Origin of the sequence: Nitrincola lacisaponensis (assembly GCF_000691225.1) — a bacterium.
GTDB classification, from domain to species: Bacteria; Pseudomonadota; Gammaproteobacteria; order Pseudomonadales; family Balneatricaceae; genus Nitrincola; species Nitrincola lacisaponensis.
Genome location: NZ_JMSZ01000036.1, coordinates 1 through 57,671, shown reverse-complemented (window position 1 = coordinate 57,671; position 57,671 = coordinate 1). Strand labels below are relative to the sequence as shown.

The following is a 57,671-nucleotide window of genomic DNA, read 5'->3' as shown; positions in this document are numbered from 1 at the left end:
CAGGCAGTTGGTGGTACAGGAAGCGGCGGTCACGATCGGATGCTGTGCCGGATCATACAAGTGATCATTAACCCCCATCACCACATTGAGCACACCCGGCTCTTTGATCGGTGCAGACACCACAACGCGTTTAACGCCTTGATCAAGATAGGCCTGCAGCAACGCGGTGGTTTTCATCTTGCCGGAGCATTCAAATACCAGATCACAACCCGACCAATCGGTTTCATCAATGCTTTTATTCTGACTGACAGCAATGCGCTTGCCTTCGATCAGCATAGCACCCTGTTCTGCCATCGCCTCATGCGCCCAACGGCCATGTACCGAGTCAAAATTCAACAAATGTGCCAGACTGACAGCATCAGCGGCCGGATCATTAATCTGCACAAACTCAAATTCAGGCCAGTTCCAGGCGGCACGCAGTGCCAAACGTCCCATGCGACCAAAACCATTGATACCGACTTTAATGGTCATTACTTCACCTTATTTTATTAACTAAATATACGAATGGCGGCATAGCGTAAACCACCCAGATGACAATTGTGCGACCAAGAGTCTCACCAAACGAGCTACACTCGGAAGAAACCCTAGTCTAAAATTCACGAATATATGGCTTTTCATATATTGGAGCAACCATGAATATACTTTTTCTGTGCACCGGCAATAGCTGCCGCTCCATCATGGCAGAAGCGATACTGAATGAGCGTACTAACGTTCATCAAGCATTCAGTGCCGGTAGCCATCCTGCACAAAACGTTCACCCTATGGCTTTAAAAACCCTTGAATCTCATCACATTGCCACCGAGGGCCTGTTCAGTAAAGACTGGGACAGCCTCCCAGTCGTGCCCGACCTGGTGATCACGCTCTGTTCAGATGCCGCCAGCACCCCCTGCCCGGTCTATCTGGGCAACGTCATGCGAAGCCATTGGAGCATGACAGATCCGTCCAAGATAAATGCCAGTGCAGAGGGTCAGCAAGCCGCCTTCGAGCAGGCATTCACACTGTTGCAGCGACGTATCGATTATTTTTTGCAACATCACCCTGAACATCTTTCTCCGCCCGAATTGGACACCCTGTTGGACCAATGCTCAAGCCTGAACTGAACCGATCAGCGCACGCAATCTGTCAGCACCGACAGGATCATCGGCCAACATGGGTACCACGGCATAACGAGCACTGAGCTCTGTTTGCACGCGCATTATTTCAGGGACCTCTGTCGCAGCTCGTGCAGCCAGTAAAGGATGCTGGGTAGCGGTAGCGACAAGACTTGAGTTCACCACCCAGGCATAAGGCTGGATCTCTGCGCGCTGCAGGTCTTCCTGCAAACGAGCAGCCTCTAATACTGGTATTGTTTCCGGTAACGTTACAATGAGTACCCGAGTTTGCGCCGGGTCCTGTAAACGCATCATTGGTGTCACCATCCGCGCACGGGTTTCACCAGCATGGCGCATAATATCGCGATGATAAGCGCCCGTAGCATCCAGTAGTAACAGGGTATGTCCTGTGGGTGCGGTATCCATCACCACAAATTTGCGACTAGCCTCACGTATGGTTCTGGAAAATGCCTGAAATACTGCAATTTCTTCCGTACAGGGTGAGCGCAGATCCTCTTCCAGCAGGGCTCGGCCCTGAGCATCGAGACTGGCCCCGCGTGACGCCATAATCTGATCACGGTAGCGTTGAGTTTCTACAGCCGGATCAATGCGACTAACGCTGAGATTAGCCACGTCACCCGCCAGTGTTTCGTGCAGATGGGCTGCGGGGTCAGTGGTGGTGAGTAAAACCTCATGACCACGCGCAGCCAGCTCTACCGCAACAGCTGCAGCGATAGTGGTTTTGCCAACACCGCCCTTGCCCATGGTCATGATCAGCCCCTTACCGGCCTCTTCGAGGCCATCGATCAGCCGGGACAAGAAGGGTAAATCCGCCATCGCCTGATGCTTAGCACCAGCCTGTAAGCCGTTGATGGGCTGACTCATTCGGCGTAATGCATCGATACCGACCAGATTCTCCGGGCGCAGGTAGAAATCATGTCTGACCAGGCTGGCAAGATCAGCATCCATGGCGTCCATCGCGCCACGCTCCCGATGGATCATACTGACTGCCAGTGCATCATCTAGGGCTTCATCGGGCATTAAGCCATTGATCGCCAACTGCTGATTGCGAATACCGATATCAGCTAACTCTCTATGTGTCCTGGCGGCTTCCGCCAGCGAGCTGCTACGCGGTCTGGCCACCAGTATCATTCGGGTCATGTCCGCATTCGACAGGCTGTTTACCGCCGCCGCATAACGTTCACGCTGCTTTTCCAACCCCGCCAAAGGCCCCAGGCAGGATGCATCACCGCCGGTTTCCAGAAAGCCGCTCCAGGCACCCGGCAGCTTAAGTAAACGGATAGTATGGCCGGTCGGGGCGGTATCAAAAACAATATGGTCATAACACTCGATCAATTCTGGATCGGTCAGCAGTGCCGTGAACTCATCAAACGCGGCAATCTCGGTTGTACAAGCACCCGATAATTGCTCTTTGATGCTATTCAGGGCTTTTTCAGACAGCGTGCCGCGGATGGGGCCGATAATACGCTCGCGATAGTCTTCTGCTGCGGCTTCTGGATCAATTTCCAGCGCTTCCAACCCGGACACCTGGCCAATTGGCGTGATGTGATTGCCTATGTCCGTAGCAAACACCTGACCCACATTGGAAGCCGGGTCGGTACTGACCAACAACACCCGCAGGCCAGCATCTGCCAGATCAACAGCCGTCGCACAGGCTAAGGAGGTTTTACCGACCCCTCCCTTGCCTGTAAAAAAGACAAATTTTGGCAACTGATCAAACATTCTGATGACTCGTTGCGGGTGGAAAGTGATGGCGTGTCTTGTTGGCGATACGTACCAGAGCCAACATCAGTGGCACTTCAACCAATACACCGACAACGGTTGCTAAAGCGGCACCGGATTGCAGGCCGAACAGCGCTATAGCGACGGCAACTGCCAGCTCGAAGAAATTACTGGCGCCGATCATGCCTGCGGGTGCCGCCACGTTGTGTGGCACTCGCCAGGCCTTACACCAGCCATAGGCGATAAAGAAAATCAGAAATGTCTGAATAATCAGAGGGATCGCAATCAACAAAATATGCAATGGGTTGGCAATAATCACATCACCCTGAAACGCGAATAACAGCACCAGGGTTATAATTAAACCTATCGGGGTGACAGGTGCCAGGCGTTTCATAAATACGCCGGTAAACCATTCAAGACCATAGTGCTGAATCACCCATCGGCGCGTCAGATAACCCGCGCCTAACGGAATCACGATATACAGCACCACAGACAGGATCACCGTATCCCAGGGCACCTGAATATTGGAGATGCCCAGCAAAAACACCACAATCGGTGCGAAGGCAAACAGCATAATCAGATCATTGATGGCCACCTGCACCAGTGTATAGGCGGCATCACCACGGGTCAGATAACTCCAGACAAACACCATCGCGGTACAAGGGGCTGCACCCAAGAGAATAGCGCCAGCCAGATATTGACGCGCCATGTCTTCCGGAATCAGTGGCTTAAATACCACCATCAGAAAAAACCAGGATATCGCAAACATGGTGAAGGGTTTGATCAGCCAGTTGACTGATGTAGTAATGATTAGCCCTTTAGGTTGGCGGCCCACACCGACGATGGAACTGAAATCTATCTGCAGCATCATCGGGAAGATCATCGCCCAGATAAGTATCGCTACCGGAATGGAGACCTGCGCATACTCAAAGCGCGACAGGGTTTCGGGAATAGCTGGCGCAAACTGGCCCAATAAGATACCCGCCACTATCGCTAATGCCACCCAAAGTGTCAAAAAACGCTCGAACAGCCCCATTCCCTCGGCCGTACTTGGCGCTTCTGCCTTATCCTGAGCCTTCATGCTCTCACTCCTATCCTAATCAAATTGTCATGAATCATGGTGTATAGCCACCTTACTGGTTGCTGGGTAAGGGGTTGCTGTCTTCTAAAGCCGGTAGCAATGATTCGCATACATCCGGGTGCCCACCACAGCAGTCACGTGCCAAAAACTCGATTGTCTCGCGCATATGACTTAAATTTACCCGGTAAATAATCGAGCGACTCTGACGCTGGGAAATCACCAGCCCCGCTTGTGAAAGCACCGACAAATGTGCCGATAAGGTATTGTGTGGCACGTTCAGCTGCCTGGCGATCTCACCCGCAGGCAATCCGTCCGGTTCATGTTGAACCAGCAAGCGAAATGCCTTCAGGCGTGTTTCTTGGGAGAGCGCCGCAAAACGCTCAATTGCATTATTCATATCCATACTTCCAAGAATATGGACATATTATTCCAGAGTCAAGTTTCTGTTATATACTTACATAACTTATGCTTTATGGATTACACTCAATTTATGAAATATATCACTGCTATTTTCACTGCGTTTTCGATCAGCCTACTGGCGCTGCCAGTAGGGGCATATGAGTCTATTGCACCCTCTGCTGATGAACTCAAAGCGATGGATGTGCTGCTTATTGACATACGGGAGCCGCATGAATGGCAAGAAACCGGGATTGTTGAAGGCGCCATTCCCATTACCGCATCACGCCTCTTTTTGCAGGAGCTGGCCCCTCTTCTTGATGATCGTCCTGTCGCCTTGATCTGTCGAACCGGTAACCGTACCGAGCAGTTATCGGGTTTGCTGGAACCCCATTTACAACAAGAAGTGATCAATATAGAGGGCGGCATCTTCAGACTGATGGCTGAAGGGTATCAACCGGTTCCTGTATCAAAACACATGCAATGAGTGCGCTTTCAGACTGAGGGTGACAGGCATACCTTCATGCAACTGCTGTCGCTCGACGTAATGCAGTGGAATAAAAAAGCTCAAGGGTAGTTCAGGTGCATGATTGGGCAGAACGCGGACACTGGCATGCGGTCCCATCAACACCAACTCGGTAATAGATCCAGCAATCGGGTTTTCGCTGTCACCCGGAACCGGGCGATCCGGACGCTGCAGCAGAATACTCTGCGGTGGCGCAATCCAGGTCACCTGATCACCGATGGCATACTCAGACGGCTGGGAAACCTTGATGGGACATCCCGCCCAATCCAGGCTAAGCCCCTCCCGCCCGACAGCGACAACACTCGCCGAAAAGATATTCTGTAAACCCAACAACCGCGCCACATCCGGGCTGGCCGGATGCTGCATCAGGCTAATAGGATCGGCACACTGCAGTTGCTGCCCGTGATGCAGCACGCAGATACGATCCGCCAGTTGCAGTGCCTCATCCAGGTCATGGGTGACCAGCAACATGGGAATATCGATCTGCTTACGCAGCAGTGCCAGTTCGCGGCGTAAACGAAAACGGGTCACCTGATCCACGGCCGAAAAAGGCTCGTCCAGCAGCAGCAGATCGGGCTTTGACGCCAGCGCACGTGCCAGCGCTACCCGCTGGCGCTGGCCACCGGATAACTGCGATGACAGTCGATTATGCAACCCCGCCAGATTGACGCGCTCCAGCCAGGCAAGTGCAGCGGGTTCACGCGCTTGTCGCGGCAGGTGTGACATGGCCAGAGTCAGATTTTGCAGTGCGGTCAGATGCGGAAACAGGGCATACTGCTGAAACACCATACCCACCCACCGCTGTTCCGGCTTCAGACAGAGACCTTGTTGGCTATCCAGCCAGGTACGTCCCTGGCAGCGAATCTGTCCCGATACCTGGGTATAAAGCCCGGCCAATGCGCGCAGCAAGGTGGTTTTACCACTGCCAGAGGGTCCGATCAGCGCAAGGATTTCACCCGGCGCACAGCGCAGATCCATCTCCAGCGGAATCTGTCCTTGTGCACGCAGGCTCACTTCCAGACCCGGACTCATAAATGCCCCTTGTCTGAATAGCGCTGTGTTTTCCACTGCACCAGCAACAAGCTGACAAACGCCAGTGTGAGCAGGAGCAGAGACATCTGACCGGCAGCGGTCATATTCAGCGCCTGCACCTCATCATAAATAGCAATCGACAGGGTGCGGGTCTCCCCTTCCAGATTACCGCCCACCATCAGCACCACACCAAACTCACCCAGGGTATGGGTAAAGGTCAGTAAAAACGCACTCAGCAGACCTGGCCAGGCCAGGGGAAGCTCAACCCGCCATAATGCCTGCCAAAAATTCAAGCCACACACCCGTGCCGCATCCCGCACATCAGGGTCGATAGCCGCAAAGCTGTTCTGCACCGGTTGAATGGCGAAGGGTAAATTGGCCACCAAAGATACCAGCAACAGGCCTTCAAAGGTAAAGGCCAACTGGCGTCCTGTCAGCCATTGCCAACCGGCACCCAACGCGGCATCTGGTGCAATGGCGACCAAAAAATAGTAGCCCAGCACGGTGGGCGGTAATACCAGAGGTAGAAAAATCAGACTTTGAATCAAGGGGCGAAAGGGTAGCTGACGCACCGCCAGCGCACGGCCAACAAAAATACCGAGCGGGAATAACAGTACACTGGTCCAAAAGGCCAGTTTTAGTGAGATCTGTAATGCCTGCCAATCCATTAATCAGGGAGTCCAAAACCGTAACGAACCAGGATCTGTTTTGCTTCTGGCTGCTGAATATAATCAAACAAGGCCTCAGCGGCCTTACTGGCATTATTCATCAACGCGACCCGTTGCTTCAACGGTGGATGATCTGACTCGGGAATCAACCAGGCCTGCCCTGGCAGGTCTTCGCGGTCCTTGAGCAACGGCCAGGCCACGATGCCCGCTTCGGCCGCACCTGAGAGCACAAATTGTACCGCTTGTGCGGCATTTTCACCCAGCACACGATAGCGGCTAACCTGCTCGGCTTTACCCAGCCCGGACAACCAGCCCATCGCGGCCACGCCATAAGGGGCATGTCGAGGGTTCGCAATCGACAGCCTGGACGCATCCGAACGTATATCTAACCAGTGTAGAAAGGCCACATCCGCCGTATCAGCTTCAAGTGTCTGACGGCTATAGAAGGCTATACGGCCCAGTGCGTAATCATAGGACTGCCCCTGAACCAGGCCCTCTGATTCAAGCCGGTCGATATAGACGGCATCGGCAGAAAAAAACAGCTCAAAAGGCGCACCCTGCAACAACTGGCTGGTAAAAACACCGGAAGAACCGAAGGTTAAACTGATTGAGTGCTGCGGATAAGCCTGTTGAAACTGCACTGCAATCTCCCGAAGCGCCAGCTGCAGATCAGCCGCCGCCGCTACACGTGCTGAAGCCAACGCCTGGGCACTGGTGAGCAGACACAGCAGCAACCCGGCTAAACCCAGCCAAAATCTAAGCTTAATCATTCATATCAACCCACTTGATGGGCGTATGATCAATGCCGGCATCAACAGGAGGCTTGCGGTCTTCAAGATGGGTAATCTCCAGTTGCCAGGTCAGCGTTTTACCCGCATAGGGGTGATTACCATCCAGCATCGCACCTTTTTCTGTCAGTGACACCACTCTTAAAGAGAACCGCCCCTGTTGCCCGCCCGGCGTTAAAGTCATACCCGGCACTAATTCAACTCCTTGAGGCAGATTATCACGTACAGCCTCAAAAACCAGCTCGGGTCGATGTTCGCCAAAGGCCTGCTCCGGTGTCAAGGTGACTGTCACCCGGTCACTGATCTGACAGCCTTCCATGGCCGCTTCGAGTCCCGGCAACAACTGGCCAGTGCCATGCAGATAGCTCAAGGGCTCACTGTCAGGTGACTGATCCAACAGGCTACCTTGCTCATCCATCAAACGATATTCTGCGGTCACTTGCATATAGGGTCTGACACGTAACATCATGTTATTTCCTGTTCAATCTTCTGACATGAGTATTACCCGCCATCGCAGGCTGGGCCATAAAAAGCATCCACACCAGCATGAAACGCCTGACGCTCATGCCCGCTGCTTAAATCGTTTAGCACCGGGTGGCGTCATCCGGGAGTGTTCGGTGGCTCCATCCTTGCACACGGAGCATACTTTAATGTGATTCGCATCCACTCCGGCTTCCTCTAGCCTTGACACCATACCCCCTAGCACTTCATCAGCGATAAACTCACGTTGACAAAGACTGCACGTGAGCTGCATTGTCGGTACCAATTGATCTGACAGACATTCAGACGCATGGTTGTGTGTTCTATCGAAGGATGCGGTTTGCGCTGGAAGATAATCCGCTAACTGCCGAAGATCATCCTGTAATTGTTGTTTGACAAGATGTAACAGCAGTAACCAGGTCGCATGGACCGGGTGCCCCTGCGCAAACGCATCTGCTTTATCACTGAGCTGCTGTACAGCAGGCAACGCAAAATTGGAAATTACTTCTGCGGCATCTTTTAAGACCACTCGACTGTTATCTGGTGTTTCAAGTAATCCTGCAAATATCCAGGCAAACCACTGCAGAGTGAGTGATAGATGATCAGGCAAATCATGAAACTCGGGACTTTTTTCCAGGGCATACTGATGATAGTAGGACTCCAGAGCTTCGCAGCAACGCCCCATGACACCGGCATCCAGATAAAAGCCCAGATTTAAAGGAGCCGGGGCAGGCGGCATCAAAAACAAACGGCCATAGTCAGCCATCAGCAACTCACTCTGATCAACCGCACTTAAGGCCTGTTCAAACTGCTTCAACCAATCCGCAGAAAGCGCGGGTAATTCGGTGGCAAGTGACTGCAAATCCGGTAATAGATCGCTTTTCAGTGAGACCGTGGTCTGAGGGAGATCGGTGACGCTGAACACCTTCGCCAAGCACAGGTACAGCTCTGCACGAGCTAACAGATTGACACAAAAATGTTGGGGCTGATTGGCCATAAATTCGAACCTTGTCGAGACACAAAGACAGATACAACGAGTGTTGTACCTGTCTTAATGACGGGGTTTACGCAATAGCGGGATGCACTTTGCCCTGCTTGGCAATCGCATCCGGCATTGCAGATAGATTTAAGAATTTTTCCCCCAGTACACACAGCAGGAAGGCCAGTGACCACCCCATAATGGTTAATGCCCACTCAGTGACAGAAGGCGTGTAAGCGATCAGGTCCGGATACCAGGTGCCTTTGAACAGCGGTACCACTTGCCCACCCACTACAAAGTAGAAGCGCTCTGCAAACAGACCGAGAAACACCAGCACTGAAACCAGCAGTTGCACGTTAACCTGATTACGCAGCTTGCCATTGAGCATCAGCACAAAGGGCAACAACAAGCCTACCCAGAGTGACAGATGATAGAGGCCCGATGCAAACAGGTAGTCGGTCCAGACGATATTGATCTCCGGATTATTGCTGTAAAGACCGGTAATCGCACGTGCAGCGATAAACAGTAAAGTACCGCCGATCAACGCAGCAAACATCTTCGGTAAAGCACCGGTCATCAGCGACTGCATGGCAGGATGCATCTTGTCACGGTTGAAACCATGTGCCAGATAGACGAAGAAGACCAAAGCGGCCATACCACTGGTCACCCCGGTGAAGTAGAAATAGATAGGCAGCAATCCATCAAACCAGAAGGGGCGCATACTCATCATGCCGAAGATCAGCGCCAAGTTACCACTGGCCAGCAACACGCCAATAAAGGACGCAATGCCCACCTGCTTGCTGGTTTTACTATCCCATTCACCGGCATCCAGCTTGCCGAACTTCCACAGCAGGAACAGCAAGTCCAGAGCATAGAATACGCCCATCCAGAACATCGCCGACTGTATCTGCAGATTGAGCGGGATCGCCCAAAGCATACGGAATACATTGCCCAGCTCCAAAGCCAGCACAGTCATACCCGAAATCAGGATAATGAAGGCCAGGAAGACACAGCGCTTGGCAACCGGATAGTACTGCTTAAAGCCAAATACCAGCGGCAAAGAGGCCAACAGCCCAAGCCCGGAGGATGCCAAAGCAAAATACAGATAGGTTGCAATGGGTTGTCCCCAGGGCAGGGCCGAACTGGTATTGAACGAAGCATGCCCCTGAGAACCCAGATTACCCAGTGCGACGACCAGGCTGCCGAGGAAAATCAGTGCTGACAGAATCAGCAGTGCGGTACCTGCACCGCCTTTTAGGATATTATTGTCATTCATGATTTATCCCCCTTGTCTGCTGGCGTAAAGGCTGGCACAGCCGCACCTGCACCCAGATAGTAGACTTGCGGCTTATTGCCCGTATGGTCTTTAAGCCGTACACCGTGTTTGTCACCGATCAACTGATTGACCTGACTCTCAGGTACATCCAGATCGCCAAAGTAACGTGCTTTGGGCGCACAGGTGCGTACGCAGGCGGGTACATATTCCTTAACCGCCGGATTATCCTCATCAAAATCCACTGTGCCTTCAGGTGCCTGACTCACTTTGTGATAACAGAAAGTGCACTTGGACACCACGCCCGGTGGCTGAATACCGATACCGCGACTCCAGTCTTCTTTTGGATTCTGGTATGGAGGACTCCATAACTGTTTGTTTTGCCCCGGATAAATATCACGCATATCCGGTTCAATTAAAGGCTTTTCATCTGAATAGAAACGCACGCCATAAGGACAGGCAATCATGCAGTATTTGCAACCGATACACTTGTTCCAGTCTACAAAGACGATACCACCGGCACTTTCATCTTTATAGGTTGCACGTGTTGGACATACATACACACAAGATGGTTTTTCGCACTGCATACATGGACGCGGTAACCATTTCATCTGCCCTGAGGGGTACTCCCCTTCGTGATAGAACAATACATCCTGCCAGCTCTCACCGGGCAGCGTATTGTTCTCCATCGCACAGGCTGTGGTACAGGCTTGGCAGCCAGTACACTTGTCCAGGTCTATGACCATTCCCCATTTTGCCATGATATAACTCCTCGATACGCTGCGTGATTAGGCTTTTTCTAAGGTCACTTTGCCGGTGTAATAACTGGCAAGACCGGAAACAGGATCAGATACATTCGCTGTAATTTCACCCGAATGACCAGGACCTCGATCCTTAGCCCAACGACCCTGAGCCCAATGCCCAAACTCAAACGGAAGAACAATGGTGTCAGGACGGTGTGATGCCACAAAGCGGCATTCCGCTTCAATACTTCCTAAATCAGAAGTTACACGAACGCGGTCACCATTGCGGATACCACGCTGCCTAGCAGTATTAGGGTTAACTTCGAGATACACCGTACCTCGACCACCCGCTACTGGCTGATGTATCGCTGCTGCATGTGGAATATTCGCACCACGACCCTCTGCATGCATCGGTGTTTTCGGTGTTACGAAATAAAGATCACGATTTCCGCCTGAGTGCTTAGGCTCGACCCACTGAACAAGACCTACCCGCTCTGTCGGAATACCTAACTCCTTGTTAATATATTCAGCGTACTGTTCTAGATAACCTGATTTGAATTCAAACTTCCCAGAAGGTGTTTTCAGTAACTTAGCTTTGACATCATCTTCGGTCATCAGGATTCCGTAGCGCTGACCATCCCATTCGTAAAAATCTCCACGAATAAAGCGCCAGTGATAAGGCTTGCGATACCAAACCCCTTTTTCCTTCCAGCTTTCAAAATCGGTAACACCGTTATCACCAGGGTTTGCTGCAAAGCCAGAAGCCCTATGACGAAGTACATTTTCGACATTATCGATGATGCGATAGTAATCCCCTGTCGGCCCATTAATTCGTTTACCTATCTCAATTAACATGTCACCAAAGTGTTTGGTGTCATAGATCGGATCAACGGCAGGCACACGAAGTGCAGACATTGGCCAACCTTCAAAGGGATAGGTAGGCGAATCCTGCAGACGTTCCAGATAAGTCGATTCCGGCAACACAAGATCTGCATACATAGCGGTTTCGCCTGGGAAAGGTGATGTATCTATGACAAACACATCTTTTAATGCCTCTTCCCATACCTTGGGATCGGGTGCCGTCCACAGAGGGTTGGTGTAAAAGAACATTGCTGTGTCCATCTTGTAGGGATCACCTTTAAGATGGTTAGGTCCAGCCTCTTGCATCATATGAGCAGTCATTGGCCACAATTCTGTTCTGGCCATATCTATACGAGGTTGTGACTTCCATGCGCCATTTTTCGCATAGTCATCCATGAAGTCATCGGCGTTGGCAGGCAGCGCTCCATAGGGAGTGCCCATTTGATAAAAAAGACCTCCTTCTGTGAACATAGAACCCACCAAGGCGTTTAACGCATGGATCGCCATACCGTTATAGGTACCGTTGGTATGCCCTGTCGGTCCGCGTTCAAAAATAGCTATAGCTGGACGTGTAGAACCAAACTCAATCGCTGTTTGACGAATATGTCTGGCTGGAATACCCGTAATCGTCTCAGCCCACTCGGGAGTGCGATCTTTTACCTCTTCATTCCACCATTCAGTCAGTCCATGTACCCACTTCTCATTGAAGCTACCGGGACGTATGCGTTGACCCGCTTGGAAACGCTGGTTCAAATTGAAAAAGTCACCAACAAAATCTCTATCCCACAGACCTTCAGTTAAAATGACATGGGCTAAAGCTAAAGCAAATGCGCCGTCAGTAGCGGGTTTAATATACAGCGCTCGATCGGCAGCGGCCATGGTAGGGTTCATGCGTACATCAACACAGGTGACCTGTGTTCTTGGGCTTTTACTACGCATTTCGCCCCACATCTGCATCATATTATTATAGGGACGGAAAGCCTCTAAAAAGCTGGCACCCATAATCAGCATGTAATTGGTTTTTCGAAGATCATGAGCGTTATAGGAGTTATTGCCATCCGTTGCATGCTTGGCCTTTTTCGAACCTTCGGCACACATCGAGGCATGACCTATGGCTGAGTTTGGTGTTCCGTACAGCTTACCAAAATCACCATAGAGACCAGCATCCGAAGCGCCCCAGCCACGCCCATAGAAATGCGCAAAGCGGTGAGACTCACCCTTGGCACGAAGATCATTTAAACGCGCCGCAATAGTGTCAAACGCTTCATCCCATGAAATAGGCACAAAACCCGGATCTTCATGACGCCCTTTATTGGGGTTGGTGCGGCGCATAGGTCCTTTAAAGCGATCAGGATCATAGAGAAAATAGGAACCCAAATGCCCTTTAGGGCAGAGTTTGCCATTCGCAATCGGATTGCCTGTATCACCATAAATGCCATGTACCTTGCCATCGGTGGTGTATACATCGATACCACAGCGAGCCGGACATTGTGCACAGATATTTTTGGTAACTTTGGTTTCTCCACGAACCGTTTGCGCTCGCGCTTCGCTGACGGGTGCCAAACCGGTAAGACCGGTCGCAGCGGCGCCCGCCGCACCGGCCGCAGCACTTGCTTGCAGAAAGCGGCGCCGATTCAGTAACGTCTGAAACAGATTCATTGACATAATGTGTCTCCACTTAGGGCTGTTATTATTGTGCGTTATCCATAACGGTCATCCATGAAGCCTTTCCGTGGACCGACAAGATGTCGGACAGATACGACGTTCCGTTCATCGTTTAACCGAATTTTTATATCAACCAAATAGCTGGCTGAAGCTTCCCTTGAATAAGCCTTTGTCACGCTGGCAAGCCGGACATACGGCTGGTTCACCTGTGTTCACCTGCGAAGTCCTAAATTGCCGACTGCACTCAAAGCAGGTCACCTCTGCTGTTTTTCTCAAGACTCTTGTTTCAGAAGACTCGTCTTGACCCAGAGACAACGCCTGCTCCGGGCAGTAGCTGATGCAAAAACCACAACCGATACACTCCAGCGGGCTGAAATTGAGTACCCCCTCATCGGTTAAAGCCAGCGCATCTGTCGGACAAATTTTGCTGCACACGCCACTCGTATCACAGCACGATTGATCCAGTTGAATGCTTGGGAATGGCATCCCGCCCGCTGCCAGGGGAGTCGCAGGCAATGCAGCGGTATATCTTTGCAAGCGCCGCGCACGCACACCCGTATCATCTCCGGCATAAACAGGTGATTGTGGGCCTCTGACACCCATAAACCGACGACGGCTCATGATGGCACCCTCGGCAGCCTGATAAGCACGGCAGGGGGTTACCTCTTGCAAAACACCCAGAGCCTGCATCTGCTCCCACCACACATCAGGTTTGGATGGTTGTGCAGGTGCCGCCTGGCAATCTGTACAATCTTGCGCGACACACAACGTGATTGACACGTCAGGCGTCTGTGCCATCCAGCTCAGCAGCTGATCCACTCCGATGGCCCGCAAACAGTGTAGTGACTCGGTAGTCAAACGCCCCGTCTCCACCCGATGACACGCCACGGCTAGCGGCTTATCCTCAAGCCGTTGCAATTCAAGACTCAGCAAGGCTTCTGTCGGACAACTCGGCAAGCAGGCCCCACAACCATGGCAAGCATCACTCACAACGAGCCGTTGGCCTTTTGCAGAGTGCTGATTTTCTTCAACAAAAAACAACGCCTGTGCCGGACAACTGTCTACACAACGTTCACACTGCAGGTGATTGGGAGCCGAACTAATACAACGCTCAGCCGCCCACCCCAGAGAGGCTGCCGCTGATGCCGAAGAAAATGCCAAAGGCAAAGTCTGATGAAGATGTTGATCAGGCATGGTTTTTATAATTATTAATTCCGACTGTTTTACTCAGATATATACGGAAATCCATATATATAAATTTAGTATTACAGTAGAACGAATAATCATCAAGCTGATCAGAAATAAAACAGGCGAAGCTAGACTAATGTCTAGTGAGACGGGTTGGCCTCAGCACCAAAGGCCTCGGTTAAAGAACCCGAATACTGCCAGCCCTCGGGTAAGCGCAACTCATGTGACTGACTGCCGACCATACGACAGATGGCTACGCTGGGACCGGTTCCGGCTATGCCAATATTTACATTAGTGAACTCAACCCAGTTGCAGGGCGTAATCAAACCGCGCTTTTGATCCGCAAAAGCCACATCCACTGGCTCCCCCTGCCAGTCGAAATCCAGTCCCAGGGGTTTCAATGAATTCGCAAACGCCGTGACTTCCGGCGGATCAATCAGAATCACGCTGATTAGTTCATCATCTGAGCAAAACCGCTCGGTTGGCAGATGTTTAATAAACGCATTCCAGCCGCCAGCGATTTTTTCATTCACTGCCGCCACACGAATCAGAACGGAGGTTGCTTCTACCAATACAGCCATAAATTTTTCTCTTTTATTGTGTGACAGATAACCCTACCGGGGAACATAACAACAGACCCGTCCTGATTCGTCAAAGCCAATTTGACAATGACTCACCAGAGCTGAGCGCAAACGCTGGCGTGCTCTACGCAAGCGAGCCTTGGTTGCGGTGAGCGTCAGTCCCTTGTGTTGTGCATAGGCCAGTTGTGTCATACCCTGCAGGTCACAGGCCTCAAGTATCTCTCGATCAGCGGTCGCCAGCTCACGGATATTGCGCCGTAAGCAGCTATCCAATTCATCAATGGCGGCCCGCTCAACTTCAGGCTGTGGATGTTCGGGACTTAGTTCGGTCCAGGGTTTTAACCGACGATAGCGATCAATCAGGGTATTTTTTGCCACTCGAAACAGCCAGGCTTTAGGATTATCCAGTCCACAAAACGCCTTCCCCTGCTGCAGAGATTTGACAAACACATCCTGAAGGCAGTCATCTGTTTCATCCACATGTTGCATATGATGATACAAAAATACCCTCAGTTCTTGTTCATGAAGCTGCCATGCACGTAAAACACATTCAAAGCCTGGGGTGCTCATATCGAGTCAATCCAGCAGACTGGCAACCTCATCGGCACTGGCAACCTTACCCTCAATGACGATCTCATCATCAATAGCCAAAGCCGGTGTGCGCATAATGCCAGCGTCAATAATAGCATTCGTATCGGTCACTTTAACCAGTTCATAGGCCAGTCCTTTTTGCTGTGCCGCCTGCTCTGCATTTGCAGTCAATTGCTTGCATTTTGCACAACCGCTACCGTAGATTGTAAATTTCATGATTCAAGTTTCCTGATTCAATTTAGGTTAAACACTACCACCCGTTACCGTAGACAAACCCGGTAATGGTCGCCATCACCACCACCAGCGCACAGTACACCAGGGTTTTTTCTGTCCCCAATATCGTTCTGATAACAAGCATATTGGGTAAGGATAATGCAGGCCCCGCTAACAGCAAGGCCAATGCAGGTCCCTTGCCCATTCCCGCTCCCAACAGTGCTTCGACAATGGGCACTTCGGTGAGCGTAGAAAAGTACATGAGCGCGCCCAGTACTGAGGCAAGCATCGTTGAAGTCAGTGAGTTATCTCCCACCGCAGCAGCCACCCACGCTGAGGGAATGATGCCTTCATGCCCGGGGCGACCCAGCGCAAACCCTGCCACAAACACACCTGCCAGCAATAAAGGTAGAATCTGCTTGGCAAAATCCCAGCTTTGCACCGCCCACTCTCGGTCCTCGGTACGCAGTGATGAGATCAACATTAACCCACCCATACCCATCACAAAGGGTAACTCAGGAACAGCTGGCAGCAGCAATGCAAAGGCGGCAACAATGCCAGCCAGGAGAAGCACCGGCAATACCGGCCACTGCCAGCGCAAAACCAGCAGCACACCTAACGCCACCGATAGCAGCGCGGTGATGGGCCATTTCCAGGCATGGATCTGCATCCAGACCGGGCTGTCAGCCGCCGCCCAGTTGGCAAACACCAGAATACCCACCATGAGTGCAAAGAACAGAGCTACAACACCCATGGACTGGTCGCTGCTGCCACCGGTAAAACCACGCTTACTGGTGACGGAGCGTTGAGCTTCTTCCTTGCGATATATCAGATGCATGATAGTACCGATGACCAGTGCAAACACGATCGCCCCCACTGCACGGGCAATGCCTATTTCGGCACCCAATACTTTAGCGGTCACAACCACCGCCATGACATTAATCGCCGGACCTGAATACAAAAACGCAATGGCGGCACCCAAACCGGCACCACGCTTGTAAATACCGCCGAATAACGGCAAGACGGTGCAGGAGCAGACTGCCAGCAGTGTTCCCGATACGGAGGCGACACTGAAGGCAACCGGTTTGGATGCATCCGGCCCCAGATAGCGCATCACGGCATCCTGGCTTAGATAGGTAGCCATGGCACCTGCAATCAAAAAAGCAGGTAGTAAACATAAAATAACATGTTCACGCGCATACCAATTGGTCAGGCGAATGGCTTCCAATACTGCGTTGTCAAATCGCTCTGTACCCGCAGGCAAGAAATAGATCACCGCAAAAGCCACCAGCATGATGCTTAACACATGACCTTCGCGAGGATTATTGCGATAGATTTCAATCAGTCGGGAATACATGGCTGCGTACCTGTGCCTGAAACACTCTTCGGGTATATTTCCTTCTTTCAGTATAGAAGACGCCGAAGCAGGCCAAAGGATGCTGAAAAAATCAAACAATTTTAATCTGTCACACTTTCGTCACATTGCCGCCTTATAGTGAGCAGCGTGAATTAAAACACCTGAGTCCATGATTGACGGAGAGTGACACCATGAAGATGAAGCACGCGTTTCAGGCAGCAGCCCTGGCCAGCGCTATCGCCATCAGCAGCTTTGCTGCCGCTGATGTAGACCCGAACCTGCCTGAGTACAGCGCTGTGTCCGGCGTATCCGGCAACCTGTCCAGTATCGGTTCTGATACTCTGAACAACCTGATGGCTCTGTGGGCCGAAGAGTTCAACCGTTTCTACCCGAACGTCAACATTCAGGTTCAGGGTGCCGGTTCTTCTACTGCGCCACCAGCCCTGACTGAAGGTACTGCAACCCTGGCTCCAATGAGCCGTGGCATGCGTCAGTCTGAGATCCAGGCATTTGAAGAGCGCTACGGTTATGCACCGACTGAGCTGCCAGTTGCGATCGACATGCTGGCTGTATACGTCAACAAAGACAACCCAATTGAAGGCCTGAGCATTCCTCAGGTTGATGCGATCTTCTCGGCTACTCGTCGTTGCGGTAATGACAGCGACATCACCCGTTGGGGCCAGGTAGGCCTGAGCGGCGCATGGGAAAACCGCGACTTCGCGCTGTACAGCCGTAACGCTGTATCAGGTACTTACGGTTACTTCAAAGACAACGCACTGTGTGGCGGTGACTTCAAGTCCAGCATCAACGAACAGCCAGGCTCTTCCTCTGTTGTTCAGGGTGTCAGTGAGTCTATCAACGGTATCGGTTATTCTGGTATCGGTTACCGTACTTCTGGTGTTCGCGTTGTACCTCTGGCAGCGGAAGAAGGCGGTGCATTTGTTGATGCAACTGCTGAGAATGCCGCTTCTGGCGAATACCCGCTGGCTCGTTACCTGTACATCTATATCAACAAAAACCCGAACCAGGATCTGGACCCGCAGACACGTGAATTCGTGAAAATGCTGTACTCCAAGCAGGGTCAGGAAGTGGTTCACCGCGATGGTTACGTGCCTCTGCCTGAGTCACTGGCTGCCCGTATCCGCGCCGATCTGGGTATTGAGTGATCTAGATTTCGCTTAGTAGAAAAAGAGGCCCCTGTGGCCTCTTTTTTTATGATGGCCCATCTCTTCGTGCGGCTTGTATGGGTACTTTGTCCTGCAACCGGCCCGCTCGTAACATTAATGTCATATATCTGCATTATTCTGGCCAGCATCATTAAATTCGATTCGAAAAGAGCGATTTCTCATGAATGATACGGTAACCCCGGCGGTTCCGCCTTCCATCCGCAGTCGGTCATTACTGCCCGATACTGAAGCGCGCCAAAAACTGCGCCGTAAACGTGCCCGCCGTGACAGCACCTCCCGTTGGGGCATCACCCTGGCAGGCTATGGTGTGGTCTTTGCCTTGGCGATGATCTTTATCTACCTGTTCTACGAGGTCATGCCGATTCTGAGAGGGGCGACTGTCACGCCTGAGGCCAGCTATGCCCTGCCGGTTCAGGACGCAGGCCTGCAGCATCTGATACTGGAGCGCTATCAGGAGCTGGGGATACAATACACCGATGATGGACGTGTCACGTTTTTCAGCGCTGATGACGGCAGCATTCGTCATGAGTTTGAGCTGCCGATACCCGAAGATACCCAGATCACCAGCTTCGCACATACCGAAGTGATTGGTGCCGTTTCTGCACAGGGACTGAGTAACGGGCAGGCAATTATCTCACGTCATGCTTTCGACCTGAGTTTCCCTAACGATCAGCGCGTCATCACGCCAAAAATTGAACATCCTTTTGGTGCAGACCCGATTACAGTAGATCCTGAAGGCATGCCTCTGGAGTTCCTGGCACTGGAAACCGTAACCCGGGGATCGGGTGGTTCACTGATGGCGGCAATCACCGCCGATCGTCGTCTGGTACTGACACATTTAACCACCCGCTCCAACATGATGACCGGTGAAACCACGGTCACTACCCGACATGCCGAGATTAGCACTGTCCCGGAGCAACCGGTTAAAATGCTGCTGGATAAAGCACTTCGCAGCCTCTTTATTGCCGATCAGTCCGGTTTTATCTACTACTACGATATATCCGATCTGAATAGCCCCCGTCTGGTAGATCGCTACGATGCCGGTCAGGGTAGTGCAATTACGGCCATCGATTTTCTGGTCGGTACAGTATCGCTGATTATTGGTACCGAATCCGGCGAATTGAGCCAGTGGTTCCTGGTGCGTGATGAGCAAAACCGTAACTCGCTTGAGCGCATTCGTGACTTCAAACCACACGGTGCTGCCATTACCAAAATCACACCCGAATACACACGTAAGGGATTTCTGGCGGTGGATGCAGCAGGTCAGTTGGGTATCCACTACGGTACCTCGGCTCGCACCCTGTTTCTGGAGCAAAAAGCCAGTTCAGCACTGATTAATGCTGCGATTTCTCAGGTGAACGGCCGCTTGTTACTACTGGATAGCCAAAATCAGGTACAGGTGGCCGGGTTGTGGAACCGCCATCCGCAGCTGTCTTTCTCTGCCATGTGGAATAAAGTCTGGTATGAAGGACGTGCTAACCCCGATTACATCTGGCAGTCATCATCTGCATCCGATGAGTTTGAGTCCAAATTCAGTCTGATACCGCTGTCGGTCGGTACACTGAAAGCTGCCTTCTATGCCATGCTGTTTGCCATGCCTCTGGCCATTGCTGGTGCCATTTATACCGCCTATTTCATGACACCCAAGCTGCGCGGTATCGTTAAGCCCAGCATTGAGATCATGGAGGCTCTGCCAACCGTTATTCTAGGCTTCCTCGCGGGTCTGTGGCTGGCACCCTTTGCTGAGGACAACCTGCCGGCAATCTTCAGCTTCTTTATTCTGATGCCGGTGATGATGCTGCTATTTGCATTTATCTGGAGCAAGCTGCCGATTCGCAAGTTGATTCCGGATGGCTGGGAAGCTGCGTTGCTGGCACCGGTTATTCTGCTGTTTGGCTATCTGTGTGTGGTGGCCAGCCCCTGGATTGAAGTCTGGTTCTTTAATGGCAGCATGCGTCAGTGGTTCACTGACATCGGCATCACCTATGATCAGCGTAACGCGTTGATTGTCGGTATTGCGATGGGCTTCGCAGTCATTCCAACCATTTTCTCGATCGCCGAAGACGCCGTCTTTACCGTACCCAAACATCTGACTCAAGGTTCATTGGCGCTGGGTGCAACACGCTGGCAAACCGTGATGGGTGTGGTATTGCCCACAGCCAGTCCCGGTATTTTTTCGGCCGTCATGATGGGCTTTGGTCGTGCGGTCGGTGAAACCATGATCGTACTCATGGCAACCGGTAACAGCCCGGTTGTGAACTTCAACATCTTTGAAGGGATGCGTACGCTGTCTGCCAACATTGCGGTGGAACTGCCTGAAACCGCCGTGGGCTCATCGCACTTCAGGGTATTGTTCCTGGCTGCACTGGTGCTCTTGGCATTGACCTTCGTGGTCAACACCATTGCCGAAATTATTCGCCAGCGCTTGCGTACTCGCTACAGCAACCTGTGATGATGGGATTGAGGATTTAAAATGAAAGCATGGTTTAAAAGTGGCTCACCCTGGATCTGGTTGAACGGCGGTGCCGTGGCCTTCTGTATGATCATGGTGGTCGGTCTGATCGGTCTGATCGCGGTACGTGGCTTTGGTCACTTCTGGCCCGCCAATATCGCACAGGTGGAGATTATTGACCCTGAAGGTAACCGTCAGGTTGTCATGGGTGAAATTGTCCGTTCACAGACAATTACGGCAGCAGTTGCTCGCGACGGCGGACGTCATGTACCTGAAGGTATCGATATGCTGACGCGTTATCTGGTCAAGCAGGGTAACCGCGACCAGACAGGTAATGATTTTGCCTGGTACTTTGAAACCGGTATGGGTGAATTTCAGTATCCCGAAGATGCTCTGCAAATCGAGCGTCGTGAGTGGGGTAACTTTTATGGTCAACCTGTATCCCTGTCGCGTGAAGGAGAGGTGATTGCCACACCGGCAGACGCAAATTTCTGGCCACTGTTACAAGAAGCCGTTCAGCGCAGCTTGCAGTTATACCGCGACATTCATAGCATCGAGCGCGGTGCCATCGGACGGATGAATACAGAAATTGAGCGTCTGCGTCTGGATGGACGCCGCCTGGAGCTGTCAGATCCGACACCAGAGCAGCGCGCGGCTGAAGAAGCACGCATTGCGACCGAACGTGCACGTCTGGATGAAGAATACGCGATACTGCGTGTTGAGCTGGATGCGCTGTATCAGAGTACACGTCGCGATACGCTGCGGATGCGCATGAGTGATGATCGTGAAGTTGATCTGAGCCTGGCTGCCATTGTCCGTATCACCGCACCCAATGCCATGTCTGTGCCCCAGAAAATGGCCCAGTACGTCGAGCGTTTGTGGGAGTTTTTAAGCACACCGCCACGTGAAGCCAATACCGAGGGTGGTATCTTCCCGGCGATTTTCGGTACCGTCACCATGGTGTTTGTGATGTCGATCATCGTGACGCCTTTCGGTATTCTGGCAGCCATCTATCTGCGCGAGTACGCACGGCAAAACCTGATGACACGGATCATCCGTATTTCGGTATACAACCTGGCCGGGGTTCCCTCGATCGTCTATGGTGTATTCGGCTTGGGATTCTTTGTCTACTTCCTCGGCGGCAACATTGACCGGCTGTTTTATGAGGCCGCACTGCCGACACCGACATTTGGTACACCGGGCTTGTTCTGGGCTTCCCTGACCCTGGCGCTACTGACACTGCCAATCGTGATTGTCTCCACCGAAGAAGGTTTGGCACGTATCCCGTCAACAATCCGTCAGGGCAGTCTGGCATTGGGTGCCACCAAGTCTGAAACCCTGTGGAAGGTGATTGTGCCACTGGCAACGCCTGCCATGATGACCGGGTTAATCCTGGCCATTGCCCGTGCTGCGGGTGAGGTCGCACCGCTGATGCTGGTGGGGGTCGTAAAACTGGCTCCTACCCTGCCGATCGACGGTGTATTCCCGTTCATTCACCTGGATCGTAAGATCATGCATTTGGGCTTTCATATTTATGATGTGGGTTTCCAGAGTCCGAGTGCTGAAGCGGCGCGTCCGCTGGTGTATGCCACTGCGCTGGTGCTGGTGATGCTGATCGTCATCCTCAACCTGACTGCAATCAGCATTCGTAACCGTTTGCGTGAACGCTACCGCAGTGCATCCGATTAATCCGAGCCTGACTTTGACGAATTATTGAGAGTGAGTAAAACGATGAATTCACAGACACATGAAACCGCCGGTATTGCCATTTCAGCCAGTCAGGCGCGTGATAACAGCAATCGTGCTCCCATGCGGATGCAGGATGAAAAAATCAAGCTGTCGGTCAATAACCTGAATCTTTACTATGGTCAGGACCAGGCGCTGAACAATATCAACCTGCAGATTCCGGAAAAGCGCGTTACTGCCTTTATCGGTCCTTCAGGATGCGGTAAATCTACCTTGTTGCGCTGTTTCAACAGGATGAATGACCTGGTCGACATCTGCCGTATTGAAGGCGAAATCCTCATGGATGGCCAGAATATCTATGATCGCAATATCGACGTTGCTGAGCTGCGCCGGAATGTGGGCATGGTATTCCAGAAACCTAACCCTTTCCCTAAATCAATTTACGAGAATGTGGCCTACGGTCTGCGCCTGCAGGGTGTCAATTCCAAGCGCGTACTGGATGAAGTGGTTGAACGCTCACTGCGCGCAGCGGCGCTCTGGGACGAAGTTAAGGACCGTCTGGATGACAATGCTTTCGGCATGTCTGGTGGTCAGCAGCAGCGTCTGGTGATTGCCCGCGCCGTGGCAATTGAGCCGGAAGTCATTCTGCTGGATGAGCCCGCATCGGCACTCGATCCCATCTCAACCCTGAAAGTGGAAGAGCTGATCAACGAGCTGAAGAATGACTACACCATCGTGATCGTAACTCATAACATGCAACAGGCTGCACGTGTGTCCGACTATACCGCCTTTATGTACATGGGTGACCTGATCGAGTTTGGTGATACAGACACCCTGTTCACCAAGCCTGCAAAACAACAGACTGAAGACTACATCACAGGCCGTTACGGCTGATGCCAGTCATTACAGGCTAAACAGAACCGCATACACAGATCAGGGGAATACAGGTTATGGAACCCGGAAAAGACAGTTTTTCAAAGCACATCTCCAATCAGTTTAATATTGAACTGGAGCAGATCCGTACGCAGATGCTGAGCATGGGCGGCATAGTTGAACGCCAGGTCAGCGACTCCATCGAAGCGCTGATGAATGGTGATATCGAGCTGGCTGAACAGGCACGTCAAAGCGATAAAACAGCCAACCAGATGGAAATCGATATTGATCAGCAGTGCACCAAAATCATTGCCCTGCGCCAGCCAGCCGCCAGCGACTTGCGACTGATCATTTCCATCAGCCGTGCTGCGTCTGATCTGGAGCGTATTGGTGATGAGTCGGGCCGTATTTCAAAACATGCCATTGAAATCGCCAACTCAGGGATTAATGCACGATTCGGCTATCAGGAAGTACGCCACATCGGCATGATCGTAACCGAAATGGTACGCGATGTTTTGAATGCCTTCTCACGTGGCGATCTGGAAATGGCCTATAAAGTCGCCAAGCGTGACCGTGAAGTAGATCAGGAGTATCGCTCAGCAACCCGCTCACTGGTCACCTACATGATGGAAGACCCACGTTCCATTTCAGTCATTCTGAATGTCATGTGGATTCTTCGTAGCCTGGAGCGTATTGGTGATCATGCCCGCAGTATTGCCATACACCTGATTTATCAGGTCAGTGGTGAAGATGTACGCCACAAGAGCTTGCGCGAGATCAAGGAAGCCGTTCACGACGCCTCACCTGAGGATGACCTGGACAACTACCAAAGTGAGTGATCGCTGATCCTTCATAGTGTTACACTGCGCCAGACTTTTTTGCCTGGTAAGGTTCTGTGAAGATTCGGACACTCTATTTACGCTCACAACGCAGACGGCACTGGCTTGCAGCCAGCCGCCGTCCACCTCTGTCTGCGCATTGGCGAGACTGGCTGTGTCAGCGGGAATCCCTCACCCAATCATTGATTCTGGCCAGCCAAGGCCAGTTCCAGGTCAGACTGCTACGCCTGTCCAGAGATTTCCCCAGCCGGGATGAAGCCTGTGTACTGGGAATTCCTCCACACCGTCGTGTGTTAATACGGGAGGTGGAACTGATGGGAAAAAATCAGGTATGGGTGTATGCACGCTCCGTGGTTCCTGATGCCACCCTCTCTCATTGCCATCAGGCCCTGCATCAGTTGGGCAACCGCTCGCTGGGGTCACTGCTGTTCAGTGATCCACGTATTCGCCGGGGCGCTATTCAGGTGACGCACTTGAGGGACGGAAAAGAGGTGTATCCGGCACGCCGCTCGGTATTTTATCTCGATACACATCCGCTACTGGTGACAGAAGTGTTTCTGCCCGTGATGGCCTCTGTTCCACGACGCTGACAGTCAGCCGTTCAAGCGCGTACAATAGCGCCTGAATTCTGCGATTTTCAGTTACAAGGAACCTTCATGTCCGGCCTGATTTCCGTTATGCGCCAGAAGCTGCCACTTTACATCCGCCTGATGCGTGCCGATAAACCTATCGGCACCTGGTTACTGCTCTGGCCGACACTCTGGGCGCTCTGGATTGCCTCGGAAGGCGTGCCGACGCCACAACTGCTATTGATTTTCACCCTGGGTGTCTTTCTCACTCGCTCGGCTGGCTGCGTCATCAACGATTATGCTGATCGCCACATCGATGGCCATGTCAAACGCACTGCAGACCGGCCCCTGGCAACCGGGCAAGTCAGTGAACGGGAAGCCCTGGCATTATTTGTCGGCTTGATGCTCAGCGCATTCGTGCTGGTACTGTTTACCAATCGACTCACCATTCAGTTATCGGTGATCGGCGTTGCTCTGGCCTTCTGTTACCCGTTCATGAAGCGCTATACCCACTACCCGCAAGTGGTATTGGGTGCCGCCTTTGGCTGGGCCATTCCCATGGCGTTTACCGCCGTTACCGGAACCTTGCCACTGATTGCCTGGCTGCTGTATCTCGCCAAGCTGTTATGGACGGTGGCCTATGACACGCAATATGCCATGGTTGACCGGGATGACGACCTGAAAATTGGTGTTAAATCCACCGCGATACGCTTCGGACAGGCTGACAAGCTGATAATCGGACTCCTTCAGGGACTGGCCATGCTACTGCTGCTGATCATCGGCCTCTACCTGGATATGAGTTTCTGGTACTACAGTGGACTCATCGCTGCCATCGGCTTTTTCGGCTGGCAGCAGTACCTGATTCGTCAACGCGAACGCGCGCCCTGCTTCCAGGCCTTTCTCAATAACCATTTAGCTGAGCTGGCCGTACTGATCGGAATCGTTTTGCATTATGCCGCCTGATTTTGCAGGTTTTTTACCAAACTGAGCCATACTGTCATATTAATGTAACCAAAACGTCTTGTAATAGTCGGGTTGATAATCACAGTCGAGGTTCATCCATGTCGGTTGCAAAACGTGTACTCATTGTTGACGATGAAGCACCTATCCGGGAAATGATTGCCGTAGCGCTGGAGATGGCAGGCTATGACTGCCTTGAAGCCCAGAACGCACAACAGGCACATGCGGCCATTCTGGATCAGAAGCCGGATATGGTGTTGCTTGACTGGATGATGCCCGGTGTCAGTGGCATCGACTTCGCCCGCAGACTGCGTAAAGATGAAGTCACCGCCGATATTCCCATTATCATGCTCACTGCAAAAGCTGAAGAAGATAATAAAATTCAGGGGCTGGAAGTGGGTGTTGATGATTACATCACCAAACCATTTTCACCACGTGAACTGGTGGCTCGACTGAAAACCGTGTTGCGACGCACAACACCCAAAGGTATTGAAGAACCGGTCACCGTTGATGATCTGACACTGGACCCTGTTTCTCACCGGGTGCTGTCCGAGGAAACACCGGTAGATCTTGGTCCCACCGAGTTCAGACTGTTACAGTTTTTCATGACTCATCAAGACCGAGCCTACTCCAGAAGCCAGTTGCTAGATATGGTGTGGGGCGGTAATGTGTATGTCGAAGAACGTACCGTTGATGTACACATCCGGCGGTTGCGTAAAGCCTTGGGCGAACGCCATGATTATCTGATTCAAACAGTGCGTGGCACGGGATACCGTTTTTCTGTCAAAAACTGAGGCTTGAACCGCCTACTTAACCTGCCGCAGAGACGCGCACATGTATCAGTCCGGAAAGCTGATGGTCTACAGTCTGCTGATCACCCTGCTGGTCAGTGGGTTGATTGGCTGGATACTGGGTTACCCCCGAGAGGCGCTGATTATCAGCCTGTTTGGCTGGTCACTGTACCAGATCTACCTGTTCGAGCGGGTGATGAAATGGCTCAAACGGGAAGATGGCAGCGAACCGCCAGAGGCTCCCGGTGCCTGGGGTGATCTGCTGGATGGCCTTTACCGGCTGCAACGCCGTGGACACGACAAGGAAAGGGCCCTGCGGGGGATTATAAACCGCTTCCAGCACTCATCAGCGGCTCTTCAAGATGCGGTGGTGATTATTGACCAAAAGGATAATCTGGAATGGTGGAATCGTTCAGCGGAACGATTACTGGGGCTGTCACCCAAATCCGACCGTCGTCGCTCCATACTCAACCTGTTACGTGATCCCCGTTTTATTCGCTACTACCGAAAGCACAATTACCAGGAACCGCTGGAACTGACATCCCCCATCAATGAGCAGGTCACCCTGCAGTATCATATTACGCACTTCGGACAGGGTGATCGCCTGTTAGTTGCCCGCGACATTACCCGGTTAAAAAAGCTTGAACAGACCCGACAAAGCTTCGTATCCAATGCCTCACATGAATTGCGTACACCACTAACCGTAATACGTGGTTACCTAGAAACATTTCAGGATCAGGAGTTGCCTAAGCCCCTGATGCGCGGCTTACAGCAAATGGAACAGCAAACTCTCAGAATGGAAGGACTGGTCCGGGATATGTTGATGTTATCCCGTCTGGAGTCAACCGAGCATGTAACTGAAGATGTTTCAGTCGATATTCATCAGATGCTGAAAGAAATCCGCCGCGATGCGCTGATTCTCAGTGGTGACCAACAGCACCAGATCAGCATCGATGCGGATCCCCGCTATGACCTCCTGGGCCAGGACAAAGAACTGCACAGCGCTTTTTCTAATCTGGTCTTTAACGCGGTCAGACACACGCCTGCACAGGCAGAAATACGCATCCGCTGGAAAGTGGACGTCAATGGTGGCCACCTCAGTGTTGAGGATAACGGACCTGGAATAGAACCTTTCCATCTGCCCCGTCTGACAGAACGTTTTTACCGTGTCGATGAAAGCCGCTCCAGTGACAGTGGCGGAACCGGACTGGGGCTGTCAATTGTCAAATACGTCATGGTACGCCATGGCGGTCAGTTGAAAATCCAGAGCAGCCTCGGCAAGGGCAGCTGCTTCAGTTGTCACTTCCCGCCCGATAGCGTCATTGCACTGGAAAATGAAGCACTCGCCACTCATAATGGCTGAAGAGTGGCCTTCCCGGGCCTGTTTTTCTGTCAGCGGAGTATGCTCATGCAAGCTATCCAGATCCATGCGTTCGAACCCGATAACCTCTGTTATGAGACGGTCGACAATCCGATTCCCGGTCCCGGTGAAGTGTTGATCCGCAATCAGGCGGCGGGTGTGAATCCGATCGACTGGAAAACCTGCTCGGGTGGCGGTGCAGCGGGATTTATTGAGTCCTTTCCCTGGACACCCGGCTGGGAATTCAGTGGCGAAGTACTGGCGCTGGGTGAAGGTGTCACCCAATTCAAGGTTGGAGATCCGGTACTGGGATTTATCCGCTTTCCCCACCCGGCTGGCTGCTATGCCGAACAGCTGATTGCACCCGCCAGTGAAATTACCTTGCGCCCGGAAGGTCTGGATGCCACGACAGCCGCAGGTCTGGGTCTGGCTGGCTTAACCGCCTGGCAGGCACTGTTTGATAAAGGACAATTGCAAGCCGCTGAACGGGTGCTGATTCTGGCCGGTGCCGGTGGTGTGGGTCATCTGGCGGCTCAACTGGCGGTTCAGGCAGGTGCACAGGTCAGCGCAACCAGCTCACCTGCCAATCATGCCTATCTGAAAACACTGGGTTGCCAGCAAACACTGGATTATCAGGAGCTGGATATGCGCGAACTGGCAGACACCTATGACCTGATTCTGGACGGTGTCGGCGGGGAGACTGCGATCGATGCGTTACTGGCATTAAAACCAGGTGGCCGACTGGTAACCCTGCCATCGGTGACGGCCGCTCAGGTCAGTGCGGCGGCTGAAGGTTCCGATGTGACCGTGTTACCGATTCGTGTTGAACCCAATGCAGCACAATTGGCGCAACTGGCAGAACGGGCAGCCAAGGGTTTGTTAAAACTCAAGATTGCCCAGGTTCTGCCCTTGTCACAGGCCGCAGAAGCCCACCGGTTAAGTGCCAGCGGGCACATCAGTGGTAAACTAGTTCTGCAGGTTTAAAGCACTGCTGCCAGCAGACGATCCGAGGGCATCGCAGAGCTGTAGTCGCTGACGCAACAGCAATCTGCAGCCCTCTCCACGTATTCCCATGTCCCAACAGTTATACTTGGCCCAGTCTTTCTCAGGCTCCGTGGCCTTGTCATGAAACTCCGGCAATCCTTCACAGAAACCGGCTGTCGTTGCCGCCGTTTCAAAGCAGGCCTTCAGGAACACGCCTTGATTGACGGTGCAGACAAAATTGGAGTCCCGGCACTGGTCAAAACGGGTCAGTGCCTGATCCTGACAACCCTGCTGATCAGTCTCACGTCCGGCCTCGAGACCTTGCGTTCGATAAACTTCGGCATCTTCTGCCCGCTGCTGGTTAAAACCTTCCAGCCATTGCGGTGAAAACAGCCACACCCAAAGACCAAACACCACGGCCAATCCCAGGCCACTCAGTGCAATTTTCTTTCCCATGTCTCTTCCTGCAGCCTTTACATGCGCCGACGATACAGTCCGGCTATCGTTATCAACAGACCGAGACAGCTGAGTAACATACCGCCATTCACTAACAGCGGCTTACGTGCCATCAACGGAATAAAGGGGTGCGGTTGCTGATCACACACCGCCCGAAGATAGTCCCAATGGCCTCCCTCCAGACGGCAGTCACTGATCTGCAACTGCTCATAAAAAAACAGGCCCAGCAGGGCCACACCCGGTACAATTAGTAGTAACAGGCCGATCCGTAGCATCACTCGTTATCACTGATGCCAAGGTTGCTGACACCCTCGTTGATCGCCAGGGTACGCAGATTTTTGATAAATTCACGATTGGGATGCTCTGTCGCCAGCAGGCGTTCCAGCACCTCTTCCTGAAACGCATCTTCATCCTGCATCAAATCATGTGTAGCGATATAACGCATCAACTCTGCATCTGACAGCTGCGGATCAGCCTCATTCACCTCGATGAAAGTCGCCACACACTCACGTGACAAGTCAGCAATACTGGCCGCTTCCGCCGGATCGGCTTCCAGAATACACACCAGGGTTGAATAGAGCGCTACCACTGCATCCAGTGCAGGCATGGCGCCATACATATCAAACTCATCCAGAGAGGGCATATTGGCTTCGACATGATCCAACTGCACTTCAAAGTTCATGCTGGCACCACCGGCCAGCTGCTCCCAGACGCCGTCCAGAATGCGCCGTACCTGTACGGCATCGCCAAACTCCAGTAACCGGGAAAACAGGGTAAAATTCGGCAGCATACGCTCTGTCAATGCCGCTGAAAAAGCGGTCAATTGCCAGGGCTTCATCTCGCCAAGCTGTGCGTCCAGTTGCTGGATATCACTCATTCAGACACTCCGTCAGGGTTTGCATCAATCTCGGGCTATTGTACGTGGTCTGATCAAGGATCTGTAGTAAAAACCGTGTGGTTTTACGCTTTTACGCCGTGATTGACGTTAGGCTATGGCTAATTTCATTGCTATACTAGGGCCTGATTAACAGCCAGCAGCTGACAGGTATCCGTGTTGAATTCCTTCAATCTTCTCAAGTCCATTGCAGATTCACGGGAAAAACTGCGTAAGTCCGAACAGAAAGTAGCTGATTATGTACTGGCTCAGCCGAATGACGTCATCCATATGCGTATTGTGGATCTGGCTTCGGAGGCCAATGTCAGCGAGCCGACAGTGGTACGTTTCTGTCGAGCACTGAACTATGACGGTTTTCAGGACTTCAAACTGACCCTGGCACAGGGGCTGGCGAGTAATGCCAGCTTCGAAAAGTTCTCCATGGACACCAAGGACACGGTGATCGAGTTCAAACAGAAAATTTTTGACTCGATGATCGGCAATCTGATCAACATCCGCGAACAGCTCGACCCGGAAATCCTGGAAGAAGCGATTGATGCACTGGCAAAAGCCAATCGTGTCGAGTTTTATGGTTTTGGTGCCTCCGCGCCGGTCTGTGCCGATGCACAGCACAAGTTTTACCGGCTGATGGTGTCAGCGGCCGCCTATTCTGACCCGCATATGCAAACCATCTCCGCTGTCACTCTGGGGCAGGGAGACGTGGTGGTGGCCATCTCTCAAACCGGACGCACCAAAGATCTGCTGCATACCGTCAAACTGGTCAAGGAAACCGGCGCAACCGTCATTACCCTGTGTCCTGGGACAACCCCTCTGGCTGAACTGGCCACCATTCCGATCCATGTCGATGTTGAAGAAGACAAGGACCTCAGCACCCTGATGTCTTCACGTGTCGTACATCTGGTAGTCATCGATATTCTGGCAGTCGGCGTGGCAATGAAACTGGGACCGGCCCTGTTTGACCACCTCAAAACCATCAAGCGCAGCCTGCGCAGCCTGCGTCAGAATGACCGCCTGCTGCCAACCCGACGCCAGGGCGACGACAGCGACTGACATTTTTCTGTCATCTATACCGCTTAAACTCATACTGGACTAAAGGCCGATTTGAAATCACTGTAAAAATCGGTTAAAAAAGAGTCAGGACAGAGTTTACAGCCGGGAGACGGCTCATCCGGCCGCCTCCTCTTCAATCTGAATAACAGATCGGAGCAAGAGTATGCTGATACGTCAGGAACAGGACCTCGACCCCATCGCCACAGAAGTGTTTGATCTGCTGGTAGGTTATGATGTTGAGGAGCAGAACCGCCGTAAACAAACCGCCACTCGTCGTCTTTTTGAAGCCCGTCGAGCCATCGAAAAACGCCGAGAAGAGGAAGCCCTCGCAGCGTTTGTTGATCGTGAACGATGGTTTGAAGACTAGCGCGATCAGAGTCTGATGATCTGGTGACAGGTTTTATCCACCAGCACCGGATCATGACTGACCAGAACCACGGCGCAGGCATAGTCTCGCGCCACTTCAACCAGCAGTTCAATGATCTGCTGGCCGGTCATCGGATCCAGCCGAGAGGTCGGTTCATCTGCAAACAGCAGCACTGGCCGCATCAGTAGCGCACGCAACAAGGCAATGCGCTGCAACTCCCCACCCGATACCTCATGACTGCAACGCGTCAGTAATTGTGGATTCAGATGCAGGCGCTCCAGTAACGCCGGAATGCGTGATGCATCCAGATCATGCAGCCGGACCAAATCCTTGAGCAGTTGCTGCAGCGGTACGCCCGGCGCAAAGGCGGCAGGCGGATCCTGATAGAGTTTCAGCAGTTGATGGCGTGCAAAGGGTCGTTGATACGTCACTCGGCCTGCCTGCGGCTGCAGATTGCCCAGCAGCAGATCACCCAGTGTACTTTTGCCACAGCCGCTGTCACCGACGATACCGGTGATCTGATGTGGACACAGCTCAAACGACAGCCCCTCAAACAGCATTTTGCCACCACGCTGCTGACTCAAACCCTCAACACGGATCAAGGGTTCCATCACCTGCGGCGATTGTTTGGGTGCCGTCCAGCAGCTCGGATCAGCCGCCAGCAGTTCACGGGTATACTCGGATTGCGGGTCAGCCAGCAACGCCTCTGCCTCACCCTGCTCCATCACCTGACCACGACGCATCACAATCAGGTCACCCCCCAGTTGCCGCGCCACATCGATATCATGAGTGATAGTCAGCAGTGCACCCTGCGTCAGTTGACGCTGTAATAACTGCACCACCTGATCCCGACGACCATAGTCCAGGCCCTTGGTCGGTTCGTCAGCCAGCAGCAGCGAACCACCTGCCGCCGTGGCGGCGACAAAGGCCACTCGCTGAGCCATGCCACCGGAGAGCTGCGAGGGAATTTTTTCCAGTGCGTCTGCCAGACCCAGATGCTGCAAGTCCAGTTCTGCCTGCTGATCAGCCGCTTCCTGCTCCAGCCCCAGTACAAACTGATGCACTTCAGACACCTGACGTCTGGATCTCATCACCGGGTCCAGCGCATGCCAGGGCTCCTGAGGCAACATGGCCAGGACACGCCCCCATAACGCCCGGCGCTCCTGCATCGGCAGTGTCAGCAAGGAGCGGCCATTCAGGCGCACCTCCCCCTCAACCCGCAGCGTTTGCGGGAGCAACCCCATGATGGCTTGTGCCAGCAGGCTTTTACCCGCTCCGGTCTGGCCGAGAATGGTCAGTGGACGCGCCGCTGTCAGCGTACAGCTAAGTGGCTCCAGCAGGCACTGATCACCGGCATGGACACTGAGAGACTTCACTTCAAGCAGTTCAATCATTTTGCTTTCCCCGCCAACAGATTAAATCCCAGTATCAACAGGAAAATCGCCAGAATCGGCTGCGCCAGCGCCCAGGGTGCATCGTTGTAATACGGCAGCAACTCCACCACCATCAGACCCAGCTCGGCGACAGGCGGTTGCAGCCCCACATAGACAAAACCGATGGAGGCCAGTGCCAGAATGGCATTGCCGGCACCAAAAGCGGCCAGGGTCAGCACCGATGGACGGATCGCTGGCCAGATGTGTCGCCGGAACAGATACCAGCGTCCAAATCCCAGTTGCCGGGACGCTTCCAGTTGCGGGCTGCGAATCACCACCTGTGTCTGGGCGCGCACAACACGGTAATACTCAATCCACAACACCAGCGATATCGCCAGATACAGCACCAGAAAAGAGCCCGGTGCAATGGCCGCCAACAGCAACACCAGCACCAGCCCCGGCAAGGCCAGCAGGGTATTGGCAAGAAAATTCAGCAACCGTTCGGTGATACCGCCCATCCAGGCGGCACAGACCCCCAGTCCGGTTCCCAGCAGTGCGGCGGTAGCCACACAAAACAGACTGAGCATCAGCGACAGCCGCAGTGCATCACCCATGCGCGCCAGCATGCTGCGACCGAAATGATCCGTGCCGAACCACTCCTGGGCACTGGGTGCGGCCAGGTAGTTGGACAGGTTCTGGCGAGTGCTGTCACCCTGATGCAACCAGCCTTCCAGTAACGCAAACAGGATCAATGCCATGAGAATGGCTGCTCCCAGCCATTGCGAGCGGCTTAAGCCCGGTATCCAGGCAAGAAAAGGCTTCATTCGGGTCGTCCTCGCGGATCTATCTTGTAACAGGCCAGGTCCACCAGGGTATTCAAGGCCACAAAAAGCAGTCCCATCATCAAGGCAGTTCCCTGAATCATGGGCACATCGCGGGAAAAGATGGCATGTGCCAGTCCGTGTCCTATCCCCGGCCAGGAGAACAGCGACTCAATCATGACGATGCCCTCAATCAGCCCCACCAACTGGATGCCCATAAATGCCACCACCGGTACCGAAAGATTGCGCAGTCCGTGCTGGCGAAAGGTTTGCCACTCGGACAGACCCTTGACCCGGGCAAACTGATAATAGGGTGAGTGAATCACCGCCAGTGTACTGTCACGCACCACACGACTGGACACTGCCGCCAGCGCCAGTGCCAGTGAAAAAGCCGGTAGCACCCAGTCATTCCCCTGACCAAATCCGGCTACCGGAAAAAGCGGCCAGTAGACGGCAAAGGCCAGAATCAACATCAGACCAATCACAAACACCGGTTGTGCCCGCAACAGTGATGACAGCAGCAATAAACTGCGATCCAGCCAGCCACGGGCACGCAAACCCGAGAGTATGCCCAGCGGGAAGGCCATCAGTGCCGCCAGCAGAATCGCCATGACGGCCAGTTCAATTGAATGGCCCAACTGGTGCTTGATCTCATCAATCACCGGAGCGCCGCTGATCAGTGATACCCCCAGATCCAGACGCAGCATATCCAGCAGCCAGTGCAAATAGGCCTGCCAGGCAGGTAAATCCAGCGCCAGCTCCTGTCGCACCCACTCGGCTGCTTCGGCACTGACATTATCCTGCCCATAGCGACCCGCCGCGACCCGATAGGCCATATCACCCGGCAAGCTGCGCATCAAGACAAAGCTCAGTGATCCCACGCCCCAGGCCACCATCACCGCCTGCAGCAGGCGGTTGATCAGAATGCGCTGGATCACTGTGACAGCTCCATCTCATTCAGGTAATAACTGCGTTCAAACGGATCAAAGCGGAAGTTTTCAACACGTTGATTCACCGCCGTAAGCTGAGTGTAAAACGTCACCGGAATCAACGGCAGCTCATCCGCCAGCAGTGCAGCGATACGCTGGGCGGTGGCATGATAGGTGTCAGCATCCATCTCGCCTTCCAGTCGCTTCAGTAGCTCGGCCACGTCGGTGTTATTCCACTGCATGGCACCCCAGTCTCCTCCTTGCGGTGAACCAAAGTCAGACAGCATCACACCCAGCGGATCGGCAATAAAACCATAGTTGCGTGCAATCAAGGCCATTTCCAGACTGCCGTCCTGATGTCCTGCCGGAATAGCGCTGGAGTTGGTCACAGAAACACGCACCTCAACACCCAGTTCAGCCAACTGCGCCTGAATAGCCGTTGCCACCACAGTCAGTTCCGGACGGTCAGCATAGGTGATCAAATTCAGACTGAAACGCTGGTTATCCCGTACCCGAACACCATCACGTCCCATTTCCCAACCCAGATCATCAAGCAAAGCCGCCGCCTGTTGCAGATCACGTTCAATGGGTGGCAGATCGGCAAGGTGCCAGTCAGCCAGGGGAGCCGGAATCAACTGATTTGCTTCTGATCCCGGAGCCCGTAGCACGGCTCGGGCAATACCGGAGCGATCCAGTGCCAGACTCAACGCCTGACGCGCCTCCACCTCTTTGAGAAAAGCATGCCCGCTATCGAGTTTGATCAGAATGGCGCGCGGAATCAGATCACTCTGTACCTGCACATGACTCACGCGGTTCAGCATACCGGTACTGGCCGGATCGACCGTATAGATGATATCCGCCTGACCGCTGCGAGCCTGCAACACCCGGCTCTCGCCACGATGACCGGTCAGGTATTCTGCTGATGCGATGGCAGCAACCTGCCCCCAGTAATCTTCAAAACGTTCCACACCCAATTTATGGGGTGGTGCAAACACAGCGATCTTGAAAGGGCCACTGCCCAGCAGCCGGGTAATGCGCCCCTGATCATCAAATGAATCAGGTGAAATCACCACAGTGGAATAGTGAGCCAACACGGCTGGCAGCAACTGATAGGGCTGGCTCAGTTCAATCACCAGAGCATCCCCGTCAACGGCCAGTCTTTCCACTGGCGCCTGCGCCAGAGGGCCATGCTGTTGCAAGGCATGGCTCAGACTCTGCTCCACACTGGCGGCATCCATCACCCGACCATCATGAAAAACAACGCCATCCCGCAGATGAAAACGCCAGCTCAACTGGTCGTCAGAGACATCCCAGTGCGTTGCCAGGCCCGCCAGGAGTTCACCCTCGGGAGAAACATCCACAAGTGTTTCAACTACCTGCATCCGGGTAAAGACATAGCCATTTTGAGAGGGATTCAAGGTTGTAAATTCAAAGGGGCCACCAATCGTCAAATGATTATTGGCAGGCTGGGCCAACACACTGGGGCTGAACAGACAGCCAATCAGCAGCCCAAAGCAAACGATACGCTTCAGATAACACATAGTGAGTTCCTTGAGAGAGTCAATGACAGCAAAGACGTGAGCCAATACTTTACATTTAAATGATAATGAGTTTCAATCAGTGATTGAAATGTTATATTATAACTCTTGAGGGACATTATGAAAAAAGATATTCACCCGCGATACGACTACGTTGTCTTTCGTGATACAAGTTGCAACCGAACCTTCCGCATCCGCTCAACCTGTCAGTCAACCGACACCATCGTATGGGAAGATGGAAAAACTTACCCATTGATTAATCTGGATATTTCCAGTGCATCACATCCAGTTTACACAGGTGAGAAACGCATCGCCAGCAACGAAGGACGTATCGCCAAGTTCAACAAACGCTTCAAGACACCCAGTTTGCAATAAGGAGAAAATACCATGCAAGTACTCAGTTCGCTCAAAACGGCCAAGACACGCCACCCTGATTGCCAGGTTGTCAAACGTCGCGGCCGCTATTATGTGATTTGCAAAACGAATCCACGCTTCAAGGCATGCCAGGGGCGGGTGAAGAAGCGCTAGTGATATTATTGATCAGGAAAAAGAACCCTCAATGAGGCAAACTGGTGCAGAAATTATAGCCGTCAATAGCGGCACCTGTGCCCCCGTTTCAGCAGGGATCGCAAGGGAGCCAAACTGACGGCGCCAGCTTGCCCACCCAGCTATACTCTGGGCCACTCATCCTCTTCAGACAAGAAAACAGATTGGAGGATATTGTTATTTGACCACTTAAATCTAAATAGATATCATTCGCAAAATCATTGGAATGCTCCAATGCTATATCAAGGTGATAGCAAACGGTGACTCATCCTTCCTTTCAATCCTTAGCCCAGGCTGTCGAGACCTACTACGAAGAACTCCGACGCTTTATTCGCCAGCGCACCGGCTCATCGTCAATTGCAGAGGACGTAGTACAAGAAACCTGGATTCGAGCCAATACCACCTCTACTCCATTGCCCGATAATCCACGTGCTTACCTTTACCGGATGGCAGGCAACCTTGCCATAGACCATATACGCCGGCAAAAAACCTGGGAAAGAGCACTCCCCTCCGTAAATAAAGAGGAGAATGATTATTGTGAAGCCGATACTGAAGACTTACCCAATACTTCACCTGACCCTGTTGAGGTCGCCATTTCCCAACAAGAGCTTGAAGCCCTGAATGCGGCAATACGAGAATTACCCGATAAGTGTCGCGAGGTTTTCCTGCTCTATCGTGGTCACGGCCTCAGCATGCGCGAAATAGCTACTCTTTTAGTCATTTCTGAAAAAACAGTAGAAAAACATATCGCCCGAGCCATGGTGCATTGCCGTTCGCGCCTAAGGGAAGTGGGACGCAATATCTGATGCCATATTCTCCAAATAACCTAGCGGATTTTTTGCTCAAGAATCCTTTTTCAACTACATTATCGCCCATCAGACTAGGGGAATATCCGAGGACTGTTCGTCTTATTCTAGAACGACAGGTATTTTCCATAATCCGACTTTTTTCACCAAGCCCACTAACCTCGGGTACAGGTCGTGACCAATGAACAGTGATAGACTCACCCTGATGGATGAACTGCCCGATACCCTTCTGGAAGAAGCCGCAATCTGGCAAGCCAGACTGCGAGAAGCCAACTTGAACTCCTCCAGTGGACGAAAACTACGTGCCGACTTCAATCAATGGCTGCTGGAGGATACCCGCAATCGTGCAGCTTTTGCTGAAATGGAATCTCTCTGGTTGGCTCTGGAGGCGCCCTTAGAGCAAGTCATCGCGGAAGAGCTGCCCGCTCACAATATCAACACCAACAGCTCTGCAAATGCCACACATGATTCAGCCTGCCAAATGACTACCCGACATGGTTTTTTACGTATGCAAAGCCAAGGATTAGCCCTGGCCTCTTGCCTGGTATTGGCAATACTTGTCACTTTCGGTTGGCAACAGGACTGGCTGACACGCTGGCAGAGCGACTACATCACCCTGGTGGGTGAAAAAATGCCCATTGTTACAGAAGATAACAGCCACATCGTCCTTAACACTAACACGGCGCTGGCTAAAGACTACAACACCCTGGAACGCAGGATACGCTTGCTGAAGGGAGAGGCCTGGTTCGAAGTCGCAGCAAACGACAATCGACCTTTTATTGTCTCCACCAGCCATGGCAGTGTTAAAGTAACCGGCACTCACTTTAACGTTCGTTTGATGAATGATGTCGCCATCATCAGTCTTGATGAAGGCAGAGTAGAGCTGCTTACTCCAAATATGCAACAGGATGCGGCTGTTATACTTTTACCAGGCCAACAAGCCGTGTTGTCGGGCCGGCATATTAGTACCCCAGCACCCTTTGATCGCACCGCCGTTACCGCCTGGCTGCGTGACCAGTTGGTATTCTACAACACGCCTCTGGGGGACGTTGTGGACACTCTCAATCGACACCGTCAAGGACGTATCGTCATCACCAGCAATGAGCTGAAAAACCTTAAAATCAGTGGTATTTTTTCTACCAATACACCCGACTCCGTACTGGAAGTCATCACGAATACGCTACCCATTAATCAGATAAGGTTAACAGACTATCTGGTGCTTCTGCATTGATAAATGCCAATGCATCCAATCCACTTTATATAATTGATATTTAAAGTTATTTTTCAAAAGATCTTACGTATTAAAAAATAATTTCATATCTGACTGGGGGATAACTCATCACCCACACGTCTTATCCATAAATCAAATGATAATACTTAGCATTAGTATTAGATTGTATTTATGGAAAGGGGTCAGGAATGAGCAGCAAACGAAACACCATTATTCAGACAAAACCCTGTCATCTGGCTATTGTAATTGCTCTGACATTGCTGGCAACGGCACCTGTCCAGGCACAGAATTTCAATATCCATGAGGAACTGACCAACGCAAAGGAGGTTAGAACCTGGCAATTCAATATCCCTGCTCAACCCCTGCCTCAAGCACTTGCTGACTTATCAGCTGTAACAGGGCTGCAAGTGCTTTATACCGAAGAAACGACCTTTGACCACGCAGCACCGGCACTGATTGGCAACTACTCACTACACGATGCCCTGCAACAATTACTTGCAGGTAGCGGTTTGATGCTACGCATTACTGGAGAGAACTCAGTGACGCTGCAAAAAACTGGCAGTCTGAACAGCGGAGTAATGACACTGGGGCTGATTTCAGTTGAAGGTTACATCGATGATGGCTTTGCTAACCCCTATACCGATGAGCAGAAACGACTCAACACACTGCGCCCTGATCTCATTCTGGGGGGTGATCAAATGCAACGCTTTCCAGATGAGCACATAGGTAAAGCGCTGGATCGTTTACCTGGTTTGTTTTCCACATCCCCCTCAGAAAAACAGGAAGTGCGAGTGCGTGGCCTGGATAAACAGTTTTCGCGTGTTGAGGTAGATGGCGTCACGATACCCGGTGCGGGACGCTGGCGAAACCTCTCCGTCGGCACCGTCGCCAGCAGCCTGGTTGAAGAGGTACGCGTCATCCGCAATCCAACGGCAGATATCGAGCATGACGGAATTGGCGGCAGGGTCTCAGTAAAGTATCGCCGTATTCCTCAGGAATTCACCGGTAGTACTGAAGTGTTGGGTGGTGGAATCAGAGAGACAAGCAATGACATGCTTGCAGGCCGGGCAAGCATCTGGGCTGGTGGCCCGATGAGTGAAAATTTTGGCCTGCTGGGTGGACTGAATATTAATAACTCGCCCTCTAATCGTCAGCATATTGCAGAACAAACGAATGCGGATGGCAGCTTTAGGGAAAGCTTTAACCGAATCGATCGAAAAGACGTCACGCGCATCAATACATTCCTGAAAATGGGTTGGGAACTGGATCAAGGTTACTTTGAGTTTGAACCGCAGCTTTTCACCGAAACAGTCAGTCAGAGCGATGTCCGCAAGACCCAAACTCCAGCTCACAATGGTAGCGACGACAATCGATTCAGAACAGAGGAATCTGAAAGCATTACCGGCGGAGCCAACCTTCGCTTGGAACAACAATTAAGCGAACACTGGCATTTGGATAGCCGACTATCCTGGTTTCTGAGTGATCAGGATAAAACCATGGATGAGATCCGCCTGCGCTACAGAGGTGGCGCACTTCATGGAACCCCTACTGTCTCGAATACTTCTGAATCACTGACAGATGAGCTGTTGGAGTTACGCACAGCACTGGCTTATGACTGGTCAGCAACACATCTCGGAAAATTTGAATTAGGGCTACAGGCACGACGTAACGAGCGCGATGGCAGAAAATCATCTATTGAAAATGGTGTGGTCCAAAACCCGAGTAGTGGTGACATTTATAACCTGCAGGAAAATTACCTGGCTGGTTGGGCGCGCCAGCAATTTAAATTCCTTGATGAAACGCTACGTGTTGAACCGGGTGTACGTATTGAAGATTACCGATTAAATGCCTTGAGTAACGATGGACAAGGCGGTAATAACACGCAAAGCAGTCATCACCTGCATATTGGCCCAAGCCTTCATACGGCTTGGCGTATAAGCCCTCAAATGACACTACAAGGTGCCATATCACGAACACTAAACCGACCACAACTGGACCAGATAACGCCCTCCCGAGAACAAAAAGGACAGGAAATTGTTGTAGGCAACCCAGATTTGAACCCTGCTACCGCCATAAATTCAGACCTGGGTTTAGTCTGGTCGACACCCGATTTATTCCTTGCAGCCACTATTTTCCATAAAAAAATTGACGACTTAATCGTCAATAGTCTCACAGGTGAACAGGAAGGTAGTCGGAATATTGTGCAACCCATCAACATTGAGAGTGGCACTTTACGCGGGCTCGAACTGGAACAGCGCTACCATCTCGGCGCAACCGGCATCAGGCAGTTTGATGGCCTGACCATCTGGAGCAATCAGACATTGTTTGATGGCAAGATGCGTCTGGCAAGCGGACGCCATGTACCTTTCTTCGGTGAGCCCGATTATCTGCTGGCGGCGGGAATTGACTGGATCAGTCCCAGTTCGAATCTGCAGATGTCATTGGCCATTAACCATAACGGCAAACGGACCGAAGAAGATGAGTTTTCACGCAAACGTTTCGACAAGCTGACAACCGTAGACTTGACCGCTGCTTATGCAATCAACCGAGATATCCGCCTTCGCTTCGAAGCTAGCAACCTGTTCAATGAACAAGAGAGCGGTCCTAAATCTTTCTTTAACGCAAACCATGAGCTGACACATGTAGAACATCGCACCGTCAGCATTCCACAAACCTTGTGGCTTGGCTTTGATATGAAGTTTTAATACCTCGCCTTCTTTGGAAGAGGGGTATTTTCTTGCCCAACAGGGCGTTTTCTGATGACAACACTAATGAGTGAGTAACTATGCAAACCCTAATCAAAACTGAACATGAACGTGTAATTAATGATTTTAATCTGCTGGCTAAAGACACCCAGCAGGTATTAAGAGAGTTTATTGAGGGTGCGCAAGTGCTCGAAATTGTCAGCGCCGATGCGCATGGTGTGACTGAAGTCAGCACCAATTATCTGCGTGGCGACAAGGTCTTTGATGTGATTTATGACGAAACGACACGCAAACTGCTCGGTGGTTCTGATCCAGCGGTATTTGAAAAGGTCATTGCGGTACTGCCAGAGTCAGGACGTCAGGCTGTCGCAGAAAAAACCCAGTCCCCACAGCGTATCCGTAAAATCAAAATCAAACATGATGATAAGGATCATCGTGAATATGTGCATCTGCATACCATTGATTCAGATGGAAATATAAATAGTTTCAAAATGGAACTGGACGGTAGCAAAAAACGTTAAGTTGCACAGCCAGCTCTGTCATTTTCGGCCTGTGCGGGAATGACAGAGCTGAAAATGAACCATTCAAGTACCGATTAAAGAGTGTCTATCATGACTGATCTTTGCACCGATCCTGCCAGCTATGCCCGCCTTGAGGTACGTGACCTGCTTCAAACGGCCACAGATACTCTGGCAGCGACAGGCCAAGGCATTTATCGTTTGGATCCCACCGGTGCCATTGCCCTTAAGGGATGGGATGGCATGGATGTGCAGGCCCTGGGTCCTGCCCTTAATGCTGGCTTCATCGCCGTGGTCGGCGACCGTGACGGTTACCGTATTGTCCTGGCTGACATCGACTATTCACCATTGGACGAACTCTCACAACCATCCGGAGTTGAATGCAAGGCTGTTTATGCCGGTAACGACTGGATATTGGCTGGAGGCAAACAGGGTCTTTACCGTCACAATGGTAAGCGCTGGCAACGCTGCTGGCCCACAGATGATGGACACCCGACCGCCTACGTGATCGGTATCTCGCGTGATCGTGACGGTACACTGCATGCACGCATGAAAAAGCATGGACCTGGAGGGCTTCCCGCCGTCATCAGCTCCAAGGATGAGGGGTTGAGCTGGCAATTGACCTGGCAGCGCGAGTACCACGACTGGGTGCTTGCCGTAGACGGCACACGCGCCATTACCCGCTGGTACGGTCTCATTGATCAGGATCTACCCAAATCAACACCACAAGTTCGCGCTATCGGTGCAGCGGCAGTGGATGCTGAAGGCGGTATAGCCTTGGTGATAGGTAACCGACTGGAATGGCAGCCCCCCCTTAACGCCGTATCTGAATGTACCACGCGTGCACTGGTACACCCCTTACTGGGAGATGCTACCCATCTGCTACTCTTACCCGACGGTCACAGTGCCGTGGTCGCGGGTGAGCAAGGAGCCTATCGGGTGGATCTGCTCAAGGGTCGTCTGGATGATTGTTTGGCTGGAATTGCGGCACAACCTGGAGCATCCAAGCTCAAGCACCTCTGGTCGCTGGGATCATCTGTCTTGGCTACAGCATCCTATGGAACCTTTCGCAGTCTCAATGATGGTGAGACATGGCAGGCTGTCAGGTCTGAATGGGCTCAACTTGATGTAGAAGCGCACGTCATGGTCGACGAGCATACCCACTATCTGATTTGTCAGCGCGGCCTCGCTTACAGCAATAATGGTGGTGCAAGCTGGCAGCTTATTGATCTGATAACGGAACATCACCATTACCACGAGCTGTTCACTGGATGCCGCTGGGGTGACCAGTTGCTATTGGGCACCAAGCGCGGCTGCTTTGTGGCACCTTTGGCAACGGGCACGCCTGCGCGTTATCTGACGGCACTCGGCATGGATGCCATTAACGCTTTAGCGGTCGATAACAAGCAAGCCTGGGCAATTGATAGCAAGGGCCGCGTATTTATATTCAACCCGACAGCCGATACTGCACACCAGGTAGCTTGCCTGGATGAACCCTGTGAGTTCCTCGCCTGTTGTGATGCCGCGATGCTGGCAGTAGGTGAAAATAGCCTCTATCGAATCGAAGCGGATGGCAGCGTCAAACACCTTGCACCTCCCGGGCCAGGTGAATTGGCAGCCATCGATCTGAACGACGGGCGCATTCTACTCTGGAACACCAGCAGCGCCTGGATTGGCAGTCCCGAAGCAGGTTGGCATTCGGTGACAGACTGGCCTAAAAGTGCGCGGCCCATCAAGCATGCCACACTTCTTAATGATGGCCGTGTAGTCGCTACTGACCGTGATCAGCTCTACATTGCAGCAGGTTGCACCCATGTATAGCAATATGCATCACTCATTAGCGTCTTTTGAACGCCCAAGGGTCAATTGTGTTCTGGCGGTACCAGCAGGCGTTTTCCTGGCCACTGAAATCGGATTATTTCAGTTGATAAATGGCCAGTTAAACGCCATTTCCCCGTGGGATCAGCAGCCCGTTCACTTGGTCGCTGTCTCTCCTCAAGGCTACCTGCTGTTGCTTGAAACCGCGAGCGGTCAAAAGCTCTATCTTTGTAATGCTCAATGGCAGGTGGAAGCAGAACTGCCATGTCCCCCGGGAGAGAAAATCCAGTGTTTACACAGCCAGACCCAATGTGTGCTGGCTGGCACTCAACGGGGAATATTCCGTTTGCTTCTCAATACCGATAACCGACCCAAGGCCGATTCATGGCAATGCCTGTTCAAGGACACTGGTGGTTGGGGTGAAGTCTTGTGGATTCATAGTGACCATCCTGAGCAGATACAGGCCTCAATTAAAAAGCTGTCTCCCGATGCAAAACCGGCATTACTGGAAACCCGCGATGATGGTACCAGTTGGAAAGTGGCTGCGTCGGTTGACTATCAGGATCTTGTGCTGGCGGTTAATGATCAATTCTGGATATCCCGCTGGAAAGGACGGTGTCAGCGCCATTTTACAGGTGGTTACAAAAAACACCCCCTAACGGCCGCCTGGTTATCAACTAAAGACTGGGCACTGCTAGAGGGTAACACACTGGAGTATCAGCAAGACGGACAGGCCACCCTGTCATTTACCCATCCCCTGCTCGCCGAGGCGAAATGGCTCTATCCCTTACCTCAGGAAAGTGCCTTTCTGGTCGCCGGTATGCAAGGCGCTTTTCTGGTAGAACCAGCCAAGGGGGCTGTATCAGACCTGTTTGCAGACATGATACTTCCTGATGGCCTGGGCGAGCTCAGGCAAGTGTTTGAGCTGGATGATGGTGTACGTCTGGCCGTTGCCAGCTTCGGCACCTTTCGCTCTGAAGACAGCGGTATTACCTGGAAACCTGCCGACGCGGAATGGTCAGTACTGAATGCCAAACACCTTATTCGCAGTGATGATGGGCGCTGGTGGTTAAGTTGCCGAAGCGCCCTGTTCGTGAGTGATGATAACGGCCAAAGTTGGCGTTGTGTCAAACTCAAACTGGAACAGATGCCCCACTATGCTGAGCTATGCGGCGGATTAGCCATTATCGACGAGCATCTTTTTATTGGCAGTAAAACGGGTGTATTAGCAACTCATCTGAATAACCCAAAATACCTCAGCAGAGTTGACGCTTTCGGCAGGCAGGCTATTAGAACGCTTTCGACGAGTCCAGACAGCAGACAATTGCTGGTAAATGATGAAAAGCAAACGGAAAAAACATCATGAATACCATCGATCAATTACATGCTTTTCGCCGTCCTGAAGTGAAGGCTGTGGTACACAAAGGAGAGGATATCTGGCTTGGCACAAGTAACGGCCTCTACCATTTGCATCATCATGTGTTAAACGTCTGTGGCGACTGGCACGGACATCGGATCAGCGCTTTGGCCGCCTCCGAATCAGGCTTGGTCGTGAGTGCCAGCTACGCCAAGGAAACGCTATTAGCCGTCACTGACAAACAAGGTAATCTGATACAGCGATTGCCCAGTCTCGGTCAGGATAACGCAAAGTCGTTACTCGTCGCGAAGGGTCAGATTCTGGCAGGTGGAAAACGCGGTATCTATCAGCTTGAAGGGGACAAATGGCAACGCTTACCCGATACCCAGGGTGCCGAGGTGATTGGCCTGACCCTAAGGGATGAAAACTATCTGGCATTTTGCAAAAAACAAGGTGTGAACGCCCATGCAGGTTTGCTGGTGTCTCATGATGCTGGAGCACATTGGCAATTAGAAATAGAAACGGGCTACCACGATGCCATTATTCAGGCACAGGATGGTCGCTATCTGACCCGTTGGCGAGGGCCTTGGCGCATCGGCTCTTCCATTCGTTATCAAAAACGTCCCTTCAGTGCGGCCTGCCAAGGCGATAATGTTAACGCCTGGATCACTGGGAATATTTTAGCCTGTGAGTTCAGCGATTCGAAATATGATCCACTGGAACTTAAAGATCCAAGGTTTGCCGAGGCGGAACATCTACTGTTACTCGCCAAGGGTTTTGCTCTGGTGGCGGGAATCAATGGTGCATTTCTAGTCAATCTTGGCAATGGTCAGGTACAGGATCTGTTTGCTGAACACGCGATTCCTGATGAAGCCGCCAGGGTTAAGCAACTCTGGAGCCTCGAAGAAGGCCGGACACTGGCAACCACAAGTTTTGGTACCTTCTTTTCTGATGATGGCGGTACTCACTGGAAAGTATCCAGTTCCGAATGGGCAGTGTTGGATGCTGAAGGGCTAACCATGTCACCTGAAGGAGCCTGGTACATGGCCACGCAACGAGGGCTGTTCAGCTCCTGGGACAACGGAGAGTCCTGGTCTCAGGTGAAGTTCACCACAACACCACATTTTGCAGAGCTTACCGCAATTGCTTTTATTGGAAACCGCCTGGCACTGGGCTCAAAATCCGGACTCTTCCTGTCGGATGCAGATCAACCCAAGCAACTCAGATGGATCAGTTGTGTGGGCAATACAACCGTGAAGGGATTGTTAGCCAAGGATAACAGTCTCTGGGTTGGTACTGAGGATGGACGATTGCTGGAGGTGAATGCTGAAACCGAGACCGGCATTATGCGCGCGGTATTTCAACACCCTTGCCGCCCCCTCGCTGCTGCAGGCTCTGTAGTGACCCTGCTGAGCGCAAAACAGCTATTTCGGGTGAGTCCAAAAGAGGTACAGGCTGTCAAACTCCCTGATACTGTACACGAGATACAGGATGCAGCCTGTACAGACCTGGGCCTGGTCGCCTGGAATAAACACCATGGCTGGGTACTCAATGCAGCAACGGATATGACCTGGCTGCCCATCAAGCACTGGATTACAGGTGTAAAAAGTATCAGCTCAAGCACACCCAGATTGCTGACTGACCGTATCAAAATCGGAGCCTGGTCATAATGGCAGAGGTCGATACAAGGACTCTGCCCCGTCCAGGCATCGGCACCTACTTTATTGGTAGTCACTGGAGGCTACTGCTCGTAGAAATGATGCGGGTCCTGCTGAATTTGCGCTGGATACTGATAGGTTTTCTGAGCCTCGCAGCCTTGGGGGCCGCGTTGGCACCTGCATTTGCCTGGCTCAGTAAAACCACAGTACAACGGATAGAACTCGGCGAAATTGACCCATTCGCTTTGCTTCCTGAGTTTATGCCCATTTTTCTGGCCATTATTCTGGGTCTTGTGCTGGCAGATTTTGGTGAGTCAATTCTCAGCAAGTTGCTGGAAACACGGTTGATTATTGTCATGCAACGTAGCTATCTGGAAAGACATCAGCAGGGTAATGTTTCCCAGGATGTTGCGCACATGTTGTTCGGCAGTGATGTGGCCAAAAAAGGATTTCAGGTGATCTATAAAGATATCTGGACCATCATCACCGTCACAACCTCGGTACTGCTATGGCAATTATCACTGGGTGCGCAATGGGTACCCTTTCTGATATTCAGTATGTTTCCAACCATCTACTTCGTCTGGTATTTCGGACACCGGATTAGTCATACCAGTTTACATATTCTGGATACCCAATCCAGTATTGCTGAAACCACTGTAAGAAGGGATCAATCGTCACTCTACGGACATCAGGAACGCTATTATCTAGCCGTATTACGACTACATATTTTGAAATGGCTGGCAGAGAATGCAAGTGATCTGGTTTTGTGGGCATCGTTTGGATTACTGGCTTTGCTTGCAATGTGGTTTGGACTGGGTCCATCTCTACGAGATATCTCTCTGGCTGAATTAACGGCCCTGGCAATCAACCTGAAATTATTGTCCAAGCCACTGGGCAATGTAGGTCGGGTATACACGCGCTGGCAGGAGGCCTACCCTGCTCTGATGCGTTCACTGCTTCCACAAATGCAGCAGGAAAAGAAATCAAAATGAATCAAAAAGCCTACTGTAGCTGTCATAATCTAACTCATCAGGATTTTCAAACGGCTTGTATGGCTGGAGCAGATAATATCAGGCAGTGTTTTCAATACCTTAACTGTAAACCAAAATGCGCTGAATGCATTCCATGGGTGAAAACAATCCTGCAAGACAAAGCTGACCCAAGTCGCTTGATGAATATTCCTGCCGTCGATTAAGGGCTATACGAGGTGATTGCGTTTTGTATGGTATACATCTGGATTAAAGCATGAGATTACTCCGCTACGTTTACTCACGGCTGAGTGAAGACCTGTTGTTATTAGCACTGGTGTTCGGCTTTGTATTGTTTGCACTCTTCACACCACTGCAATGGCATCAACTCTATGAACTGGTCAACTGGCATACCATTGCTATTCTGGGCGGGTTAATGGTGCTCAGTCGAGGCTTGGAGGACAGTGGTGCACTGGTACAGTCCGGCTATTGGCTACTCGCTCGTACTCACTCAGAACGTGCTCTTGCGCTGGCGCTGGTACTCTTTGCCGCACTGCTCTCGGCAGTTATTACCAACGATGTTGCCCTGTTCATCGTGGTGCCACTCACCATCAGTTTGTCAAAACTGGCTGACCTCCCGATCGGCAGGCTGGTTATTTTTCAGGCGCTGGCAGTCAATGCAGGCTCAGCTGTCAGCCCGATTGGCAACCCACAAAACCTCTATCTCTGGCAAAGATCGGGCGATAGCTTTATCTCTTTCATCTGGCAAATGCTACCCATCTCTGCCTGGATGCTGACTGCTTTGTTATTGATAACCACTCTGGCTTTCTCTGGTCGCCAGATTGATATTCACACCCTGGCTGCCGCCAGCCCTACCAAGCGAAAACTCTTTTGGGTATCGCTGTTATGCTTTCCGATATTTCTTCTGCTGCTGGAATGGGGATTCATCAGCCTGGCAGTCACGGGTGTTTTGCTTCTCTACTTGTTCTGCTGGCGGCGTGTACTGCAGGGAGTCGACTGGCTCATTCTGATCATTTTTGTGCTGATGTTCGTTAATCTTGGCTTGCTCGCTCAACTGCCGTTTATGATTCAGGCAACCGACAAGTTATTGGCTCTTCCGGGAGGCGAAATCACCGGGGCTATACTCTTATCACAGATCATTTCCAATGTACCTGCCACCATTTTTCTGGCTGAATTTTCACAACATTGGTATGGGCTGGCCTGGGGAGCCAATGTTGGCGGTTTTGGGCTGGCGATTGGTTCTTTGGCTAACCTGATTGCGCTGCGTTTAGGCAAACAACCAGGCTTATGGCTACCCTTCCATGCATGGTCCATCGCCATGCTGCTGATTAGCTTGTTGGGTACTTTTTTGTTAATGCGGTTTATATCATGAAATGTAACGGGGTAAGCATAACCCTGGTTTATTCTACCAGGGTCATAGCGTTAAACCCTATTCACTAAGAACTCTGGAGGACGCGTAGTGCTCGTTTACGCTTCCAGCGAAGGAGCAGCGGTGACAGCAGCGCCAGCAGAATCAGTCCCATAATCAGCAACGAAAAGGGTCGGTCGAAATAGTAGCCCAGCAGGTTACCTTTGGACATCACCAACGACTGTCGGAATCCAAGCTCAGCCATAGCGCCCAGTATCATCGCGAGCACTATAGCAGCGGTTGAGAAGCCGGTTTTTCTCATCAGGTATCCCAACAGCCCAAAGGCAGTCATCACATACACATCAAACATACTGTTGTTGATGGTATAAGAACCCACGACTGACAAAACGACAATGATCGGTGCAAGTATGGCAAAGGGCACCGAAGCAACTTTCACCACCTGCTTTGCCAATGCCAAACCGACAATTCCCATCAACATATTCGCCAGCAATAGCCCGACAATAATGGCATACACGATGTGCGCATTGACGGTAAACAGCTCATGTCCGGGCTGTAAACCATGAATATAGAGCCCCCCGAGCATCACGGCTGTAGCCGCACTTCCAGGAATACCCAGGGTCAGTAACGGAATCATCGCACCGCCAGTCACGGCATTATTGGAGGTTTCAGCCGCGGCCAGACCTTCTATTTCACCCTTACCAAAATCATCTGGATTTTTAGCGTTCCGTTTCGCTTCATTGTACGCCACCCAGGAAGCCACATCGCCTCCCGCACCGGGCAAGCAGCCGACCAACACGCCAATAATGGATGATCGTGAAATCGTACCACGGAGCTTGCGCCATTCGGCTCGACTGGGAAACAGGCTCCCTTCCAGTTTGGGGACATCACTGCTGTGCAGTTTGGCATTATGCAGTTTCTCTGCCTGAATCATGACCTGTGATATGGAAAACAGGCCTATCATGGCAGGAATGAGTGAAATCCCATTCTCAAGTTCTGCGACACCAAAGGTAAAGCGTGGGTAGGCTGTCATAACATCAACACCGACCAAACTGATTAACAGACCTAACAGCCCTGCAGACAGACCTTTCGCCATCGCACCACTGGATAGACTACCGATGATAGTCAAACCAAATACCGCGATCAGGAAATATTCAGGGGCACTGAAACGTAACGAAATCTGAGCCAAGGGTGGGGCCAGGAGCAACAGTGCAACCACACTGACCATCCCCCCAATCACTGAGCAGAGCGTCGATGTCCCCAGTGCTTTAAGTCCCTGCCCCCTGAGGGTCATTTGATAACCGTCCATCGCCGTAGCCGCCGAAGCCGGTGTACCCGGTGTATGAATCAGAATCGCCGTAATGGAACCACCATACACAGCGGCGGCATAAATGGCGGACAATAAAACCAATGCCGCAACAGGTTGCATTCCAAACGTGACCGGAATCAGCAAAGCAATCCCCATTGTGGCACTCAATCCCGGCAAGGCGCCGAGAAAAATACCACCCAGCACGCCCACACATAGCATCAGCAACACGTCTGGTGAGGCCAACTGAGCAAACACGGACAATAATAAAGCAGTATCAATAGTCATGATCCATCCTCCTTATAACAACAGCCCTGTCGGCAACGAAATACGCAACTGCCAGACAAAAAGCATATAAATAAAGCTGTTCATGATGATGAGCACCAACAGCATTTGGAGGTAAGAGGAAACGCCAAAGTAGCGCATGAAAAAGACGGCCGCGAGCGTACTGGATACAAAAAATCCCAGCACATCGATCAGTATCACGTAAACACACAAGGCGACAAACGTTACGATAGGCCCGCGTACCTGCTTAAAAACACGCTCTTGTGCAACGCCTTGTTTTTTAGCTGTCCAGGTTTTTGAAATCCCATTGACCAGTATATAGGCCGAAAACGCCATCAACGTGGCCAGGATCAGTTTAGGAAAGACCGCAGGATCAGAAGGCATCTGAACCGAGAGGCTATAAAATACAGCTGAGAACATCAGCATAATGGCCCCGATTACGAGGTCCAGGTGTATCGCTTTCATAAGGCACCTGTTTATTGTTAGAAGTAGGCCTGAAAGAAACGCTGCCGCGGTGTACTTCTACACCACGGCCTATAGGCATCACCAACCGAGCAAATCACTCAGAGAGCGCACTCCCTGCTCTTCCTCTTCCAGCATCGCGCGATAATCCTCGCCAGTGCGGATATCGACTTTAAGACCCATTTCAGCCATTTTGGCTAAATGCTCCGGATCCTGCATGCCAGCAATAAAAGCCGCCTCCAGACGCGCCAAAGAATCAGGATCGATACCTTTGGGAGCGGCGATACCACGAGCGGACCAAGAGATCACTCCTGGATAGCCCAATTCATCCAGAGTGGGCACATCCGGGATAAATTCAGACCGCTCAGGTGCCATTATGGCGATGATCTTTAGATCACCACTGCGATGCGCCATATTGGTATCACCTACATTGGAAAAATTCACATCCACATGTCCACCCTGAATCGCCGCACGCTGCTCAGCCGTTCCGGTCGTATGTACCGGCACAAAACGGGTGTCATAGTGATGGTTCATTTTCAACATGGCTATATGGTCATCACCATTAGCGCCGGTGGTTGAAGCTGTCAGCGTATTGGACTGAGCATATGCAACCAGCTCATCAATATTACTGTAGCGGGTCTCATTTTTATTGATGGAAATGACACCATAATCTGTCACGTGGTTAGCGATCAGATCAAAGTCATCCAGGTTTACATTGCGTCGATACTGAGGGTCCATATACCCGGTAATCAGGTTAGGGGTATTAATATATCCCAGGGTATAACCATTATTGGATGCATTCAGCAGTTGAGTCCAGCCCACCCAACCACCGCCACCAGGGCGGTTAATAATATTGAGTGGAACCCCCAGTTCACGCTCCACTGCAGGGAATAAAATACGTGCACCAACATCGGTATTACCCCCGGCACCAAAGGCAATAATGGTAGAGATAGGGCGGTCCGGATAGTTATCAGCAGAGACAGATGCTGTTAACATCAAAGGCAGTGAGATACAGGCAAGCATGCCAACTGTTTTTATAATTTTCATCGTGGTTTCCTCATCTGTACTGTGAAAAACAGTACTGTTTTTATCATTATTTGAGTACACCCTGGGCCAGGGCGTTTGTTCTAGGCTAAGTTCAACTGCTTCAGAGTGTCCCTCAAGCCGAGCAAATCGACTGTGTTCGCTCCCTGTTGAATTTCTTCCCGATACATTTCTTCGGTATGTTCCCTAGATTGGGTGGCTTGTAACACAGTAGACAGGTCCTGTTTTGGCACCACCACCACACCATCTTCATCACCAAACAGATAATCGCCGGGATGAATCACGGTATCACCCATACAAAGGGGCACATTGACCTTGCCTGGCTGTTTTTTTGCAGTCCCCTTAATGCTGATACCCCGGCAGAATACCGGAAAGCCCAAGGACTTAATGGTGTGAGCATCCCTCACCGCACCATTAATAACCAGTCCAGCCACCCCCTTTACCATCGCCTGCTCCGTGAGAATATCTCCCCAAGGGCCAGCTTCGATAAAGCCTTTTGCATCGACCACCAGCACATCTCCCGGCTGAATATGCAGTAAGGCATAGTGCAACATCAGATTGTCACCTGGACGGATATCGACGGTGAATGCAGGCCCAAACACCTGCATGGTATGACTGAGTGGCTTAATACCACTGTCGAGTGCACCAGTGGCTCCTTGTGCTTCATAGATAGAGGCACTGCCAAACTGGCTGAGTTGTAAACAGAGATTCTTATTTATCATTTTTATACTCCTGAGTTGACCTCTGCTTCACTATCATCTATTGATTATCTTTAATCAATCAGCGAATAACGCAGATAAGTTCACTAAAAATGAATCTAAGACAGATACGCTATTTTTGTGAAGTGGTGGATGCCGGTGGTGGCAGTGCCGCCGCAAAACGTCTTTTCGTGGCACCAACAGCCATCAGTACACAGATCGCCTTACTGGAACAGAATCTGGGCGGTGAGCTGTTCGACCGTTCAACCCGACCGATGCAACTGACATCTCTTGGAAAATTTTTCTATCCCCGGGCAAAGGAATTACTGGCACAATCTTCTCGCCTGGAAGAAGAATCCAGACAAGTTGCCAGTGGTAGCGGCGGATGGCTGGGGGTAGGCTTTATTCGCTCTGCTCTATTTTCATTACTCCCGGGAGTCATCAAACGCTACAGAATTCAACATCCAGAAGTACACCTGGATCTCGTTGAAGCCCTCTCCGAGTATCAGGAAGAGGGACTAAGACAGCATCGAATAGATATCGGTATTTCCCGGTTCATCGGCCAGTTTGAACGTCACGCTGACATGCAGTATGACATCATCATTAACGACCCCTTTATGGCAGCCCTACCCATCGATCATCCACTTGCCCAGCATGAGAGCTTCTCTCTGGAGAACTTTACGCAACTGCCTTTTATCCTCTACCCCAAAGATCCCCGGAGCCCTTTCGGGCATAAAATTCTGTCTCACCTCGAAGAGAAAGATATACGTCCACTGGTGTCTCATGAAGCCATCGAAATTCATACTGCCTTGGCATTGGTCGGTGCAGGACTGGGTGGCACATTGGTCAGTGCTTCAATTACACCCAACAATCGTCGGGATGTAGTTTTCTTACCTGTCGAAGATATTGAGATCAGTACCACTCTGGTTGCCGTAACCCGTAAAGGTGACACCAATCCCTTACTGGAAAAATTTATCAGCGTGCTCAGGTATGAGGCGAAAGAGGCTTGCTCCAACCTATAGGACTCTAAAATTAAAACAATTCTATAGGATTCAACCCTTCCATATAGTGTTTCGGTTTAATGATTCCAGATATCAACGTAGGTGGTTGTCGACCATAAAGAAAAAAGCCAGCAAAAATGCTGGCTTTAAAATTGAATACCCTTTACTCCACCGTAACAGATTTCGCCAGATTCCTTGGCTGATCGACATCGGTACCCTTCAGTACAGCGACATGGTACGACAGCAGCTGCAACGGCAAGGTATAGGCCAGGGGTTCGAGCAGCGGGTGTACTGCTGGGAGTGTCAGGGTCGATACGCCTTCTTCATCGCGGATACTCTGTCCACAGCCGGTGAAGACGAACAGTTCTCCGCCTCGGGCACGCACTTCCTGCAGGTTGGATTTAAGCTTGTCCAGCATGTCATTGTTCGGTGCCACGGCTATGACCGGCATGTCCTTGTCGACCAGCGCCAAGGGGCCGTGCTTCAGCTCACCTGCGGGATAAGCTTCTGCATGGATGTAGGAGATCTCCTTGAGCTTAAGGGCACCTTCCATCGCGACCGGGTAAAGGCTGCCACGGCCAAGGAACAGTGCGTGGTGCTTTTCGGCAAAGGCTTCAGCCATTTTTGCGACTGGATCATTAAGCTCCAGCAGTGACTCGATCAGTTCCGGCAAGGCCTGTAGGGCACCGACCAGCTGTTGTTCAGTCTCGGTGGAGAGTCCTTTGCGACGACCCAGTATCAGGGTCGTCATCAGCAATGCGACCAGCTGGGAGGTGAACGCCTTAGTGGACGCGACACCAATTTCAGGTCCGGCATTGGTCATCAGGGCCAGATCTGATTCACGGACCAGTGAGCTACCAGGCACATTACAGATTGCCAGACTGGCAAGTACCCGTTGCTTCACTTCACGCAGGGCTGCCAGGGTATCCGCGGTTTCACCAGACTGAGACAGGGTAATCAGCAGGGTATCATCAGACAGTACCACATCACGGTAGCGGAACTCGCTGGCTACTTCGACATTGCAGGGGATGCCGACCAGTGATTCAATCCAGTAGCGTGCGATCATTCCGGCATGATAGCTGGTACCACAGGCCACAATCTGTACCCGGTTGGTCTGATCAAATACCGCCGCCGCGTTCACACCCCAGGCCTGCTCCAGCAGATGTCCGTTGCTGATACGCCCTTCCAGTACGCGTTGCATCACCTCTGGCTGCTCAAAAATCTCTTTCAGCATGAAGTGTTTGAAGTGGCCCTTGTCGGCGGCAGCCTGTCCATGTTCAAACTGGGTAACCGGACGCTGTACCAGGCTTCCCTGACGATCAAAAATCTGGATCTGATTCAGGGTCAGACAGGCGATATCGCCCTCTTCCATGAACATGAAGCGGTCGGTGACCGGTAACAGTGCCAATTGATCCGATGCGATGAAGTTTTCACCTATACCAACCCCCACCACCAGAGGACTGCCTTTGCGCGCAGCCAGCAACTGCTCCGGGAAATCAGCATGAACAACACCCAGGGCAAAAGCGCCCTCAAGACGTGCTACGGATTGACGCAATGCATCCGTCAGGCTGACGCCGCTTTTCAGCGTGTGATCCAGTAAGTGAGCCACCACTTCGGTATCGGTATCGGAATCGAAACGATAGCCTTCTGTCTTGAGCATTTCGCGTAAGGGTTCATAGTTTTCAATAATGCCGTTGTGTACCACGGCCAGGCGCGCGCCAGACATATGCGGATGTGCGTTAGCTTCTGTTGGTTTGCCATGTGTAGCCCAACGTGTATGGGCAATACCGGTGGTACCTGTCTGGGGCTGTTCGGCCAGCAGATCGGCCAAAGCCTGTACTTTACCGGCGCGTCTCAGGCGCTTGATGTCACCCTGATCACATAGCGCCATTCCGGCAGAGTCATAACCGCGGTATTCCAGACGTCTGAGACCTTCGAGAAGTATTTCTGCGACCGGACGGGTGGCGACAGCGCCGACGATTCCACACATCTGCTAAATTCCTTATGGTTTGCTGTTAATTCGAACGTTTCCAGTGGCTGATCAGTTGCTGACGGGCTCGACCGACAGCCAACTGTCCATCCGGAGTGTCTTTGGTGATGGTTGATCCGGCTGCAACCGTGGCATCATTGCCTACACGCACCGGTGCAACCAGGGCGGTGTTGGAGCCAATAAAGGCACGATCACCGATCACCGTTTCATATTTGTTCTGGCCATCATAGTTACAGGTGATGGTCCCTGCACCGATATTACTCTGCTCACCGATCTGTGCATCACCAATATAACTGAGGTGATTAACCTTGCTCCCCTGAGCGATGCGCGCTTTTTTGGTTTCAACAAAGTTACCAATTTTGCACTCGGCTGCCAGTTCAGTACCGGGGCGTAGGCGTGCAAAAGGCCCGACCACAGACTGCTCTCCGACTACCGCACCATCCAGTAAAGAATGGGCTTCAATGCGAGCACCTGCGGCAATTCGGCTGTTACGAATGACACAGTGAGGGCCAATACTGACCCCTTCTGCTATCTCGACATCACCTTCAAAGATACAGTTGATATCGATGACGACATCCTGACCCACACGGAGATGACCACGGATATCGATACGTGCAGGGTCCATCAACGTCACGCCAGCCGCCATCAGGGTTTCAGCCTGTTGCTGCTGATGCCAGCGCTCCAGTTCAGCCAGTTGCTGACGGTTGTTCACGCCCTGCACTTCCTGCTCGGTCTGTGGCTGGATGGCACTGATACGCACACCTTCACTGGCGGCCATAGCGATGATGTCGGTCAGATAATACTCACCCTGGGCATTTTCTGCAGAGAGCTGAGGTAACCAGCGACGTAACAATACTGCGGGCACGGCCATAATACCGGTATTCACTTCCGCAATGGCACGCTGCTCTTCCGTTGCATCCTTATGCTCGACAATGGCGACCACATCGCGGACCGGGTTGCGCACAATCCGGCCATAACCGGTTGGATCGCTCAGCTCAACGGTCAGCAATCCCAAATGCCCCTGCTGGGCCTGATGCAGCAATTCAATCAGGGTACTGGCCTGAATCAGGGGAACATCACCATAGAGAATCAAGACCAGGCTGTCGGCCTGACAGGCAGGCAGCGCCTGAGCTACCGCATGACCTGTGCCCAGTTGTTGTGCCTGTAATGCCTGGCTGACAGGCTGATCCGCGAGCAGTTGCTGTACACGTTCAGCACCATGGCCTATGACAACATGCAGGTTGGCTTCTGACAGTTGACTGGCGGTATCGATGACATGCTGCAGCATGGGTTTTCCAGCCAGCGGATGCATTACCTTCGGCAATACAGACTTCATTCGACTTCCCTGACCTGCCGCCAGAATGACCACATCGGTTTGCATGCTAACTTCCTACGTGTCCTGAAAAGAGGGATAAGGGCCTATTTTACACCCTGGCGGGCCTAAACATCCATGATGGATCTGTAACCTCACCGCTCCTGCGCATTTGTAGTGGTCAAGTAAAACT

At 51.8% G+C, this 57,671-nt stretch carries 56 protein-coding genes (1 of these 56 running past the window's edge); 26 read left to right on the top strand and 30 right to left on the bottom strand.

The window, feature by feature from the left end; all coding sequences use genetic code 11:
- A protein-coding gene (locus ADINL_RS13610; protein WP_036549196.1) for an ArsJ-associated glyceraldehyde-3-phosphate dehydrogenase crosses the window boundary here: on the bottom strand, positions 1-471 show its 5' end (the start). The gene continues 543 nt to the left of window position 1, outside the view; the window shows 471 of its 1,014 coding nt (coding positions 1-471); its start codon is at positions 469-471; the stop codon falls past the left edge of the window.
- Between the two features lie 161 nt (positions 472-632).
- Between ADINL_RS13610 and ADINL_RS13605 the strand changes: the two genes are divergently transcribed.
- Complete coding sequence (locus ADINL_RS13605) at positions 633-1,100, top strand: arsenate reductase ArsC (RefSeq protein WP_036549194.1); 468 nt, start codon at positions 633-635, stop codon at positions 1,098-1,100.
- Here the strand turns inward: ADINL_RS13605 and arsA are convergent.
- The 3 genes from arsA to ADINL_RS13590 are packed head-to-tail and all read right to left on the bottom strand — an operon-like array spanning position 1,086 to position 4,312.
- A complete protein-coding gene (arsA, locus tag ADINL_RS13600) occupies positions 1,086-2,834 on the bottom strand; it encodes an arsenical pump-driving ATPase (RefSeq protein ID WP_036549192.1) in 1,749 nt (582 codons plus the stop codon). The two genes, ADINL_RS13605 and arsA, sit on opposite strands and share 15 nt — an antisense overlap.
- Positions 2,827-3,915, bottom strand: a complete 1,089-nt coding sequence (arsB, locus tag ADINL_RS13595) for an ACR3 family arsenite efflux transporter (protein WP_036549190.1) — start codon at positions 3,913-3,915, stop codon at positions 2,827-2,829. The genes arsA and arsB overlap by 8 nt, the downstream gene beginning before the upstream one ends.
- 52 nt (positions 3,916-3,967) lie before the next feature.
- Positions 3,968-4,312 carry an ArsR/SmtB family transcription factor gene (locus ADINL_RS13590; RefSeq protein ID WP_239644391.1) on the bottom strand — a complete coding sequence of 115 codons (345 nt, stop codon included), beginning with the start codon at positions 4,310-4,312 and terminating at the stop codon, positions 3,968-3,970.
- Positions 4,313-4,405: 93 nt separating this feature from the next.
- Between ADINL_RS13590 and ADINL_RS13585 the strand changes: the two genes are divergently transcribed.
- Complete coding sequence (locus ADINL_RS13585) at positions 4,406-4,798, top strand: rhodanese-like domain-containing protein (RefSeq protein ID WP_051632835.1); 393 nt, start codon at positions 4,406-4,408, stop codon at positions 4,796-4,798.
- Here ADINL_RS13585 and ADINL_RS13580 read toward each other — a convergent pair.
- From ADINL_RS13580 to ADINL_RS13520, 13 genes are all read right to left on the bottom strand, one after another.
- Positions 4,781-5,869, bottom strand: coding sequence for an ABC transporter ATP-binding protein (locus ADINL_RS13580; RefSeq protein ID WP_036549185.1), 1,089 nt, complete (start codon positions 5,867-5,869; stop codon positions 4,781-4,783). The genes ADINL_RS13585 and ADINL_RS13580 overlap by 18 nt on opposite strands.
- Entirely contained in the window at positions 5,866-6,537 is a 672-nt protein-coding gene (gene modB, locus ADINL_RS13575) for a molybdate ABC transporter permease subunit (RefSeq protein ID WP_036549182.1), read from the bottom strand. The genes ADINL_RS13580 and modB overlap by 4 nt, the downstream gene beginning before the upstream one ends.
- Positions 6,537-7,307: a molybdate ABC transporter substrate-binding protein gene (gene modA, locus ADINL_RS13570; protein WP_036549179.1), complete on the bottom strand. Its 771-nt coding sequence runs from the start codon at positions 7,305-7,307 to the stop codon at positions 6,537-6,539. The genes modB and modA overlap by 1 nt, the downstream gene beginning before the upstream one ends.
- Positions 7,300-7,794 carry an FKBP-type peptidyl-prolyl cis-trans isomerase gene (locus ADINL_RS13565; RefSeq protein ID WP_204368252.1) on the bottom strand — a complete coding sequence of 165 codons (495 nt, stop codon included), beginning with the start codon at positions 7,792-7,794 and terminating at the stop codon, positions 7,300-7,302. Before ADINL_RS13565 ends, modA begins: the two co-directional genes overlap by 8 nt.
- Before the next feature lie 93 nt (positions 7,795-7,887).
- Positions 7,888-8,802: a molecular chaperone TorD family protein gene (locus ADINL_RS16080; RefSeq protein WP_051632834.1), complete on the bottom strand. Its 915-nt coding sequence runs from the start codon at positions 8,800-8,802 to the stop codon at positions 7,888-7,890.
- Positions 8,803-8,869: 67 nt separating this feature from the next.
- Positions 8,870-10,060 carry an NrfD/PsrC family molybdoenzyme membrane anchor subunit gene (gene nrfD, locus ADINL_RS13555; protein WP_036549176.1) on the bottom strand — a complete coding sequence of 397 codons (1,191 nt, stop codon included), beginning with the start codon at positions 10,058-10,060 and terminating at the stop codon, positions 8,870-8,872.
- Positions 10,057-10,818 carry a 4Fe-4S dicluster domain-containing protein gene (locus tag ADINL_RS13550; protein WP_204368251.1) on the bottom strand — a complete coding sequence of 254 codons (762 nt, stop codon included), beginning with the start codon at positions 10,816-10,818 and terminating at the stop codon, positions 10,057-10,059. Before ADINL_RS13550 ends, nrfD begins: the two co-directional genes overlap by 4 nt.
- 27 nt (positions 10,819-10,845) lie before the next feature.
- Positions 10,846-13,326 (bottom strand): molybdopterin-dependent oxidoreductase, encoded by a 2,481-nt coding sequence (locus tag ADINL_RS13545; protein WP_204368250.1) that lies wholly within the window; start codon positions 13,324-13,326, stop codon positions 10,846-10,848.
- 129 nt (positions 13,327-13,455) lie between these two features.
- Complete coding sequence (locus ADINL_RS13540) at positions 13,456-14,520, bottom strand: ATP-binding protein (protein ID WP_036549174.1); 1,065 nt, start codon at positions 14,518-14,520, stop codon at positions 13,456-13,458.
- A 134-nt stretch (positions 14,521-14,654) separates the two neighbouring features.
- Complete coding sequence (locus tag ADINL_RS13535; RefSeq protein ID WP_036549172.1) at positions 14,655-15,095, bottom strand: hypothetical protein; 441 nt, start codon at positions 15,093-15,095, stop codon at positions 14,655-14,657.
- A 33-nt stretch (positions 15,096-15,128) separates the two neighbouring features.
- Positions 15,129-15,665 carry a sigma-70 family RNA polymerase sigma factor gene (locus ADINL_RS13530; protein WP_036549170.1) on the bottom strand — a complete coding sequence of 179 codons (537 nt, stop codon included), beginning with the start codon at positions 15,663-15,665 and terminating at the stop codon, positions 15,129-15,131.
- Positions 15,666-15,671: 6 nt separating this feature from the next.
- Positions 15,672-15,902 carry a thioredoxin family protein gene (locus ADINL_RS13525; RefSeq protein ID WP_036549167.1) on the bottom strand — a complete coding sequence of 77 codons (231 nt, stop codon included), beginning with the start codon at positions 15,900-15,902 and terminating at the stop codon, positions 15,672-15,674.
- Positions 15,903-15,936: 34 nt separating this feature from the next.
- Positions 15,937-17,256: a permease gene (locus ADINL_RS13520; RefSeq protein WP_051632833.1), complete on the bottom strand. Its 1,320-nt coding sequence runs from the start codon at positions 17,254-17,256 to the stop codon at positions 15,937-15,939.
- A gap of 191 nt (positions 17,257-17,447) precedes the next feature.
- Between ADINL_RS13520 and ADINL_RS13515 the strand changes: the two genes are divergently transcribed.
- From ADINL_RS13515 to ADINL_RS13470, 10 genes are all read left to right on the top strand, one after another.
- A complete protein-coding gene (locus ADINL_RS13515) occupies positions 17,448-18,422 on the top strand; it encodes a PstS family phosphate ABC transporter substrate-binding protein (protein WP_036549165.1) in 975 nt (324 codons plus the stop codon).
- A gap of 181 nt (positions 18,423-18,603) precedes the next feature.
- Positions 18,604-20,895 carry an ABC transporter permease subunit gene (locus ADINL_RS13510; protein ID WP_036549162.1) on the top strand — a complete coding sequence of 764 codons (2,292 nt, stop codon included), beginning with the start codon at positions 18,604-18,606 and terminating at the stop codon, positions 20,893-20,895.
- 21 nt (positions 20,896-20,916) lie between these two features.
- Positions 20,917-22,584, top strand: coding sequence for a phosphate ABC transporter permease PstA (pstA, locus tag ADINL_RS13505; protein ID WP_036549159.1), 1,668 nt, complete (start codon positions 20,917-20,919; stop codon positions 22,582-22,584).
- A 42-nt stretch (positions 22,585-22,626) separates the two neighbouring features.
- Positions 22,627-23,475, top strand: coding sequence for a phosphate ABC transporter ATP-binding protein PstB (gene pstB / locus ADINL_RS13500; RefSeq protein ID WP_036549158.1), 849 nt, complete (start codon positions 22,627-22,629; stop codon positions 23,473-23,475).
- A gap of 56 nt (positions 23,476-23,531) precedes the next feature.
- On the top strand, positions 23,532-24,293 hold the full coding sequence (gene phoU, locus ADINL_RS13495) for a phosphate signaling complex protein PhoU (RefSeq protein WP_036549156.1): 762 nt from the start codon (positions 23,532-23,534) through the stop codon (positions 24,291-24,293).
- 56 nt (positions 24,294-24,349) lie between these two features.
- On the top strand, positions 24,350-24,883 hold the full coding sequence (locus ADINL_RS13490) for a chorismate--pyruvate lyase family protein (protein WP_051632832.1): 534 nt from the start codon (positions 24,350-24,352) through the stop codon (positions 24,881-24,883).
- 66 nt (positions 24,884-24,949) lie between these two features.
- The gene (gene ubiA / locus ADINL_RS13485) at positions 24,950-25,825 is read left to right on the top strand and encodes a 4-hydroxybenzoate octaprenyltransferase (RefSeq protein ID WP_036549154.1); all 876 of its coding nucleotides are present in this window, start codon (positions 24,950-24,952) and stop codon (positions 25,823-25,825) included.
- A 98-nt stretch (positions 25,826-25,923) separates the two neighbouring features.
- Positions 25,924-26,616 (top strand): phosphate regulon transcriptional regulator PhoB, encoded by a 693-nt coding sequence (gene phoB, locus ADINL_RS13480; protein WP_036549152.1) that lies wholly within the window; start codon positions 25,924-25,926, stop codon positions 26,614-26,616.
- A 40-nt stretch (positions 26,617-26,656) separates the two neighbouring features.
- On the top strand, positions 26,657-27,976 hold the full coding sequence (phoR, locus tag ADINL_RS13475) for a phosphate regulon sensor histidine kinase PhoR (RefSeq protein WP_036549150.1): 1,320 nt from the start codon (positions 26,657-26,659) through the stop codon (positions 27,974-27,976).
- A 45-nt stretch (positions 27,977-28,021) separates the two neighbouring features.
- Positions 28,022-28,957 (top strand): NADP-dependent oxidoreductase, encoded by a 936-nt coding sequence (locus ADINL_RS13470; RefSeq protein ID WP_036549147.1) that lies wholly within the window; start codon positions 28,022-28,024, stop codon positions 28,955-28,957.
- On the opposite strand, the gene ADINL_RS13465 is transcribed toward ADINL_RS13470, so the two are convergent.
- The 3 genes from ADINL_RS13465 to ADINL_RS13455 are packed head-to-tail and all read right to left on the bottom strand — an operon-like array spanning position 28,940 to position 30,290.
- Positions 28,940-29,413, bottom strand: coding sequence for a hypothetical protein (locus ADINL_RS13465; protein WP_036549143.1), 474 nt, complete (start codon positions 29,411-29,413; stop codon positions 28,940-28,942). The genes ADINL_RS13470 and ADINL_RS13465 overlap by 18 nt on opposite strands.
- 17 nt (positions 29,414-29,430) lie before the next feature.
- Positions 29,431-29,688: a hypothetical protein gene (locus ADINL_RS13460; protein ID WP_036549140.1), complete on the bottom strand. Its 258-nt coding sequence runs from the start codon at positions 29,686-29,688 to the stop codon at positions 29,431-29,433.
- Positions 29,688-30,290, bottom strand: coding sequence for a YjaG family protein (locus ADINL_RS13455; RefSeq protein WP_036549138.1), 603 nt, complete (start codon positions 30,288-30,290; stop codon positions 29,688-29,690). The genes ADINL_RS13460 and ADINL_RS13455 overlap by 1 nt, the downstream gene beginning before the upstream one ends.
- Before the next feature lie 177 nt (positions 30,291-30,467).
- Here ADINL_RS13455 and hexR point away from each other — a divergent pair, with 177 nt between their 5' ends.
- Both hexR and ADINL_RS13445 read left to right on the top strand, forming a co-directional pair.
- Entirely contained in the window at positions 30,468-31,358 is an 891-nt protein-coding gene (hexR, locus tag ADINL_RS13450; RefSeq protein WP_036549135.1) for a transcriptional regulator HexR, read from the top strand.
- A gap of 163 nt (positions 31,359-31,521) precedes the next feature.
- Complete coding sequence (locus tag ADINL_RS13445; protein ID WP_036549133.1) at positions 31,522-31,725, top strand: PA3496 family putative envelope integrity protein; 204 nt, start codon at positions 31,522-31,524, stop codon at positions 31,723-31,725.
- 5 nt (positions 31,726-31,730) lie between these two features.
- Here ADINL_RS13445 and ADINL_RS13440 read toward each other — a convergent pair whose 3' ends face one another.
- The 4 genes from ADINL_RS13440 to ADINL_RS13425 are packed head-to-tail and all read right to left on the bottom strand — an operon-like array spanning position 31,731 to position 36,389.
- On the bottom strand, positions 31,731-33,119 hold the full coding sequence (locus tag ADINL_RS13440) for an ABC transporter ATP-binding protein (protein WP_036549130.1): 1,389 nt from the start codon (positions 33,117-33,119) through the stop codon (positions 31,731-31,733).
- Positions 33,116-33,922, bottom strand: a complete 807-nt coding sequence (locus tag ADINL_RS13435) for an ABC transporter permease (protein ID WP_051632831.1) — start codon at positions 33,920-33,922, stop codon at positions 33,116-33,118. The genes ADINL_RS13440 and ADINL_RS13435 overlap by 4 nt, the downstream gene beginning before the upstream one ends.
- Positions 33,919-34,857: an ABC transporter permease gene (locus ADINL_RS13430; RefSeq protein ID WP_338036399.1), complete on the bottom strand. Its 939-nt coding sequence runs from the start codon at positions 34,855-34,857 to the stop codon at positions 33,919-33,921. The genes ADINL_RS13435 and ADINL_RS13430 overlap by 4 nt, the downstream gene beginning before the upstream one ends.
- Positions 34,854-36,389, bottom strand: coding sequence for an ABC transporter substrate-binding protein (locus ADINL_RS13425; protein ID WP_036549127.1), 1,536 nt, complete (start codon positions 36,387-36,389; stop codon positions 34,854-34,856). The genes ADINL_RS13430 and ADINL_RS13425 overlap by 4 nt, the downstream gene beginning before the upstream one ends.
- Positions 36,390-36,506: 117 nt before the next feature.
- Between ADINL_RS13425 and ADINL_RS13420 the strand changes: the two genes are divergently transcribed.
- From ADINL_RS13420 to ADINL_RS13375, 11 genes are all read left to right on the top strand, one after another.
- Positions 36,507-36,761, top strand: a complete 255-nt coding sequence (locus tag ADINL_RS13420; RefSeq protein ID WP_036549125.1) for a type B 50S ribosomal protein L31 — start codon at positions 36,507-36,509, stop codon at positions 36,759-36,761.
- A gap of 12 nt (positions 36,762-36,773) precedes the next feature.
- Entirely contained in the window at positions 36,774-36,914 is a 141-nt protein-coding gene (ykgO, locus tag ADINL_RS16285) for a type B 50S ribosomal protein L36 (RefSeq protein WP_084154532.1), read from the top strand.
- A 278-nt stretch (positions 36,915-37,192) separates the two neighbouring features.
- Positions 37,193-37,738: an RNA polymerase sigma factor gene (locus ADINL_RS13415; RefSeq protein ID WP_036549123.1), complete on the top strand. Its 546-nt coding sequence runs from the start codon at positions 37,193-37,195 to the stop codon at positions 37,736-37,738.
- Positions 37,739-37,919: 181 nt separating this feature from the next.
- Entirely contained in the window at positions 37,920-38,969 is a 1,050-nt protein-coding gene (locus tag ADINL_RS13410; RefSeq protein WP_036549121.1) for a FecR family protein, read from the top strand.
- A 188-nt stretch (positions 38,970-39,157) separates the two neighbouring features.
- Positions 39,158-41,674, top strand: a complete 2,517-nt coding sequence (locus tag ADINL_RS13405) for a TonB-dependent receptor (protein WP_036549117.1) — start codon at positions 39,158-39,160, stop codon at positions 41,672-41,674.
- A gap of 80 nt (positions 41,675-41,754) precedes the next feature.
- Positions 41,755-42,195, top strand: a complete 441-nt coding sequence (locus ADINL_RS13400) for a hypothetical protein (RefSeq protein ID WP_036549114.1) — start codon at positions 41,755-41,757, stop codon at positions 42,193-42,195.
- A 90-nt stretch (positions 42,196-42,285) separates the two neighbouring features.
- Positions 42,286-44,013 carry a beta propeller repeat protein gene (locus ADINL_RS13395; RefSeq protein WP_036549111.1) on the top strand — a complete coding sequence of 576 codons (1,728 nt, stop codon included), beginning with the start codon at positions 42,286-42,288 and terminating at the stop codon, positions 44,011-44,013.
- On the top strand, positions 44,006-45,376 hold the full coding sequence (locus ADINL_RS13390; protein ID WP_036549108.1) for a WD40/YVTN/BNR-like repeat-containing protein: 1,371 nt from the start codon (positions 44,006-44,008) through the stop codon (positions 45,374-45,376). Before ADINL_RS13395 ends, ADINL_RS13390 begins: the two co-directional genes overlap by 8 nt.
- Entirely contained in the window at positions 45,373-47,037 is a 1,665-nt protein-coding gene (locus ADINL_RS13385) for a WD40/YVTN/BNR-like repeat-containing protein (protein ID WP_036549105.1), read from the top strand. The genes ADINL_RS13390 and ADINL_RS13385 overlap by 4 nt, the downstream gene beginning before the upstream one ends.
- Positions 47,037-48,017, top strand: coding sequence for a 6TM ABC transporter family protein (locus ADINL_RS13380; protein ID WP_152547688.1), 981 nt, complete (start codon positions 47,037-47,039; stop codon positions 48,015-48,017). The genes ADINL_RS13385 and ADINL_RS13380 overlap by 1 nt, the downstream gene beginning before the upstream one ends.
- 253 nt (positions 48,018-48,270) lie before the next feature.
- The gene (locus ADINL_RS13375; RefSeq protein ID WP_036549101.1) at positions 48,271-49,386 is read left to right on the top strand and encodes an SLC13 family permease; all 1,116 of its coding nucleotides are present in this window, start codon (positions 48,271-48,273) and stop codon (positions 49,384-49,386) included.
- A gap of 64 nt (positions 49,387-49,450) precedes the next feature.
- On the opposite strand, the gene ADINL_RS13370 is transcribed toward ADINL_RS13375, so the two are convergent.
- From ADINL_RS13370 to ADINL_RS13355, 4 genes are all read right to left on the bottom strand, one after another.
- Entirely contained in the window at positions 49,451-50,974 is a 1,524-nt protein-coding gene (locus ADINL_RS13370; protein WP_084154531.1) for a tripartite tricarboxylate transporter permease, read from the bottom strand.
- 12 nt (positions 50,975-50,986) lie between these two features.
- Complete coding sequence (locus ADINL_RS16075) at positions 50,987-51,436, bottom strand: tripartite tricarboxylate transporter TctB family protein (protein WP_051632830.1); 450 nt, start codon at positions 51,434-51,436, stop codon at positions 50,987-50,989.
- A 78-nt stretch (positions 51,437-51,514) separates the two neighbouring features.
- Positions 51,515-52,480 carry a tripartite tricarboxylate transporter substrate binding protein gene (locus ADINL_RS13360; protein WP_036549099.1) on the bottom strand — a complete coding sequence of 322 codons (966 nt, stop codon included), beginning with the start codon at positions 52,478-52,480 and terminating at the stop codon, positions 51,515-51,517.
- Positions 52,481-52,560: 80 nt separating this feature from the next.
- The gene (locus ADINL_RS13355; RefSeq protein WP_036549098.1) at positions 52,561-53,199 is read right to left on the bottom strand and encodes a 4-carboxy-4-hydroxy-2-oxoadipate aldolase/oxaloacetate decarboxylase; all 639 of its coding nucleotides are present in this window, start codon (positions 53,197-53,199) and stop codon (positions 52,561-52,563) included.
- A gap of 89 nt (positions 53,200-53,288) precedes the next feature.
- On the opposite strand from ADINL_RS13355, the gene ADINL_RS13350 reads away from it, so the two are divergent.
- Positions 53,289-54,197, top strand: a complete 909-nt coding sequence (locus ADINL_RS13350; protein WP_036549096.1) for a LysR family transcriptional regulator — start codon at positions 53,289-53,291, stop codon at positions 54,195-54,197.
- Positions 54,198-54,339: 142 nt separating this feature from the next.
- Here ADINL_RS13350 and glmS read toward each other — a convergent pair whose 3' ends face one another.
- Both glmS and glmU read right to left on the bottom strand, forming a co-directional pair.
- On the bottom strand, positions 54,340-56,166 hold the full coding sequence (gene glmS / locus ADINL_RS13345; RefSeq protein ID WP_036549093.1) for a glutamine--fructose-6-phosphate transaminase (isomerizing): 1,827 nt from the start codon (positions 56,164-56,166) through the stop codon (positions 54,340-54,342).
- A gap of 25 nt (positions 56,167-56,191) precedes the next feature.
- Positions 56,192-57,547, bottom strand: a complete 1,356-nt coding sequence (gene glmU / locus ADINL_RS13340; protein ID WP_036549090.1) for a bifunctional UDP-N-acetylglucosamine diphosphorylase/glucosamine-1-phosphate N-acetyltransferase GlmU — start codon at positions 57,545-57,547, stop codon at positions 56,192-56,194.
- Positions 57,548-57,671 lie beyond the last annotated feature (124 nt).

What these genes read in the sequence shown, in the direction of transcription:
- ADINL_RS13605 (WP_036549194.1), top strand. Translation starts at nt 633, where the DNA reads ATGAATATACTTTTTCTGTGCACCGGCAATAGCTGCCGCTCCATCATG.
- arsA (WP_036549192.1), bottom strand. Translation starts at nt 2,834, where the DNA reads ATGTTTGATCAGTTGCCAAAATTTGTCTTTTTTACAGGCAAGGGAGGG.
- arsB (WP_036549190.1), bottom strand. Translation starts at nt 3,915, where the DNA reads ATGAAGGCTCAGGATAAGGCAGAAGCGCCAAGTACGGCCGAGGGAATG.
- ADINL_RS13590 (WP_239644391.1), bottom strand. Translation starts at nt 4,312, where the DNA reads ATGAATAATGCAATTGAGCGTTTTGCGGCGCTCTCCCAAGAAACACGC.
- ADINL_RS13585 (WP_051632835.1), top strand. Translation starts at nt 4,406, where the DNA reads ATGAAATATATCACTGCTATTTTCACTGCGTTTTCGATCAGCCTACTG.
- ADINL_RS13580 (WP_036549185.1), bottom strand. Translation starts at nt 5,869, where the DNA reads ATGAGTCCGGGTCTGGAAGTGAGCCTGCGTGCACAAGGACAGATTCCG.
- modB (WP_036549182.1), bottom strand. Translation starts at nt 6,537, where the DNA reads ATGGATTGGCAGGCATTACAGATCTCACTAAAACTGGCCTTTTGGACC.
- modA (WP_036549179.1), bottom strand. Translation starts at nt 7,307, where the DNA reads ATGATTAAGCTTAGATTTTGGCTGGGTTTAGCCGGGTTGCTGCTGTGT.
- ADINL_RS13565 (WP_204368252.1), bottom strand. Translation starts at nt 7,794, where the DNA reads ATGATGTTACGTGTCAGACCCTATATGCAAGTGACCGCAGAATATCGT.
- ADINL_RS16080 (WP_051632834.1), bottom strand. Translation starts at nt 8,802, where the DNA reads ATGGCCAATCAGCCCCAACATTTTTGTGTCAATCTGTTAGCTCGTGCA.
- nrfD (WP_036549176.1), bottom strand. Translation starts at nt 10,060, where the DNA reads ATGAATGACAATAATATCCTAAAAGGCGGTGCAGGTACCGCACTGCTG.
- ADINL_RS13550 (WP_204368251.1), bottom strand. Translation starts at nt 10,818, where the DNA reads ATGGCAAAATGGGGAATGGTCATAGACCTGGACAAGTGTACTGGCTGC.
- ADINL_RS13545 (WP_204368250.1), bottom strand. Translation starts at nt 13,326, where the DNA reads ATGTCAATGAATCTGTTTCAGACGTTACTGAATCGGCGCCGCTTTCTG.
- ADINL_RS13540 (WP_036549174.1), bottom strand. Translation starts at nt 14,520, where the DNA reads ATGCCTGATCAACATCTTCATCAGACTTTGCCTTTGGCATTTTCTTCG.
- ADINL_RS13535 (WP_036549172.1), bottom strand. Translation starts at nt 15,095, where the DNA reads ATGGCTGTATTGGTAGAAGCAACCTCCGTTCTGATTCGTGTGGCGGCA.
- ADINL_RS13530 (WP_036549170.1), bottom strand. Translation starts at nt 15,665, where the DNA reads ATGAGCACCCCAGGCTTTGAATGTGTTTTACGTGCATGGCAGCTTCAT.
- ADINL_RS13525 (WP_036549167.1), bottom strand. Translation starts at nt 15,902, where the DNA reads ATGAAATTTACAATCTACGGTAGCGGTTGTGCAAAATGCAAGCAATTG.
- ADINL_RS13520 (WP_051632833.1), bottom strand. Translation starts at nt 17,256, where the DNA reads ATGTATTCCCGACTGATTGAAATCTATCGCAATAATCCTCGCGAAGGT.
- ADINL_RS13515 (WP_036549165.1), top strand. Translation starts at nt 17,448, where the DNA reads ATGAAGATGAAGCACGCGTTTCAGGCAGCAGCCCTGGCCAGCGCTATC.
- ADINL_RS13510 (WP_036549162.1), top strand. Translation starts at nt 18,604, where the DNA reads ATGAATGATACGGTAACCCCGGCGGTTCCGCCTTCCATCCGCAGTCGG.
- pstA (WP_036549159.1), top strand. Translation starts at nt 20,917, where the DNA reads ATGAAAGCATGGTTTAAAAGTGGCTCACCCTGGATCTGGTTGAACGGC.
- pstB (WP_036549158.1), top strand. Translation starts at nt 22,627, where the DNA reads ATGAATTCACAGACACATGAAACCGCCGGTATTGCCATTTCAGCCAGT.
- phoU (WP_036549156.1), top strand. Translation starts at nt 23,532, where the DNA reads ATGGAACCCGGAAAAGACAGTTTTTCAAAGCACATCTCCAATCAGTTT.
- ubiA (WP_036549154.1), top strand. Translation starts at nt 24,950, where the DNA reads ATGTCCGGCCTGATTTCCGTTATGCGCCAGAAGCTGCCACTTTACATC.
- phoB (WP_036549152.1), top strand. Translation starts at nt 25,924, where the DNA reads ATGTCGGTTGCAAAACGTGTACTCATTGTTGACGATGAAGCACCTATC.
- phoR (WP_036549150.1), top strand. Translation starts at nt 26,657, where the DNA reads ATGTATCAGTCCGGAAAGCTGATGGTCTACAGTCTGCTGATCACCCTG.
- ADINL_RS13470 (WP_036549147.1), top strand. Translation starts at nt 28,022, where the DNA reads ATGCAAGCTATCCAGATCCATGCGTTCGAACCCGATAACCTCTGTTAT.
- ADINL_RS13465 (WP_036549143.1), bottom strand. Translation starts at nt 29,413, where the DNA reads ATGGGAAAGAAAATTGCACTGAGTGGCCTGGGATTGGCCGTGGTGTTT.
- ADINL_RS13460 (WP_036549140.1), bottom strand. Translation starts at nt 29,688, where the DNA reads ATGCTACGGATCGGCCTGTTACTACTAATTGTACCGGGTGTGGCCCTG.
- ADINL_RS13455 (WP_036549138.1), bottom strand. Translation starts at nt 30,290, where the DNA reads ATGAGTGATATCCAGCAACTGGACGCACAGCTTGGCGAGATGAAGCCC.
- ADINL_RS13445 (WP_036549133.1), top strand. Translation starts at nt 31,522, where the DNA reads ATGCTGATACGTCAGGAACAGGACCTCGACCCCATCGCCACAGAAGTG.
- ADINL_RS13440 (WP_036549130.1), bottom strand. Translation starts at nt 33,119, where the DNA reads ATGATTGAACTGCTTGAAGTGAAGTCTCTCAGTGTCCATGCCGGTGAT.
- ADINL_RS13435 (WP_051632831.1), bottom strand. Translation starts at nt 33,922, where the DNA reads ATGAAGCCTTTTCTTGCCTGGATACCGGGCTTAAGCCGCTCGCAATGG.
- ADINL_RS13425 (WP_036549127.1), bottom strand. Translation starts at nt 36,389, where the DNA reads ATGTGTTATCTGAAGCGTATCGTTTGCTTTGGGCTGCTGATTGGCTGT.
- ADINL_RS13420 (WP_036549125.1), top strand. Translation starts at nt 36,507, where the DNA reads ATGAAAAAAGATATTCACCCGCGATACGACTACGTTGTCTTTCGTGAT.
- ykgO (WP_084154532.1), top strand. Translation starts at nt 36,774, where the DNA reads ATGCAAGTACTCAGTTCGCTCAAAACGGCCAAGACACGCCACCCTGAT.
- ADINL_RS13410 (WP_036549121.1), top strand. Translation starts at nt 37,920, where the DNA reads ATGAACAGTGATAGACTCACCCTGATGGATGAACTGCCCGATACCCTT.
- ADINL_RS13405 (WP_036549117.1), top strand. Translation starts at nt 39,158, where the DNA reads ATGAGCAGCAAACGAAACACCATTATTCAGACAAAACCCTGTCATCTG.
- ADINL_RS13400 (WP_036549114.1), top strand. Translation starts at nt 41,755, where the DNA reads ATGCAAACCCTAATCAAAACTGAACATGAACGTGTAATTAATGATTTT.
- ADINL_RS13395 (WP_036549111.1), top strand. Translation starts at nt 42,286, where the DNA reads ATGACTGATCTTTGCACCGATCCTGCCAGCTATGCCCGCCTTGAGGTA.
- ADINL_RS13390 (WP_036549108.1), top strand. Translation starts at nt 44,006, where the DNA reads ATGTATAGCAATATGCATCACTCATTAGCGTCTTTTGAACGCCCAAGG.
- ADINL_RS13385 (WP_036549105.1), top strand. Translation starts at nt 45,373, where the DNA reads ATGAATACCATCGATCAATTACATGCTTTTCGCCGTCCTGAAGTGAAG.
- ADINL_RS13380 (WP_152547688.1), top strand. Translation starts at nt 47,037, where the DNA reads ATGGCAGAGGTCGATACAAGGACTCTGCCCCGTCCAGGCATCGGCACC.
- ADINL_RS13375 (WP_036549101.1), top strand. Translation starts at nt 48,271, where the DNA reads ATGAGATTACTCCGCTACGTTTACTCACGGCTGAGTGAAGACCTGTTG.
- ADINL_RS13370 (WP_084154531.1), bottom strand. Translation starts at nt 50,974, where the DNA reads ATGACTATTGATACTGCTTTATTATTGTCCGTGTTTGCTCAGTTGGCC.
- ADINL_RS16075 (WP_051632830.1), bottom strand. Translation starts at nt 51,436, where the DNA reads ATGAAAGCGATACACCTGGACCTCGTAATCGGGGCCATTATGCTGATG.
- ADINL_RS13360 (WP_036549099.1), bottom strand. Translation starts at nt 52,480, where the DNA reads ATGAAAATTATAAAAACAGTTGGCATGCTTGCCTGTATCTCACTGCCT.
- ADINL_RS13355 (WP_036549098.1), bottom strand. Translation starts at nt 53,199, where the DNA reads ATGATAAATAAGAATCTCTGTTTACAACTCAGCCAGTTTGGCAGTGCC.
- ADINL_RS13350 (WP_036549096.1), top strand. Translation starts at nt 53,289, where the DNA reads ATGAATCTAAGACAGATACGCTATTTTTGTGAAGTGGTGGATGCCGGT.
- glmS (WP_036549093.1), bottom strand. Translation starts at nt 56,166, where the DNA reads ATGTGTGGAATCGTCGGCGCTGTCGCCACCCGTCCGGTCGCAGAAATA.
- glmU (WP_036549090.1), bottom strand. Translation starts at nt 57,547, where the DNA reads ATGCAAACCGATGTGGTCATTCTGGCGGCAGGTCAGGGAAGTCGAATG.